The sequence below is a fragment of the Bacillus cereus group sp. BfR-BA-01350 genome (genome assembly GCF_022663775.1).
GTDB lineage: Bacteria > Bacillota > Bacilli > Bacillales > Bacillaceae_G > Bacillus_A > Bacillus_A paranthracis.
The window spans coordinates 173015-230085 of the sequence record NZ_JAKUGD010000008.1; the positions used below are offsets into that span (position 1 = coordinate 173015).

Consider the following 57071-nt stretch of genomic DNA (forward strand, 5'->3'; position numbering starts at 1 on the left):
AGCAAAGAACGTTAAGTTAAAGCCTTCACGCTTTTTGAAATCACCTTTAATTGAATTACGGTATGACACAAGGTTTGTCACATCTACTTCAATCATCATCCAAGCGTGTGGCGCTTCGTGTTTACTACGTAACATGTTCGCTGCGATTGCTTTACGCACACCTGTTACTGGAATTTCGATATCGCCAGGCATTGTTGGTACAGAAACTGGTTTCGCAACTTCTACTTTTTGCGCTACTGGCGCTGCTTTTGGTGCTTCTGGACGCGCTTCTACTACAGCTGCTACCGTTTCCTCTTTCTTCGCCGCACCTGCTTGCGGAATATTTCCAGATTCCACTAGCTTTAAAATATCTTTACGAGTGATACGGCCGTTTGCTCCCGTACCTTCTACTAGATCTAAATCAACGTTATGTTCACCTGCAAGTTTTAACACAGCTGGTGAAAAACGAGGTTTTCCATCAGTTGGTTGTTTTGCTTTCGGTGCTTTTTCAGGCGTAGCTACTTCTGCCTTTGGTTCTTCTTTTGTTTTTTCCTCAACAGCTGTTGCTGCTACTTCATCTGCGCCTTCTACTTGAATTACACAAACTACTTCACCTACAGCTAACGTATCACCTTCACTAGCGATTAACTCTTTCACAATACCAGTGAAAGAAGATGGTACTTCAGCATTTACTTTATCAGTCATTACTTCTGCAAGCGGATCATATTTATTTACGTGATCGCCAACATTAACGAGCCATTTACTAATTGTACCCTCTGTAACGCTCTCCCCGAGCTGAGGCATTGTAATATTTTCTACAGCCATGTATAGTCCCCCCGATTAAAATTCCGCAAGTTCACGCATTGCTTTTTCAACTTTATCTGGATTTACCATAAAGAATTTTTCCATTGTTGGTGCATATGGCATTGCTGGAACGTCTGGACCCGCAAGACGTGCGATTGGTGCGTCTAAATCAAACAGACAGTTTTCAGCAATAATTGCTGCCACTTCACTCATAATACTTCCTTCTTTATTGTCTTCTGTTACAAGAAGAACTTTACCTGTTTTAGAAGCTGCTTCAATGATTGCTTCTTTATCTAATGGATATACAGTACGTAAATCAAGAATGTGTGCAGAGATGCCATCTTGTGCTAACTTTTCAGCTGCTTGAAGAGCAAAATGAACACATAATCCGTATGTGATAACAGTAATATCATCACCTTCACGTTTTACATCTGCTTTTCCGATTGGTAATACGTAATCATCTTCTGGCACTTCACCTTTAATTAAGCGATATGCACGTTTATGCTCAAAGAATAATACTGGATCTTCATCACGAATTGCAGCTTTTAGTAAGCCTTTTGCATCATATGGTGTAGAAGGGATAACGATTTTTAAACCAGGTTGGTTTGCAAACATCGCTTCTACAGATTGCGAATGATACAATGCACCGTGAACACCGCCGCCAAATGGCGCACGAACTGTAATTGGACAAGTCCAATCATTATTAGAACGGTAACGAATTTTTGCTGCCTCAGAAACAATTTGGTTTACTGCTGGCATGATGAAATCCGCAAACTGCATTTCAGCGATTGGACGCATTCCATACATTGCTGCACCAATTGCGACCCCAGCGATTGCAGATTCTGCAAGTGGTGTATCTAGCGCACGATCTTCACCAAATTGATCATATAATCCGTGTGTCGCTTTAAATACGCCACCTTTTTTACCAACATCTTCACCTAAAACGAATACTTTCTCATCGCGTTCCATTTCCTCGCGCATTGCTAATGTAATAGCATCAATATAAGACATTACAGCCATGAAACGTTCCCCCCTATTCTGCGTATACGTGCTTCAATGCATCTTCAGGTGCTGCATACGGAGCATTTTCTGCATATTCTGTTGCTTCGTTTACGATATGCATAATTTCGTCTAACATTTGTTTTTCAGATTCCTCAGTTAACACGCCAACCTCTTTTAAATAAGCAGCAAATGTTACAATTGAATCATTTTTCTTCGCTTCTTCTACTTCTTCTTTATCACGATAAACACGATCATCATCGTCACTTGAATGTGCTGTTAAACGATATGATACTGTTTCAATTAAAGTTGGACCTTCACCACGGCGGCCACGGTCTGCTGCTTCTTTTACAGCTTTATATACTGCAAGCGGATCGTTTCCGTCTACTGTATATCCAGGCATACCGTATCCAATTGCACGGTCGGATACATTTTTACATGCTAATTGTTTTTCAACTGGAATAGAGATCGCGTATTTATTATTTTCACACATAAAAATAACAGGTAACTTGTGTACGCCAGCAAAGTTTGCACCTTCATGGAAATCACCTTGGTTGGAAGAACCTTCACCGAATGTAACAAACGTTACTAAATCTTTCTTTTCCATTTTTCCAGCTAATGCAATACCAACTGCATGTGGTACTTGCGTTGTTACTGGAGATGAACCTGTCACAATACGATTTTTCTTTTGACCGAAGTGACCAGGCATTTGACGACCACCAGAGTTTGGATCTCCAGCTTTCGCGAAACCAGATAGCATCAGTTCTTTCGCTGTCATACCAAACGCTAGTACAACACCCATATCACGGTAGTATGGTAATGCATAATCTTTCTCTCTATCAAGAGCAAATGCTGCTCCAACTTGTGCTGCCTCTTGTCCTTGACAAGAAATTACGAATGGAATTTTACCAGCACGGTTTAATAACCACATACGTTCGTCAATTTTACGTGCAAGTAACATCGTACGGAACATTTCTAATACTTGCTCATCACTTAAGCCAAGCTCTTCATGGCGCTTTTCTTTTACTTCTGCCATTTTTCATAACCTCCTAAATCCACATTTTTATGCGTGTAACGCTTTTCCATCTACAGCTAATGCTGCTTCACCAATCGCCTCAGATAATGATGGATGCGGATGAATTGTATGTGCTACTTCCCAAGGTGTTGCATCAAGTACTCTTGCAAGACCCGCTTCAGAAATCATATCTGTTACATGCGGTCCAATCATATGAACACCGAGAATATCATTTGTTTCTTCATCAACTACAAGTTTTACGAAACCATCTGATTCGCCGTATACAAGCGCTTTTCCGATTGCACGGAATGAGAACTTACCTACTTTTAGCTTATAGCCTTTTTCTTTCGCTTCTTGTTCTGTTAAACCGACAGAAGCAACTTCCGGACTGCTATATACGCATTTTGATACCATAGAATAATCAATTGGTGTAACTTCTTTACCAGCAATATGTTCTACTGCAACAATTCCTTCATGAGAAGCAACGTGAGCAAGCTGTAAGCCACCGATTACATCACCGATTGCGTAAATATGAGATTCTTTCGTTTGATAAAACTCATTTGTTTGAATGTATCCTTTTTCCACAACGATATCCGTATTCTCTAAACCAATATTTTGCGTATTGGCTTGTCGTCCTACAGATACAAGCATTTTTTCTGCTTTAAATTCTTTATTCTCACCGTTATGTTCAGCTTGAATTGTTACTCCATTATCTTTTACCAATGTTTCTGGTAATACTTTTGCACCAGTTACCACTTTAATACCTTTTTTCTTGAATAGACGTTGCATTTCTTTTGAAACGTCTTGGTCTTCTAGTGGTAGTATCGTTTTCGCATACTCTAATACTGTAACTTCTACACCGAAGTCAGCAAGCATAGATGCCCACTCAATACCAATTACACCGCCACCAACGATAATAATCGAGCTAGGAAGCGTTTCCATTTTTAGGGCATGATCGGAAGACATTACATACTCTCCGTCTAATTCTAAACCTGGTAATGAATTCGGACGAGAACCTGTTGCAATAAGTACATTTTTTGGAATTAACATTTCATTCTCTTCTCCACTTGCAAGTTCAACTGAAATTGTCCCTGGCATCGGAGAGAAAATAGATGGGCCAAGAATACGGCCAATACCTTCAAACACATCAATTTTACCTTGTTTCATTAAGTGCTGAACACCTTTATGAAGTTGCGTTACAATCTTCTCTTTACGCTCTTGTACTTTCGCAAAGTTTAGTTCTACATTGCTTGCAATAACTCCGAACTCTTCGCTTTTTTTAGCAGTTGCGTATACTTCCGCACTACGTAAAAGGGCTTTACTAGGAATACATCCTTTGTGTAAACAAGTACCACCAAGATTTTCTTTTTCAACAAGTGCAGTTTTTAACCCTAGTTGTGATGCACGAATTGCAGCAACATATCCACCAGTACCGCCGCCAACGATGACTAAATCATATTCTTTTGCCATTATCTCAACCCCTAGCTACCGTTTCTTTTTCACGTACAATATATTCTTTTGGAGCTTCTTCTTCACGTAGTACACGAAGTGCCCCTTCTGCTAATGCTTGTAATTCATCTTCTCCTGGATGTACGATAACATCTGCAATCCAGTCTACTCGTTCTTTTATTTCATCAACAAGGATTTTACTGTAAGCAAGTCCACCAGTTAATACGATTGCATCGATTTTCCCGTGAAGTACAGCGCTAGCTCCGCCAATCTCTTTTGCAACTTGATATGCCATAGCTTTATAAATAAGAGTTGCTTCAGGATCACCTTTTTCAACCATTTGTTCTACTTTAATCGCATCATTTGTACCGATAAGACTTACAAGTCCACCTTGTCCGACAAGTTTTTTAATCATTTCATCTCGGTAATACTCACCAGAGAAACACATTTCTACTAGTTGCCCTACTGGTACTGTACCAGCGCGCTCTGGACTAAATGGGCCTTCTCCGTTTAAACCGTTATTTACATCGATTACTCTTCCTTTTTTATGAGCACCAACTGTAATACCGCCGCCCATATGTGTAACTAATAAATTTAAATCCTCATATTTGTGATTTAACTGTTCAGCTACTTTACGAGCAACTGCTTTTTGATTTAATGCATGGAAGATACTTTTGCGTTCCATACCAGCAATACCACTTATACGAGCAATAGGCTCCATTTCATCTACAACGACAGGGTCTACAATGAATGCCGGAATATTTAATCCAGAAGCTATTTCATATGCTAAAATGCCCCCAAGGTTTGAAGCGTGATGACCACTAAAACCATTTTTTAAATCTTCTAACATCGCATCGTTTACTGTGTATGTTCCGCCTTCGATTGGACGAAGTAATCCCCCACGGCCACAAACTGCGTTTAATTTTGAAATGTTAATACCGTGAGAATGTAGAACTTCTAAGATCGTTTCTTTACGAAACTCATATTGGTCGATAATTCGCTTATATTTTCCAATCTGTTCTTCGTCATGACGAATAGTTTCTTCTAAAACGGGTCTTTCATTATCAAAAACACCAATTTTTGTGGATGTACTACCCGGATTAATAACAAGAATTCGATTTACAGACACTGTTGCTACCTCCACTAATAAATTCAAAAGGAGGTGGAAACCTCATAAGAGGTAACCACACCTTTTGTAAAAGTAATATATGAATGATTAGCGACGGCTAATAATGTCGTGACCGTTGCGTAAGTATGTGCTACGAGAGTTTTTCAAGCTTGCAATGCGCTCTTCAGCTAGACGATCAGCTGCTACATAAGTTGCAATGCCATCGCGTTTTGAAATTTCGATTACTTTTGCAATTGTGTCATAAATTGATTCTACGCGTTTTAATGCACGTTCTCTATTGTATCCATATAACTCGTCTGCTACGTTAATTACGCCACCTGCATTAATTACATAGTCTGGTGCGTATACAATACCCATTTCATGAATGATGTCGCCGTGACGATCTTCTTTTAATTGGTTATTTGCAGAACCTGCAATTACTTTTGCTTTAAGTTGTGGAATAGTTTCGTCATTAACTGTTGCGCCTAATGCACATGGTGCGTAAATATCACATTCAACACCGTAAATTTCATTTGGCTCAACTGCTGTTGCACCGAATTCTTCTACTGCACGTTGTACAGCTTCTTTATTAATATCTGTAACGATTAGTTTTGCGCCTTCAGCGTGTAAATGTTTGCATAGGTGATATGCTACGTTACCAACACCTTGAACAGCAATTACTTTTCCTTCTAAATTATCAGTACCGAAAGCCTCTTTCGCAGCAGCTTTCATACCACGATAAACACCGTATGCAGTTACTGGAGATGGGTTACCAGAAGAACCGAATGATGGTGAAATACCTGTTACAAAGTCAGTTTCTTCGTGGATAATATCCATATCATCTACTGTTGTACCAACATCTTCAGCTGTAATGTAACGTCCGTTTAGTCCTTGAATATAACGACCTAATGCACGGAACATTGCTTCGCTCTTATCTTTACGTGGATCACCGATAATTACTGTTTTCGCACCACCTAAGTTTAAACCAGCTGCTGCGTTTTTGTATGTCATTCCTTTTGCAAGACGCAATGCATCTTCAATCGCCGCTTCTTCAGAATCATATGTCCACATTCTTGTTCCACCAAGAGCAGGTCCAAGTGTTGTATCATGAATTGCAATGATTGCTTTTAAACCTGATTCTTTATCTTGACAAAATACTACTTGCTCATAATCATATTTTTCTAAGTATTCGAAGATTTCTAATGCCATTGTCGTTTCCCCCTAATGTTTTACCCTATTTGGTTTATTTTGAAGCAGTGGCAACTGCCAATGCTAATGAATATACTTTTGTTTCTGCTGAATCAGCACGAGATGTTAAAACAATCGGTGCTTTTGCGCCAGCAATTATTGCTCCTACTTTTGCATCCGCAAAGTATACGAGTGATTTATATAGTACATTTCCAGCTTCAATTGTTGGGACGAGTAAAATGTCTGCCTTACCTGCTACGTCACTTACTATGCCTTTATGTTCTGCTGCAATTTGTGATACTGCATTATCTAAAGCAAGTGGTCCATCAACGACACAATTTTTAATTTGTCCGCGGCGATTCATTTGAGTTAACATCGCTGCATCAATTGTCGCTTGCATCGCAGGATTCACAACCTCTACCGCTGCAATTGGTGCTACCTTCGGCAAATCAATTCCTATTGCCCGGGCAACTTCTACAGTATTTTGTATAATAGCAGCTTTTTGTGTTACATCAGGTGCAATGTTCATCGCTGCATCTGTAACAAAAATGAGACGATTGTAGTTCGGAACTTCAAATGCTGCAACGTGTGAAAGTACGCTACCTTTACGAAGTCCCCACTCTTTATTTAATACAGCTTTCAAAATATTTGCTGTTGGGATGTTCCCCTTCATAAGCACATCTGCTTCGCCATTTCTTACAGCTTTAACAGAAAGTTCTGCAGCCTCAGCACTTGACTGTGTTGCAATCACTTCAATATGTTCTGAAGTTTGTAAACTATGTTCTTGTAGCATCCCCATTATTTTTTCTTGATTTCCATATAGACGAAATTGAGCTAGCTGTAATGTAATTGCTTTCGCTACAGCTTCAATTACTTCATGATCTTCAGCTACTGCTACAGCCACAGTTTTTTTAGGCTGGCCTGCCGCTTGATCAATTAAGTGTTCTAACTTCATATTTTGTAATCAACCCTTTCCGTCGTCCCTCGTCTTTTTATTAAGCAAATACCGTGCCAACTTTTAAAAGTGGTCTTACCAATAATGAAAACGCATTCAAAACACAGTAAAATCAATACTTTGGAAAATAACAAAAGATTCTGTCTTATTTTGTCGCTTTTTGTATACCATGCAATAAATTGCACGGTACGCAATTTATTGCATGCTATTTTTTGCACACTCATACTTTTCTAGCTTGTAATATAAATTTCGAACCGAAATTCCTAACGCTCTTGCTGTTTGTGTTTTATTTCCACCAAATCTCTCTAAATATTCATGAATGATATTCCCTTCAAACTCCGTCACTAAATGCTCAAGTGGCTTTTCTTCTAACTCAGGCAATAAATGAGCTTGCTTTGACTCCACTTGCTCTTCGTTATGTAATGGCGGTAAATGTTGTACATCAATATAGGTCTCGTTATAATTCATAAAGATAATAGCTCTCCCCAAAATATTTTCAAGTTCCCTCACATTCCCTGGCCATTCATATGATTGTAAATATGAAATAGCAGAATTAGTGAGCCCCTCTATATTTCGGCCATAATCTTGGTTGATTTTTTGAATTAATCTGTCTGCGATTGCCGGTATATCCCCTTTACGCTGACGAAGAGATGGAATTTGAATTGGAATTTTATTTAATCGATAATATAAATCCTCCCTAAACTTCCCTTCTAGAATGGCTTTTTCTAAATTCACGTGCGTCGCTGCAATTACTCTGACATTGATAGGAATTGCTTTCGTTCCACCAACTTTTACAATTTCTTTCTCTTGCAAAACGCGAAGGAGTTTCGCTTGCGTATTTGCAGATAGTTCCCCTATTTCATCTAAAAAGATGCTGCCGTTATTCGCTTCCTCAAAGAATCCACGTTTTCCCCCTCTTTTCGCGCCAGAAAATGCCCCTTCCTCATAACCAAACAATTCACTTTCTAACAATGTCTCCGAAATAGCCGCACAGTTTACACGAACAAACTTATTATATTTCCGATTACTTCCATTATGGATAGCATGCGCAAACAATTCTTTACCTGTCCCCGACTCCCCGCGTAACAACACTGTTGCTGGTGTATTCGCCCCCAGTTTCGCCTGTTCAATAGCAGCCGTTGTTTCATCTGAATTTCCGACAATGTCATCAAATGAATATTTCGCTTCTAACGTTCGAATGATTTGCCTTGCTCTATTCAGTTCATTTGTTAATTTTTGAATTTCTGATACGTCGCGAATTACACCGACGCTCCCTTTCAATATTCCATCCACAATAACTGGTGCTACGTTTACAATTACATCTCGCTTTTTTTGTCCGATTTTCATATGTATGCCTCGTACCGCCCTACGCGTTCGAAGTACTTTCATATGCATACTTTCACCTTCTACAATATCAGTTGTAGCTGGCTTTCCAATAATGTCCTCTTCTGTTAAACCTGTTAATTTCGTATATGCAGGGTTAATTACTAACCCTCGACCTTTTTCATCCACGACCGAAATGGCTTCCTCAGACGAGTTAATAATCGCCTCAAGTAACGTTTGAATCTCCTTTAAATCTGTAACTTCTTCCGCAAGATCTACAACCTCTGTTATATCTTTAAAAATTGCAAATGCCCCTTGCACTTCTCCTCCCTCTTTTAATATTGGAATACGGGTTGTAATAATTTTCTTTCCATTTTCAAGCGTCAGTTCATAATTTACTTCTATTTGTTTCGTACGTATAATACGAAGCAACTTACTAGTCGGAATAACTTCTAAAATATATTTCCCTACCGCATCTTCTTTTTTATATCCGATAATACGTTCTGCACTTTTATTGAATAGGCGAACTTGTCCTTCTTGATCAATCACTATCATACCGTCATGCGTAGAGTTTAAAATTAAATCACCTTGCTGCGTTTGCTCTTCTAACTTTCCAATTAAATTTTCCTTCTCATGTGCTAATCTCGTAACAATTTTTGCAATATCACCTGGTATAAGAAGAGTATCTTTATGCTTTTTCTTTAATAAATCTTTATGTAAATCATCGTCACCTGTCATATCAAACATTACATCAATGTGCATAGAAAGAAACGGAGTCACACTCTCTCCAATTGCAATCCCGTATTCCTTTGCCATCTGTAACCCTTTTGCTATCGGATTTATATCAATAATCCCTATAATTTGAAATATATTCGAACTCTGTAACAGACGCAGCAGTGTACTACCACCTTCACCTGCACCAACAATTAAAACTTTTTGTTTCATATATTACACTTCCTCTCGGAGTATCTCTGCAAAATTTTTCACACCCTTATCTTACTCGTTCAGCCCCCTCTTGACAAACCCCCTTTTCATATAACATCATTAAAATAAACAAAATAATCTGAAAAGGAGCGTTTATATGCAGCGTTACCTTGCTCTATTATTAGCACTCATCCCTATTTCATTAGCTGTGTTTGGCATTAAGTTAATGAGAGATACCGTATTCGGGATTTTATTTCCTCCACTCTCTATACTATGGTTACAATTTTTAATCGGGGCTCTCTGCTTCGCGCTCGGATTTTATATCTTTGGTGGTTTCGTCTTACACCGAGATCGTAAACGAAATAAAGTACAAGCTCGCTTTCGAAGATAGGAAAGCCCTACTATTTACAAATAAAAAAATGAGACCGTTACAAGCGGTCTCATTTTTTTATTGGCAATAATGTTCTTGCCGTTTCAGGATAATCCGTAATAATCGCCGAAATATTCATATCAAAATATTTACGCATAAGTGTTTCTTCATTAATTGTATAGGGCCGAACCTCTACATCACTTTCCATCGTTAGTTCGGCAACAGCATCTTGAAGATAACGATAATTAGGATGCACTGCTGTAGCCCCCATTTTTTTTGCATATGCCCACGGACTATGCAAACCTTCGCGATATAAAATCGCTGTTTGAATATCTGGAGCCATCATATGACACCTTTTCATACTGTAATGATTAAATGAAGAAAATATAACACGATCTTCTAGATTAAATTTCCGTACAAGCGTTATAACTTCTTCTTCTAAACCTCTGTATGGAATTTTATTATTTTTAAGTTCAATATTAAGTAACAACTCTGTTTTTTCAATCCATTTTAACACCTCTTCTAAAAGAGGTATTTTACAAAATCCTACTTTATCACCAAATTTATAACTCGCATCTAATTTACATAAATCCTCATATACATAATTTCGAACCGCACCTTTTCCATTCGTTGTCCGATTCACTGTTTCATCATGAATGACGACAACCTTTCCGTCTTTCGTTAATTGAACATCCAGCTCAATTCCATCTGCCTTAAAAGATTCAGCTGCTTCAAATGAAATCATCGTATTTTCTGGGTACGTTCCCGCTGCACCACGATGTGCAAATATAAGAGTCATCCTCACTCCCCCAATCTTATGCTATACTATACGAAAAAGGAGGTACTTCTATGAGACCATTACAAATTTCTCCAGACACTGCAGTCCGCCTATCAAAAGCATTAGGTGTTCCACTTGAACAACTTATGCATATGCCGCAGCACATTTTAATTCAAAAGTTAGTTGAATTAGAAAAACAAAATAAAGACGAAGAATAATACAGTCCTGTTTCGCAGGACTTTTTATTATTTTCTATTATATCATGGATGGCTTCCTTGCTAAAATCCCTCATTGGATATACCATGATTCAATTTAACCTTCACTTCGAACATGTACAATAAAAAGACCAACGAATTCTAACATTCATTGGTCATTAATTAAAAAGTTCATTGGTTTTAAATTTACTATCGAGTATACATTTCAAGAATTATTAAGCTTTATTAAAACTTAAATCCCTTACTTCTTCTATTCTCAGCTAGCCTTATGTTCAAGTCTCAGCTTATCCGCAACCATTGCTATGAACTCAGAGTTCGTAGGTTTTGCTTTTGACATAGATACTGTATAACCGAATAAGGACGAAATAGAATCGATATTCCCACGACTCCATGCTACTTCAATTGCGTGACGGATTGCACGCTCAACGCGGCTTGCTGTTGTATTATATTTCTTCGCGATATCTGGATACAATACTTTCGTAATAGATCCAAGTAATTCGATGTCATTGTACACCATAGAAATTGCTTCCCTTAAGTACATGTACCCTTTAATATGAGCAGGCACACCAATTTCATGAATGATACTCGTAATGCTTGCATCTAAGTTTTTCGGTTTTCCATCTACTGTTGTTGCTGATCGGAAAGATGGCAGTGGACGTTTAATAGTAGCGTTCGCTTTACCGCTCACTTGACGAATATGACTCGTTAAATTCTCCATATCAAATGGTTTTAATATGAAATATGACGCACCTAAGTCAACTGCTTTTTTCGTCACATCTTCTTGTCCAAACGCTGTCAACATAATTACGCTAGGCTGTCTTAACCTTTCAATATGGCGCATTTTCTCTAGTACAGCTAACCCATCTAAATGTGGCATAATAATATCTAATACAAGTACATCCGGCTGCTTATCTTTTAATAAATTTAAACACTCTTGACCATTATAAGCAGTACCGATTACTTCCATATCCTCTTGAGCAGCTACATAACTCTCTAGCATTGATACTAATTCTTTATTATCATCCACAAGACATACTTTAATTTTCTCCACAGCTTTTCCTCCCTTACCGAATCGATTCTCCGACATGTGTATCCTTCTAGGCTACATGAATTGTTCGACAATTGTGTGAAAATTCCCTTTTAAAGTTTGTTACTTTCCGATAAAATCACAAAAAAATATGTTTATCGTTTATTTATTCCTTTTCGCAACACATTCCATCATAGAAAAACAACGAAACGTTCAACCCTTTCCTTTTATTTTACAACAAAAAACACCTCTTGCGGAGCTTTTACAAAATTTCAACGAATTTTTCAATAGAAAAACGAGCTAATTATTAATTAGCTCGCTTTTCTTTCTTGATCATAAATGTTAATTCCAGCCTCATGTAACATCCATTCAATATGAACACCATACCCTGATGTTGGATCATTTACAAATACATGTGTAACAGCGCCAATTACCTTTCCATTTTGTACAATTGGACTTCCGCTCATCCCCTGTACGATACCACCTGTTTTCGCTAATAAACGTTTATCTGTTACTTTTATTACCATGCCTTTTGTTGCCGGAAACTTTTGCGGTACTGTACTCACAACTTCAATATCAAACGCTTCCACTTTATCTTGATCAATAACCGTTAATATTTTTGCTGGTCCTTCTTTTACTTGATGAGATAGTGCAATAGGCATTGCTTTATCCATTACGCCATTTGTCATATTTGTATTCAATTTGCCAAAAATACCAAATGGACTATTTATTGTAATATTGCCAATCACTTCACGATCAGGTGAGAACCTCGCTAATTTCTCCCCTGGATTCCCATGACTACCTCTTTCAATTGATGTAACTGTCGAACGCATAATTTGTCCATCTTCGACTTGAATCGGTTTTTTCGTATCGTTATCAGAAATGACATGACCAAGTGCCCCATATTTCATAGAATCCGGATGAACAAATGTCATTGTTCCGATTCCAGCTGCCGAATCACGAATATATAAACCAATACGATAAGACGATTCTCCACTGTCTTTTTGTGGTGTTAATTTAGTGCGGATATGCTTTCCATCCCTTAACAAAACGAGATTAAGCGGTTCGCCTGTTTCCCCACTATTATGAATAAATGGTGCTACATCACTCATTCTTTCAATTGTTTTACCATTAATTTCAGTAATCATATCTCCAATTTGCACACCAGCTGTTTCACCAGGAGATACTTTCCCTTTTTCAGTTTGAATTAAATGATGGCCTACAACAAGTACCCCTTTTGTGTTTAACTTTACACCAATTGATTGTCCACCTGGAATAACTTTGAAATCTTTTAATACTCTCACATTTACTTTTTTCACTGGAAAACCAGCAAGCTGAAACACCATATCTGCTTCACCATTTTGATGAGAATTTACCATAAGTCCTTGTTTTTGTTCATTTGAACTTACTGTAAACACATGACGATCTGTAGATGAAGCTTGAAACACTGGTAATGAAGCTATTTCTGATTGTTGTCCTTCAAAAACAACAAGTTGCTTCGGAGATGAAATAAACGTCCGAAGCGGTTTAAAACACCCAATAAAAACTAAAGAAACAAGGAGAAAAATACCTATTATTTTGCGAAATCTTTCTAATTTCAATTTGTTCACTCTCCTCGCTCCTACCCCACATTCAGCCTTTTGGCTTCACTTTTTAATCTCTCCTTGCAATGCTTTATTTATAACCGGAAGAATTAAGAAATCATCATTTGAGAAAAAAAGCTATCCATTACTGGATAGCCTCTGCTGTCTGTTTAAAATGATGCGCTTGCGTAAGTAATTCTTTCGCATGTTCTGTCGTTAAATCTGTAATTTCCACACCAGAAATCATTCGAGCTATTTCTGTTACTTTATCCTCCATAGTTAAAACGGTAACTGATGTAATTGTTCGATCATTTGCTACTTGTTTTCGAATAAATAAATGCGAATCCGCCATTGAAGCTACTTGAGGTAAGTGCGTAATACAAAGTACTTGTGAGTTTACTGATACTCGATAAATCTTTTCCGCAATAGCCTGTGCGACCCGGCCACTTACACCAGTATCCACTTCATCAAAAATAACAGATGCAACACCTTGATGCTTAGAAAAAATGCTTTTTAAAGCTAAAATAATACGGGATAACTCTCCGCCAGAAGCAACCTTTGAAAGTGGTTTTAGCGGCTCACCCGGATTTGTTGAAATATAAAATTCCACATGATCGTAACCATCCGCTGTAAGTCTTACCGGTGCTCCCTCCACGAGAGGCTCTTCTGCATTTCCTTCTCGCTTCATAATTCTCACTTCAAATTTTGTTTTTTCCATATATAATTCTTTTAATTCCTGATGAATGGCATTTGTAAGATGCTCTGCAAGTTCATGACGCATATTACTTAACAACGTTGCTTCTTTCAGAATAACACTTTCTAATTCCTTCAACTGTTTCTTCGTCGTTTCAATATGAACGTCTTTATTTTCAATCGTAAAAATTTCTTGTTCAATTTTATCAGCATACGCTAAAATCTCTTCTACAGTATTTCCATATTTTCTCTTTAGCATACGAATTTCATTTAAACGCGTTTCAATTTCATCTAAGCGATTCGGATCATATTCCATCATATCGAGCTTTTCTCTTAGTTGATAGGCAACTTCTTCTAATAAATAATAACTATTGGCAATGGAATCATGATTTTCTTGATACACTTCATCTAAATGTGTAATACTCTCCATTTGTCCCATTGCGCTTCGTACATTATCTAACCCTTGTCCGTCAGCACTTAACGAGCGATACGCGTCACCTAATGCTTTATAAATCTTTTCGAAATTAGAAATTTGCAATCGTTCTTCAGTTAAGTCATTTTCTTCATCTATCTTTAAATCCGCTTTACGGATTTCTTCATGCTGAAATTGAATTAAATCTAAACGATGTGCCATTTGTTGTTCATTTTCACTTAACGATTTCAACTGTTTTTTTAATTTCTCATAGTCAGCATATACGTTTTGGTATATCTCTAATTGTTTAACGATACGCTCTCCATCAAAATGATCGAGCATAAATAGATGACGTTCTTCATTCATTAAGTCTTGCGTTTCGTGTTGTCCATGAATATCAACAAGTGTTTTTCCAATTTCTTTTAACACACTAAGGGTAACTAGTTTTCCATTTACACGACATACACTTTTTCCGTTTGCAGCGATATCACGCTTCAAAATAATCATGCCGTCTTCTATTTCTATATCCAACTCTTCTGCTTTTTCAATACATGGATGCTTATCATCTTCCACATAAAATAGCCCCTCTATCTCAGCTTTTTCTGTTCCGTATCGAACAAATTCTGCTGAACCACGGCCACCTACAAGTAAACTAATCGCATCAATAATAATCGATTTTCCGGCCCCTGTTTCACCACTTAAAACCGTTAATCCTTTTTGAAAAGAAATATTTAATGCCTCAATAATAGCAAAGTTTCTAATCGATAATTCCGATAACAATGCCCCATTCACCTCGTTATAAACTAATCCCCTATGAAGGGCTTTTCTCAGTTCTTTATTCAAATAGTCATACTATATGTTTGTATGTATAAATTACTTTTCTAACCGCTCCATTGTACCAAACATTTGTTTTACGGGTCAATCCACCTATTTCCTAATTTTATTCAAAGAAAATATTATATTACAATTAAGAATTCACGTTTTTAACCAATAAAAATATCCTGTTCACTTTCCACTTTACAGAGGAAAGCAAACAAGATTTTTTGTTACAGCATATTTAAGAAACGATCAGAGACAACACCTGTATCTTCAGGTGTACGGCAAATAATTAAGCAAGTGTCATCACCACAAATGGTTCCGATGATCTCATCCCACTCTAAATGATCAATAAGTGCTCCAAGTGAATGAGCGTTACCAGGCAATGTTTTTAGCACAAGCATATGTCCTGCCGTGTCTAATTTTACAAATGAATCCACTAGATTACGTTTTAATTTTTGTAACGGGTTAAATCGTTGATCTGCTGGCAAACTATATTTATAGCGACCATCATGTAATGGCACTTTCACTAAGTGCAATTCTTTAATATCGCGCGATACTGTTGCTTGCGTTACATTAAATCCCTCATTACGTAAAATATCAACTAATTCATCTTGTGTTTCAATTTCTTTGTTCGCAATAATTTCCCTGATTTTAATATGGCGCTGACCTTTATTCATACATTTGCACCTCACACTATCTCTTACCATAGTTTAAACATTGGTATACTTCACTTATTTATGTTAACTTATAATTCGTTACTTGTACACAATTGTTTTTACAATCATTATACAATTACAACAAAAAGAGGAACAACATATGTTATTCCCCTTTCCCTTTTTGTTTTAGGACATCATGGGCCTCTGTAACTACTTGCTCAACAGAAACTGGAGAATGATTTTCGCCATTCTCACGTTCACCATGCCATTTCAGATGAATTAAAAATTCAATGTTACCATCCCCGCCCGTAATTGGTGAGAATGTTAAGCCTTCTACGTCGTATCCTTCTTTTATAGAAAAGTCGACAATCATTTCTACGACAGCCTCATGTACTTTTCGATCACGAACGATACCCTTTTTACCAACTTGCTCTCTTCCAGCTTCAAACTGCGGTTTAATTAACGCTGCTACATCCCCATTCGGCATAAGCATTGTTTTTAAAACTGGCAATATAAGTTTTAATGATATAAACGAAACATCGATACTAGCAAATTGCGGTAAACCACGTTCTAAGTCTGCTGGTGTTACGTAACGGAAGTTCGTTCGTTCCATTACGACAACACGCTCATCTTGACGCAATTTCCACGCAAGTTGATTGTACCCTACATCTAATGCATAAGATAATTTCGCTCCATTTTGAAGCGCGCAATCGGTAAAGCCACCAGTTGATGAACCAATATCTATCATAACTTTATCTTGTAAATCAAGATGAAATGTCTCTAATGCCTTTTCAAGTTTATAACCACCACGGCTTACATACGGCATAACTTGCCCCTTCACCGTAATCTCTGTATCTTGTGGGATTTTCTCCCCTGGCTTATCCAATCTCATCTCATTCGCATATACAAGGCCGGCCATAATGGCGCGTTTTGCTTTCTCACGTGTTTCTATAAGCCCTCGCTCTACTAATAGTACATCTACTCTTTCTTTTTTCGCACTCATTTGTTACGCCCTTTTTTGTTTTGATGGAATCATTGTATGAATACGGTCTACAACAGCATCTGTCGTTAAACCGATTTCTTCTAATAATTTTGTTACACTACCGTGCTCTATGAAACGATCTGGAATACCCATTCGTTCAACTAACGCACTATGGTACCCGTTCTCAGACGCAAATTCAACTACTCCTGTTCCAAAACCACCAATTAAGCAAGCTTCTTCAATCGTTAAAATTGGTATATTTTTTCCTAAGAGATCATGTAAATATGCTTCATCCATTGGTTTAATGAAGCGAGCGTTCACTACTTTCACTGAAATACCAGCCTTTTCAAGACGCTCAGCCGCTTCCATTGCCATTGGTATTGTCGTACCAAATGTTAAAATAGCTGCTTGTGTACCTTCTTTTAACGTTTCCCATGAACCGATTGGAATCGCCTTTAATTCTTCATCCATATGAACGCCAAGTCCATTACCTCGCGCATAACGTAATGCGATTGGTCCATCTTCATATTGCATCGCCGTGTATACTAAATGTTGCCCTTCATTTTCATCTTTTGGCATCATAAGTACCATATTCGGCAAGTGGCGTAAGAATGAGATATCAAATACACCTTGATGCGTTTCACCATCTGCTCCTACTAAACCAGAGCGATCAATTCCGATGAAAACATTTAAATTTTGGCGGCATATATCATGAACAACTTGGTCATAAGCTCTTTGTAAAAATGTTGAATAAATCGCTAAGAATGGTTTCATACCTTGCGTTGCCATACCCGCTGCCATTGTTGTAGCATGCTGTTCTGCAATACCTACATCAATCATACGATCTGGGAATTCTTTTTGGAATTTCTCAAGTTTCGATCCAACAGGCATTGCAGGTGTAATTGCAACGATACGCTCATCCGTTCTCGCTAACTTAAGTACTGTTTCACTAACAACAGCACTCCATGCTGGTGCAACTTCTTTCGGTTTAACGAAGTCACCTGATTCAATTTTATAAGGTCCTGTTCCATGCCAAGTGCCAATAACATCACTCTCAGCTGGTTTGTAACCTTTTCCTTTTTTCGTAATAACATGAACAAGCACTGGGCCTTTTGTTTTCTTTGCATATTGCAACGTTTCGAATAACTTTTCATAATCATGTCCATCGACTGGACCTAAATATGTAAAGCCTAACTCTTCGAAAAAGACACCAGATACTAGTAAATATTTAAGACTATCTTTTATTTTCTCTGCTGTCGCAGCAACTTTCCCACCGACAGCTGGGATTTTCTTCAAAATATACTCTAGCTCATCTTTTACCCAATGGTATTTTCCTGCGGTACGTAGACGTCCAAGCACATTATGAAGCGCACCAACGTTTGGCGCAATTGACATTTCATTATCATTCAAAATAACAATCATGTCTGTTTTTTCATGTCCAATATGGTTCAATGCCTCTAAAGCCATTCCGCCCGTTAAAGCGCCATCACCAATGATTGGTATAACATATTCTTTCGTTTTCTTTAAATCACGTGCTAGAGCCATTCCCATTGCAGCAGATAATGATGTCGAGCTATGGCCAGTTTCCCATACATCGTGCTCACTCTCACAACGTTTTGGGAAACCACATAGACCTTGATATTGCCTTAATGTGCCGAATTCTTTTGCACGTCCAGTTAAAATTTTATGTACATAGGATTGATGTCCTACATCCCATAAAAATTTATCTTTCGGACTATCAAATAATTTATGCAGAGCAATTGTGAGTTCTACTACACCTAAATTAGGCGCAATATGTCCACCTGTTTGAGAGAGCTCTTCAATTAAAAACTTACGAATATCCTCACTCAATCCCTCTAGTTCACTGATAGACATCTCTTTCAAAAAACTAGGGTTTTGAATTTGCGTTAGATCCACATGGATCACTCACTTTCATTTCATAATCTGTCAACATGTCAAATATTATAAAAAACATTTACACAAAACAAGAAATTCTCTTTTTTTATTTTTCACCTTGTCCTGCTATTAACCAGTCTATTGCGCCCTAATCTTATTATAAACCATATTTCTTTAGGCGATGAAAAAAATAGCCGCTAACACGAAGTGATAACGGCAATGTAATCTACATATATTTTTGCCAATAACAAGAAAAGAAAAACCTTTTCCTACATTTATATCATAAAATGATGAATGACTCAACAAATGAAAACGCTGTTATATTAGTTATTACGTTTTGCAATCAAATCGCAAATAGATAGTAAATATTCATCTTGTAATTGCAAGGAACTAATAGCATCTTTTGCTTTTGCAATCGTTTCTTCTAAAATATCCTTTGCTCTATCTACAGTAAATAACGTCGTATATGTGCTCTTTTCGTTGGAAACATCACTACCAATCGGTTTTCCAATCTCTTCTTCAGTTCCTTCCACATCTAAAATATCATCTCGAATTTGGAAAGCTAGGCCGATATATTTTGCAAACTCAAGTAATTTTTCTTCCTGTTCTTCTGTGGCATTAGAAAGTATCGACCCTGCAAGTACAGCGAATTCAAGTAGTTTCCCAGTCTTATGCTTATGAATATACTCTAGCTCATCGATCGTAAGCTGTTTCCCTTCCGCTTCCATATCTGCTACTTGTCCGCCAACCATTCCCTCTGGCCCTGCCGCCTTTGCAAGCTCAAGTACAAGTCTTACTTTTTTCTCAGCAGAGATTTCCTTTTGCTCATATGCCATAATAACTTGAAAAGCATATGTCAACAAACCATCTCCTGCTAAAACTGCCATCGCTTCACCAAATACTTTATGATTTGTGGGCTTCCCTCTTCTTAAATCATCATCATCCATACAAGGTAAATCATCATGAACTAACGAGTATGTATGTATCATTTCAAGAGCACAAGCTGCACCTACACCAAGATTTTTTTCTTTACCAAACGCTTGTAATGTTGCAAATAAAAGTAACGGGCGGAGACGCTTTCCACCCGCTTCCAAAGAATATGCCATCGCTTCACGAAGTACATTTGGACATTGTAATTCATTTGCATAGCTTACAAGCTTCTCTTCTACGAAAGTTTTACTTTCTTTCAAAAAAGTATCAAAAGCAATTGTCACTATGCTTCATCTCCTAAAGCAGTAAACGGTTCAAGCTCTCCATCTTCCCCAAGAATAACTGCCATTTGTTCTTGTACGTTCTTCAACTTCTCATCACAAAGCTTAGATAATTCCATACCCTCTTTAAAATAAGAAATTGCTTCTTCTAAAGGTACGTCACCTTGCTCTAATTTAGAAACGAGGTGCTCAAGTTGCGAAATTGCCTCTTCAAAGCTTAATTTATTTTCCATTATTCAATTCACGCTCCTCTATTCCTGATACGCTACAATCTAATATTCCATCTTGTAATTGAACTGAAACAGCATCTCCAAGGCTAACATCTTTCACACTTTTTAACACTTGCTTCTCTTCATCATATACAAGCCCGTACCCTCTCATCATTACTTTAAGCGGACTTAGCGCTTCAAGTTTTTGAGCAGCTCTTACAAAGGCAAATTCTTTCGTTTGGAGTAACGTTTGCATTTCACGTTGCAATTGCTTTTGCAATGTTTCAACTGCTACCTTTGTTTGCATAATTTTTTGAGATGGGTGGTGCTTCTCTAAATAAAATGAAAGCTGTTTTAACTGATTTACCTTTTTATCAATATAGCGCTCTTTCGCTAACACAAGCTGTTCTAACGCTCTATCCAATTGCTCTTCTTTTTGCTCATATACTTGTCTTGGATAACGGAACGCATAAGATTTTTGCAATACTTGTAGTTTTTCTTCTTTTTTATGTACTAACTCTCTCATTGCTCTTTGCAACCTTAGAGTTCTTTGTAATACCTTTTCTTGTAACTCGATAATATTAGGCGCTGCCAGCTCAGCCGCTGCAGTTGGTGTTGGTGCTCTTAAATCGGCAACAAAATCCGCAATTGTAAAGTCTGTTTCATGGCCTACTGCTGAAATAATAGGGATCTCACTCTTGAAAATAGCTCTTGCAACCATTTCTTCGTTAAACGCCCACAATTCCTCAATAGAACCTCCACCGCGCCCAACGATTAGGACATCTATCCCTTCCATTTCATTCGCTGTACGGATCGCTTGTACAATTGAGGGAGCTGCTGACTCCCCCTGTACAAGTACTGGAAACACAATAACATTTCCAATTGGATAACGACGTTTAATCGTTGTTATAATATCACGAATCGCTGCTCCTGTTGGTGACGTAATCACACCTATTGTTTTCGCATAAGGAGGGATTATTTTTTTATAAACTTGAGAAAACAATCCTTCTTCCTCTAAACGAACCTTTAATTGTTCGTAAGCTAAATGCAGGTTTCCGACTCCGTCAGGCTGCATGTCTTGAATATAAATTTGATAAGAACCACTCGCCTCGTAAACAGAAATTTTCCCTTTCACGAGTACCTTCATCCCATTTTCAGGTCTGAATTTAATATTACGATTATGACCCGCAAACATAACCGCTGCGATTCTTGCATTTTCATCTTTCAATGTAAAATACATGTGGCCACGGCTATGATTTTTAAAGTTGGAAATTTCACCTTTTAACCAAACAGACTGTAAATGCGGATCATATTCTATTTTTGTTTTTATATAGCGTGTTAACGCTGTAACGGTTAAATATTGTTTCTCCATTTCTCTCTCCTCATAGCCGACTCAAATTATTTACAAACGACACCTGCACGCTTAGCCGATTCAACAGTATTATGAAGAAGCATTGTGATCGTCATTGGACCAACACCTTTTGGCACAGGTGTAATGTAACCTGCAACATCTAACACGTTGTCAAAGTCAACATCACCACAAAGTTTTCCTGTTTCTAAACGGTTTACACCAACGTCGATTACAACTGCTCCTTCTTTCATATAATCAGCTGTTACCATTTTAGGTCGTCCTACTGCTACGATTAAAATATCAGCTAATTTCGTTAACTCTTTCATATTTTGCGTCTTAGAATGACAGTATGTGACAGTTGCATTTTCATTTAAGAACAATTGTCCCACTGGCTTGCCGACAATATTACTTCTTCCAATTACTACAACATGTTTTCCTGAGATATCAAGATTTGTTTCTTTTACTAACTCTACAATACCATGCGGTGTACATGGAAGGAATGTATCTTGTCCCGTCATCATACGTCCTACGCTGATTGGGTGAAATCCATCTACATCTTTTTCTGGTGAAATTCTTTCAATGATAGCTTTTTCTTCAATATGTTTTGGTAAAGGTAATTGCACTAATATGCCATTAATGCGGTCATCGCCATTTAAGCGATCGATTTCAGCAAGCAAACGCTCCTCCGTAATTGTTTCAGGAAATTCAATTAGCTCTGAATAGATTCCTACTTGTTCACAGCCCTTTTCTTTTCCTTTTACATAAGAACGAGATGCTGGATCTTCTCCAACTAAAATAACTGCTAATCCTGGTACAATCCCTTGCTCTTTCAACTTCACAACTTCTTCTGTTAATTGTGCTCGTTTTTTCTCCGCAACTTCATTTCCTTTGATGATTACTGCTACCATTTTAAGATTCCCCCTTAAAGAAATTACAGTGTATCTTTTATATTAGATAAAACGCCGTTAATAAAACGACGAGATTCCTCATCCCCAAATGTTTTAGCAATTTCAATTGCCTCGTTAATTGTTACGTTGTGTGGAATTTCTTCCATGTATTTCATTTCATACACAGCTACACGTAAAATACTGCGATCAACAATACTAATACGCTCAAGCTTCCACTTTTTTAAATTTTGACGAATCGCTTCATCAATTACTTCTTTATTTTCTACAAAACCTACAACAAGTGATTCTAGAAACTCATTTGTTTCTTCACCTTCATCTAGCGTGTTTTCCACTGCTACTTTCGGTTCTAATTCACCTGTAATATCCATTTGATATAATGCTTGCATAGCTCTTTCTCTAGCCGTCCTACGTTTCATTGTAACTCTCCTTTATGCTTCAAGTCTTTCCTTATGCTTTGTTATATTATTATAATTTATAAGCCGTCAATTCACTTACTCTTACAGTTTTCATTGATTTTCCAACCTTATAATACAATGATAATAACACAATTTATCGTTTCACACACGGGTTACAAGGCTGAAAAATAATAAAAAGATTAACTTCAAGTTCCATATCTTATCACAATGTACGTTTTTTGGTAAAACGAAACATTTTCTTTTTTATTTCTCATTTTTTGAAATAGTATAATAATTAGAGGGTTGTAATTTGTGAAGAAATGAAACGATAAAAAAGATGCCTATGTTACTAGGCACCTTTTTCATTCTTACACTGGTTCGATTTCTGTTTTTTGTGTTTCGAATGTTACGCCAACGATGTGAACATTCACTTCTTTTGGCTCAAGCCCTGTCATTGTAAAGAGTGCTTGGCGAATGTTGTCTTGAATCTTTTGTGCAACAACTGGAATTGCTACGCCAAAATACATTACAACATAAAGGTCAACGATAATATCTTCGTTTGCTAATTCAACCTTTACACCTTTACCATGATTTTTCTTACCTAACTTCTCAACAACATCTGTAGCAAAATTACCACGCATTGCCGCTACGCCTTCTACCTCAGCAGCTGCAATACCTGCGATTACTTCAATTACTTCTGGTGCAATTTCTACTTTACCAAGAGTTGTATCTTGACCCATATCTAACATATGTTCAGCCATGAAAAAAACCTCCTTTAATGTATCACTGCGTCACAAGTTCATGCTCTTCCAAAAATTTCGTATTAAACTCACCTTTTACAAAATCAGGATGATCTAACAATTGCAAATGGAACGGGATTGTTGTATGTACGCCTTCAACGACAAACTCACTGAGTGCACGCTTCATTTTTGCAATTGCCTCTTCACGTGTTTTTCCGTGAACAATTAATTTAGCAACCATCGAATCATAGAAAGGTGGGATTGAATATCCCGGATATACAGCTGAATCGACGCGAATACCAAATCCGCCTGGTGGCAAGTACATTTCTACTTTACCTGGAGATGGCATAAATTTTTTGGCAGGGTTTTCCGCATTAATTCGGCATTCAATTGCCCAACCATTAAATTGTACTTCTTCTTGCTGTAACGATAACTTTTCTCCAGAAGCAACAAGAATTTGTTCTTTAATTAAGTCTACCCCTGTTACCATTTCAGTAACTGGATGCTCAACTTGGATTCTCGTATTCATCTCCATGAAATAAAAGCTTTTCGTTTTATATTCATAAATAAACTCAACCGTACCAGCACCTGTATAATCAACCGCTACCGCCGCTTTAACTGCCGCCTCACCCATCTGCTTACGCACATTTTCATCAAGTGCTGGTGATGGACTTTCTTCTAGTAGTTTTTGCAAGCGGCGCTGAATCGTACAATCACGCTCTCCTAAATGAATGGCATTTCCGTGTGTATCTGCCATTATTTGAATCTCAACATGGCGGAAATCTTCAACGTACTTTTCTAAGTATACACCAGGGTTCCCAAAAGCGGTACTAGCTTCTTGCTGTGTAATTTGAATTCCTTTTACAAGCTCTTCTTCATGGCGCGCAACACGAATACCTTTTCCGCCGCCACCTGCAGTCGCTTTAATAATAACAGGATATCCAATTTGATTCGCAAGTTCGATCGCTTCTTCGGTATTTTTAATAATTCCTTGTGAACCTGGTACAATCGGAACCCCTGCTTCTTTCATTGTATCACGAGCAACGTCTTTTGTGCCCATCTTTGAAATAGCTTCTGGACTTGGACCGATAAAAATTAAGTTACACTCACGGCATAACTCTGCAAAATCTGCATTCTCTGCTAAAAATCCGTATCCTGGATGAATTGCATCGCAGCCTGTTAACTTCGCAACACTAATAATGTTCGTCAAATTTAAATAACTTTCTTTCGAAATCGTTGGTCCTACACAATACGCCTCATCAGCAATTTGTACGTGAAGTGACTCTTTATCTGCTTCTGAATAAATTGCGACTGTTTCAATATCCATTTCTTTACAAGCACGAATAATTCGTACAGCAATTTCCCCACGATTGGCTATTAATACTTTTTTTATCATCACAAAGACTCCCTTATTACGCTTTTACAAGAAATAGCGGTTGTCCATACTCAACAAGCTGTCCGTTATTAACAAGAATCTCAACAATTTCTCCATCTACATCTGCATCGATTTCGTTAAATAACTTCATAGCCTCGACAATACATACGATAGAATCTTTCGATACTCTATCCCCAACACTTACATATGGAGGCGTATCAGGAGAAGAAGAAGAATAGAATGTACCTACCATTGGTGATGTAATTTTATGTAGGTTTTCATTCTGAACAGCTTTTTTCTCTTCTTGTTTTGGCACTTCCACTTGTGCTGCCGCTACTGTAGTTTCAACTTCAACAGGTGCTACTGGTTGCACGGCTTGTTTTGCTACAGGTGCTTGCACCGCAACAACTTCATTACCACGCTTTTTCATTTTGATTGTCGTACCATCTTTTTTGTATTCAAATTCATCAATATTAGAGCTATCAATTAATTTAATTAATTCACGAACTTCTTGAATTTTAAACATGTAAAATCCACTCCCATACTCTTGTTTGTCCCGTTTTTACAGATTTCTCGTCACTAAAAACTAGATTGACTGTAAAAATACGATGTACTCTATTAGAAAATGCATTTCATTTACTAATAGAAATAGTTACTATTTCCATCTTACGATAAATTTTTTAAACATTCCAATTTATATTTCTTTATAATAAATCGAAATTCCTGTAAAAATGTTATCCCATTAAAAATTTAATACCTAGTAATAATACCAAGTTTCACATGAAATTGGCAAGACCACTTCCTAAAAAACATCCACTACTTATTCAAAACTGTACACAGTAAACACCCCACTCCCGCTCTACCCTTCGCCACATCTATAGTCAATAACGTATTTTTACCAAATATTATTTTTTTGTTTACACGTCGTTCATCATTCCTTCATATAAGAATAGTATGTTCAAAGTGTAGAAAATATATCGTATCGAGGTGTGGACATATGATATGGCTCATTCTCTTCTTACCTGCCGTAATAGTCTGGGCATTCGTTCTCTTCATCCACGTCAAATCCGGAAAAAGTAATCATCACTACCATGAACCGCTAATCTTTTACTCACAACGTATTTCTCCGTTCCGAGTTGAACATAGTAAAAACAAAGACGAAACAGAAAAAAGCTATCGAAAATGATAGCTTTTTTCTATTATTATTTTTATCTAACTATTTTCAAACAATCCGATTACTAAAAACGAATAATCCGCGGAGGAATTCCCCGCGGATTATTCGTTTTATTTTGTTGGTGGATCAAATTTTACACCTACATCTTTTGATCCGCCTTCACTTCTTACAAGTTGTATAATTTTATTCGCTTCTTTTTGTGAATGTTTTGCTGCTTTTACAGTTACTTTAATGTCAGTTCCATCGGCTCTTACAAGGGCATCTTTATATCCACCTTGAGATTTAATTACTGTCTCAAGTAATTCTTGCTTCGTTTCCATTGTAGTGATTGCATCAAAATTTTCTTTCGCTTTATTCTTTTCTGTTGCTGAAGCTTTTGTTGAACTCATCACTTCTTGTAATTTTGCTTTTTGTTCACTTCGCTGATCTTCCATTTGCATACGTAATGCTGTGAAATTTTCATCACTTGATTGAACTGTTACGTTAGCTTCTTTTTTGCTTGTTTCTTTTGTAGCACTCTCTTTTTTATCTGTTTCTTTGTTTGTTTCTTTATTTGATGTTTCCTTGTTTGTATTTTCTTTTTTAGGCGTTTCTTTAGGTGCTTCGTTTGTTACTGCTTTATCAGTACCTTGTTTTTCTTGTCCAATCTTTTCACCTGTTGCCGGCGATGCTGTATTCATTTTGTCTGGAGTTGTTACGTAATACACAGATAATACAACAACTAAACTTAACATCGTTAATAGCCAAACCGTTTGTTTTTTTAACACTTTATTTCCTCCCTATCAATTTTTCGGTGAAACTGAAACGCGATGGGCTGGTACATCTAGTAGCCGTATGACAGCTTCTTTTACCATCGCTTTAACTTGTATATTATCCACTCCCTTTGCTATGACAAGAACACCTCGCACTTTCGGTTTCTCTGTTCGTAAAACAACGGGAGTTTCTTTATCCCCTTCACGTATAATGACTGTCTTTTCATCAAGAGACTCATCTTCTACTTCCCTCTTGCCACCTGTTTTATCTGTTTCACCTGTTGTTTGTGAACGTTTCACTGTATTTTTTTCTAATATTTTTTCCTCTGATGAGTCTAAATTTACATTAATCGTTACATCTTTTACTCCTGCTATTTCTTCTAAGGCTGCTTTTAATTCTTGTTCATACGCTTTTTCATATTTTTCTACATTTGACATATTATCATTATTTTTTTGTCCAAAAGTTGGTACGTCTTTTTCTTGGTTTTGAGTTTTTTGTTCTTTAAATACAGGTACTTCTTCTTTTTTACTTGAAAAGAAACTACTAGAAAACATAAGCAACATTCCAAGTATGAGTAGGACAAGTAAGAACTTAGGTGTTACCTTTTTTCCCTTCTCATTACTTTCTTTTTCATCTCCATTCAATAAGTTTCGAAAAAATGAGAACTTCGAATTTTTATCTTTATTGTCCATTTACTCTACCTGTCCTCCCTTCCATTTGAACTTGGATTTGTTTATTCTCTAGTTGCCACCTGCTTGAAAAGAAGTCTTTCATTTCTCCATTCGTTTCCTCTACTTTTTTCGGTGGTTCTTTCGTATTAATTTCAACTGGTTTTACTGTTTCGATTGCATCATTTTTACTACGTTCTTTTTCTTTCAACGTCACAACAACAGATTGAATATCTTTCGCTGACTTTACTTCCGCTGTGCTTTCCGCTGCGACTATTTGTATTTCAGAGACTGACATACCATACTGTTTCTCAAACTCTTTTCCTACTTCTTTTTTCATTTTGGTAGCCATCTCTTCTAAACTATATGCACGTGTTAGAGCTTGTATTTCTTTTTTCTTCGAATCTATTGAATTTTTTACAGATCCTTCTGCTACGTACTTCTCTTCATTAAAATTTGCGATTACTTCATTTACATCTGTTTGCAATAGTTTAAAAAGGGGCGTTAAAATTAAAACAACTAATAATAGACTTACAACGAATTTAACGTACTTTTGCAAATTGGAATTTGGAAGAATAAGATGAAGCATTGTCGCTAAGAGTAAAAAAACGATAATATTTCTAATCCACTCTGTAACAAATTGCATACCCTTCACCTCCTACCGCATCATAAGTGTAATGTTCCCCGCAGCAATAATAATTGTGATACTTAAAAAGAACATAAACGATACGATAGCTAAGCAAGCAAATACATAAATGATGCTCCGTCCAATGATATCTAAACATTGAATGATTGCTCCGCCGCCAACTGGTTGCAATACTGCTGCTGCGAACTTATAAATAAATGCTATGCAAAAAATTTGAATCGCTGGAAAAGCGACAATTAAACATAGAATGACGAGTCCGATAATTCCGACTGTGTTTTTTAATAATCCCGACGCACTAATAACTGTATCCGCCGCCTCTGTAAACATTCTTCCTACTACGGGAATAAAGTTTCCTGTTACAAATTTAGCTGTTTTCACAGCGATTCCATCCGCAACAGCTGTCGCTGTTCCTTGTACAGATAATACGCCTAAAAAAATCGTTAAAAAAATACCGATAATCCCGACGCTAACGTTTTGCAGAAGCTTGGACAATTTCGTAACTTTATATTGATCACTCATCGTACTTACAATACTTAATATCGTTGCAAGTAATAAAAGTGGTAGAACGATATAATTCATCAAAAGCCCACTCGTATTCATTAAGAAGATGATAATCGGATGAAAAAACGATACGGATACAACGCCACCACCTGTCGCTATGAGTGCAAGCAAGATAGGTAATAACGCTAATATGAAATCTACCATTGTTTGTATCGTTTCTCTTGCATATGTCATAACGACATAAAAGCTATTTAAAGCGAAAATAATTAGTACCATATATACAACTGCATCGGCTATTTTGCTTACGCTACTCTTTGAAAATGCAGATTGCAGTGATTGCAACAATGCACTAAAAATCGTGAGCATAATGAGCGTTCCGAGTAGTTTCCCATTTGCAACAAGTTCGTGAAATAAGTACTTTAATAAACCTAGCATCCACTCTTTTATAGAGATTTCTTTTTCTCCCTTTACAAACTCCATAAAGCTACCTTTTTGACTCTCTGGTAAGTAACCTCCATATTTTGTAACAAGCCCGTCCCAAAATTGCTTCACATCTTCAATTCCGAGCTTATCCAATTGTTGATCAACGACGTTTGTTTCTACAGGAGAAGCTTGTACAACAACCGGTAAAGAAAAGAAAAGGAAGCAAGCAAATAGCAGCTTAGCTCCAAACCCCCTCAACATTCACTCCCCCTTATCCCGTCGGTAAAAATCCGAGAATAGTTTCAATTACAACCGTCAAAATAGGGATCGCCATAACGAGAATTAAAATCTTTCCAGCTAATTCAATTTTCGAAGCGATTGCCCCCTGCCCTGCATCCTTTGTAATTTGCGCTCCAAACTCAGCGATATAAGCAATCCCAATAATTTTCAGTAACGTTTCTACATATACGTTGCTAACTTTCGCTTCACTCGCTACTCTCTCAATCATTTGTAAAATAGCGTGAATTTGATCGATTAAAAGAAGAAACATTACGCTACCTACGAACACAATAAATAATGACGTAATGCTAGATTTATGCTGATTCAATACAGCCGCTAAAAACGTAGCAACGAGGCCTAATCCGACAATTTGTATAATCTCGATTCGAACCGCCCCCTTTACTGGAAGAGAAAGACACTTTTAATCTTGTCGAATAGTGTATTAATTAAAAATGCGACATGAAATAAAATAACGACAAAACCGACGAGGATAACCCAATTTGCAATATCCTCACGCTTTAATTCTTTTAGTACAGTATGAATGAAAGCTAAAACAATGCCGATTCCGGCGATTTGAAATATTAATCCAACATCAATGGACATCGCCTTTCTCCCCCCTATAGCAGTAAAATTACGATAAGTAGCCCCGCTAGTACTCCTAAGCTCTTAATCATCTTTTCATATTGCAGCTGTAATGCTTTCGCTTCTTCTTCCTCTCTCTCTAAATGTGTAATACATAACCGAATATGTTTTTGTTGTGATTCACGATCATGTTGTCCGAGCGTTTCACCAAATTGCTGCAAAATCTCATACTCGGTTTGTTGAAATGCTGTTAGCTTCCAATTTTCTTTCAAGCTATCTATCCAAGCTTCTCTTACTGTTTGTTCTCCGCTTTCTAGCCTGCTAGCGAAACTTTGAAATATCCAATTTAACGGCTTCGGCATTTGTTTTACTAATCGCTCAGCGGCTTCAGACAAAGGTGTATGCCCGTACATAATTTCTGCCTCTAGTGATTGAAGTGCCGCTTTTAATAATCTAAGTTGCCTTGGCCTCTCACTATATCTTTTAGCGTATGAAAACCCGAAGAAGGTGCTGACCGCAACGATTAACACTGCACCAAATATTTTCACCATACGCCCTCAGCCTTTCCATGAGATAATACCGATTTCCCATTCTTATCTTTCACTTGCATAACTGTTCCTGGCCCTCTTGCTTTTGACAATTCCACAAACCTATCAAAAATGCCGAGCTCTAGCACTGCCTTTAGTGATGGGCGTTTCACAACATCATCATAAGAAAAGCCATGTGCGCTTATAAAAAGCTGAACCCCTGCATGTACTGCCTCCATAATTGCTTCACTATCTTCTTTACGACCAATTTCATCCACAATTAATATATCTGGGCTCATAGAACGAATCATCATCATCATTCCTTCAGCTTTTGGACATGCGTCTAACACATCTACTCGTGTGCCAAAATCATACTGCGGAATTCCTTTCACGCAGCCAGCAATTTCTGACCGTTCATCAACGATCCCTACTTTACACGAAGGTATTTTCGAAGCACTTACACCTTGACTCATGCAACGTGCTACATCTCTTAAAAGTGTTGTTTTCCCCGTTTGCGGCGGGCCAATTACCATCGTGTTTAACCATCGTGATTCATACAAATAGGGCAAAAGCGGTTCAGCAATTCCTATTTTTTGGCGAGCAATACGAATATTAAAGGAAGAGACATCTCGGATCATTTTCACTGCGCTTTTTTCTGTAATGACTTTCCCTGCTAAGCCGATTCTGTGACCTCCTCGGAGTGTCACATACCCACGCTTTAATTCCTCTTCCATCGTATAAATTGAGAATTGACTTAATTTATTCAATAAGTAAATAGCATCCTCTGCTGTAACGATATAGTCATAAAAAAACACTTCACCATGAGCAATACACTCTAGCGGTCTTCCAATTCGAACACGGATTTCCTCTAGAGCATCGTACTGCTTACAACTTTCCACTAACTGCTTCATCGTTTTCGGTAAAACTTCTAATACTTCTTTCATCAGCTTCTCCCCACTATACCTGGCTTACTTATTTCAACAACGCGATAAAAATGCAGCCAATTCCAAGCGCTAGAAAAAAGAGTTTCAAAAAAGAAATCTCACTTGCCACACTCGCTATACCTATTGTCATTGTTAAAATTAATACGGTCGGTCCAACAAACGCCAACATACCATTTATAAACAATGCTTTCTTCGCATCATTCACATAAAGCATGAGCAAAGCGGCGAATATTTCCGCGCTACCTGAAAACAACCGAAGTAACCCCATTACAAGCACGGACGTTTCCATTGCCGCTAGCCACTGTTTCATTCTCCCACCTTCTCCCATAACGGTTACTAGTGCTGCACTCCAAAAAGAATATATTTGTACAACCATATGCAGAGGTTGTCTATTTCAGAAGTAAAAACATAATTTTTCTCTATCGTCTTTATCTAGTCTGAATATTCTTATTTTTTATGGTATATTATGGTATATTTAATTTAAAAGGGGTATAGACGATGCAACACGTTACCTTAGTACCACTCGACTTACGCTATGCAAATGTGATTTTTAAGCTATCCAGTGATTCACATGTAAAAAACGCTTTAGGAATAAAGGTAGAAAAAATCGAAGATACGAAAGCATTCCTTCTTTTCGCAATAGAAGAAGAGCGCCAAAAGAGGTCTTTATCGAGAATGATTGTAAATGAAGAAAACGAAATAATCGGTCTCACCACACTTAAACATATTAATTACGAGAAGAAACAATCTCACATTGGCAGCTGGCTCGGCTATCCATACTGGGGAAAAGGATATAATGAGGCTGCAAAAAAAGAAATTTTTAAGATTGCTTTTTTAGACTTACAACTTTCCTATGTATTTGCTGGTGCTAAAACGAATAATATTCGCTCTTTAAAAGCACAAGAAAAACTACCTTATATTTCATTGCATGTGGAAAACAAATTTCCAGACGAACACGCTGCACTAGAGAAAGAAGTAAGGTCACCTTGCTCTCTGCACGTCGTGTCACGTGAAAAATTTTTAAAATGGTTGGAATTACAGAATGAGGAGGAGAAAATATGAAGGTATTAAAAATTAGTTTAACAGTTGTAGTAGAATTAGCTCTTATTTATCTTTTTTCATTACTGGTCGGCTGGTCATTTATGGAGGCCTTTTTCCTTGGTAGTTTAGCGATATTCGGGGCAATTTGGCTCGTTGCTTTAAATATAAGCCAAAATAACAACATTGATCACACTATATATAAAACAGGTACAGTAAAACCTTTTCAAATGACATGGGGTCCTTACACAACAGGTGCTGCTAGTCTTACAGCTTTCAGTTTTATAATAACTACTATTTATTATTTGCCCTATTTTCTATAAAAAAGCACTCGTGATAATCACGAGTGCTTTTCTACTATGCACGAGAAACGTATTTACCTTCACCAGTGTTGATGATAAGTGTTTCACCTTCGTTAATGAAGATTGGTACTTGTACAACAAGGCCAGTTTCTAATGTAGCTGGTTTTGTTACGTTAGAAGCAGTATCACCTTTAATACCTGGCTCTGTTTCTGTAACTTGTAATTCAACTGTGTTTGGAAGTTCAACACCAAGTACTTCGCCTTGGTAAGTCATAATAGATACTTCCATGTTTTCTTTTAGGAATTTAAGCTCGCGCTCGATTTGTTTTTCACCAAGTTCGATTTGCTCATAAGTTCCGTTATCCATAAATACGTGAGACTCACCGCTTGCGTATAAGTATTGCATACGACGGTTTTCGATGTGTGCTTTTTCTACTTTCTCACCAGCACGGAATGTTTTCTCTTGAACAGAACCTGTGCGAAGGTTACGTAGTTTAGAACGAACGAATGCAGCACCTTTACCTGGCTTTACGTGTTGGAAATCAAGTACTTGCCAAAGGCCATTATCCACTGCAATTGTTAAACCTGTACGAAAATCGTTTACTGAAATCATGTAAAAAAATCCTCCTGTGTATTACAAAATAATAAGTTCTTTTGGTGATTTCGTAATTACTTCATTACCTTCACTTGTCACAATGATATCATCTTCAATACGTACGCCGCCAATACCTGGAATATAAATACCTGGCTCTACTGTTACAGCCATACCTGGTTCAAGTACTGTATCAGAACGGAATGCTAAACCTGGTGCTTCATGGATTTCAAGACCGATTCCATGACCAGTAGAATGTCCGAAGTATTCACCGTATCCTTTTTCCGTTATGTAATCACGCGTTAACGCATCCGCTTCACGGCCAGTTAAACCAGCTTTAATACCGTTCACACCACGTAATTGTGCTTCTAAAACGATATTATAAATTTCTTTCAATTTATCAGATGGTTCACCAACTGCAATCGTACGAGTAATATCAGAGCAATATCCTTTGTAATAAGCGCCGAAGTCTAATGTAACGAAATCTCCTGTTTCTATCACTTTTTCAGATGCCACGCCGTGCGGTAATGCCGAACGAAGACCTGAAGCAACGATAATATCAAACGAAGAAGATGTTGCTCCTTGTTTTCTCATGAAAAATTCAAGTTCATTTGACACTTCAATTTCAGATACTCCCGGGCGAATGAATGATAGAATATGTTCAAAGGCAGCATCTGCAATCTGTGCAGCTTCCTTTAATATCTTAATCTCTGAATCAGTCTTTATCAAGCGTAACTTTTCTACAAGCCCAGAAGTTGGGATAAATTCAGCATCGATCGCTTCTTTATGAGCTGAATAAGAACTATATGTAAGAGTATCTTGCTCAAAGCCAAGCTTTTGAATTCCTAATTCTTTCACTTGCTTTGCAACTTCATCGATAATTAATCCCGCATGCTGTACAATCTCGTATCCAACCGCTTGTTTACTAGCCTGCTCTACGTAACGGAAATCTGTAATAAATCGAGCATGTTTTTTCGAAATCAGTACAACACCAGCTGTTCCTGTGAAGTTAGCCATATATCTACGACTATGTTCATTTGTTAACAAAATACCGTCAATACCAGCCTCATCAAATGCACTTCTTAATCTTTCGATTTTCTCCATTATTTTATGCCTCCCTCAATTTCTCCATTAATGCAAATAACGCTAACTTATAGCCATAAAAACCAAATCCAACAATTTGTCCCGCACAAACAGCTGCCGTCACAGATTCGTGACGGAACGACTCACGCTGGTGAATGTTAGAAATATGTACTTCAATAACAGGAATCGAAATGCTCGCAATTGCATCTCGAATCGCATAGCTATAATGCGTAAATGCTCCAGGATTTAAAATGATCCCTTCATATATATCTTCCGCCTCATGAATACGATCGATAATCGCACCTTCATGATTCGATTGGAAACATTCTAACTCCACTCCCATTGTTTCTGCTTCTTGCTTCATATCTGCTTCAAGTGTCGCTAGCGTGCCCTTTCCATATACATTTACCTCTCTGACACCGAGGCGATTTAGGTTAGGACCGTTTACGAGGAGTACCTTTTTCATATGCTTAAAACTCCTTAATATTAAATGTCTATACAACATTTTAACATAGGAGTTACTTGTTTGAATAGTTTGTCTTCTCTCCCCCTTCTCGCTCGGCCTTATTGGTATTTACTGCGTAAGAAACAGAGTATGCTATAAATACACCATACAATATAAAAATGCATATTGTCGTCACAATTGTTTCTTTCGGTAAATGGAGTGCACTTTTAATAGCAGGCGCTATTAACCCCATTCCGAAAAATAGTAACGCCCACCAAAATAGACCATAAATCATCCCCGGAAGAATTCCTTCAAACTTTGCCAAAAACGCTTTATATAAAAAGGCAATTAAAATCGAGAGTAGTGCCATACAAACAATTCCTGACACATTGCCCCATACCCCTTCTTTCCAGCTTCCAAAGGCAAATGGTAATAATAAATAGTTCGGTCCCGCTTCCGTAAATGAAAATATATGAAGGAAATACCATATCCCTCCCCAAAAGAGTCCACCAAATAAACCAATTTGTACAAAATTCCTTGTTCCTAATTGTTCTTGACTCACATCGACACCTCCGCTCAATAGTATGCCCGAAACTATTTTGAACCATGTTTAAATACTGCGAAATTTGTCTATAAAAAGAATAAGAAATGTCCGACTCTCGTAACATTTTTCCTTGTCATATACTTGTATTTGTCGATAAAATAAAGGAAACTCGGTGATTGTCTTATTTCAAAATGACAGAACCCAGTATGACAATTGCCTCTTTTTCTACATAAGAGAGAAACAAATACAGGTTGGTGTTAACATGGCAGAAGAGTCAAAACAAATATATGGCGGGCAAGCAGTCATAGAAGGAGTTATGTTTGGCGGTAGAGAATATACTGTTACAGCGGTTCGTCGTAAAGATAAATCGATTGAATTTTATCGATTACCACGCGTTCGTAATAAAGCATTATCTATCCTAAAAAAAATTCCATTTTTACGAGGGATTGCCGCTATTGTGGATGCAAGCGCGAACGGGGCAAAACATTTAAACTTTGCTTCAGAACGATTTGATGTTCACCCAGAAGAAGACGAACAAATTGCAAATAAAAAAGAAGAACAATCGAAGTTAACGATGGTATTAGGAGTTGCAGCAGTTGGCGTTTTATCTTTCATATTCGGTAAAGTCATTTTCACAGCAGTTCCTGCATTACTAGCTGAATTAACGAGACCGATTTTCCCATCTCATACAGGGCAAATCATTGTCGAAAGTGTCATTAAGCTCATGTTATTATTGAGCTATATATACTTTATTTCTTTAACGCCACTCATTAAGCGGGTATTTCAGTACCATGGTGCGGAGCATAAAGTAATTAATGCCTATGAGAATAATCTTTCATTGACTGTAGAAAATGTTCAAAAACAAACTCGCCTTCATTATCGTTGTGGCAGTAGCTTCATTATATTTACAGTCATTATTGGAATGTTTGTTTATTTCCTTGTCCCTACAGATCCACTTTGGGCCAGAGTGTTAAACCGAATTTTATTAATTCCAGTCGTTCTCGGTATTTCTTTTGAAGTGTTACAATTTACGAATCGATTACGCGATATTCCAGTATTACGCATACTTGGATATCCCGGATTATGGCTACAACTATTAACAACGAAAGAACCAACAGATGATCAAGTGGAAGTAGCCATTGCATCGTTTGAAGAATTATTACGTTTAGAAAACAAACAATGATTATTTAAAAATGGTGTTCAACTCCTTTCCTCATCGTTAATATACTAATTTTAATATATGTTTTTAGGAGGTGTTCCTTATGAACGGTCGTTCGTTTACTTTCGCTATATTTGTGCTTATTATCGGATTAGCAATATTCGGCCTTGTTTCATCTGTCATTACAGATCCAATGGGAGTGTTAAGAAATATTGGTATCATGTTGGCTGTCGTTGGTATCTTTTATTTACTCTACAAAATGTTTACAAACTCTAGCGGTTCAGCAAATTCGCAAAGCTCATATAAGCGCGCTGCAAAACAATCGAGCCGCAAGCATGGGAAACAAAATGTAGCACCCCTAAGCAATTCTTTCTTTAAATCAAACGCTTCTAATGACAAAGGGAAAAAAGGGAATCTTTCTTCTTTAAAGCGAAAAAGAAAACAATCTCATTTAACTGTCATTGAAGGTAAAAAAAACAAAAAGAAAGACCGTGCTTCCTTTTAGGAAATACGGTCTTTCTTTATATTTTGCAGTACTTCTTTCAAGCTTTTATCTTTCATACTTTCAATTCGAAGATGATGATTTACAAATGGTAAATTACGTGTCACATCATTCGGTACAACAACGCACGTTAATCCCGCTGCAATCGCTGCTTTTAATCCGTTTAACGAGTCTTCAAATACAACCGCTTCAGACGAATCTATCCCTAAATCTTCTATTGCTACTCGGTAAAGTGCTGGATCTGGTTTTACCTTCTCAACATCTTCTCTCGTTTTAATGACTTCAAAATAATCTCGAATTTGTAGTTCTTCCAAAAAAGGAATAACCCATTCTCTAGAGGAACTGGAAGCTAATGCGATTTTTAATCCCATTTCTTTCGCTTCTTCTAAGTATTCTTTTACCCCGTCACGAGCTTCTGGTATTTTCATTTTCTCTTTATGTAAATTTTTCACTTTTTCTTTTAATGCATACTTATCAAACTTCTCTTTTAACTGCTCATTTAAATATTCATACAGTACATCGTCTGTCGTTCCAATACATTTTGCAAATTCCTCTAAAGGTAAATCTCCACCGTACTCACGAACGGCGTCTCTGAAAGAGTGAAACCATATTGTTTCTGTATCCACAATTAATCCATCAAAATCAAAAATAATTGCTTTCATCATTCTCCCATCCTTTTCGATTGAAATAAAAAAGGAAACGACGTACGTTCCCCTTAATTACTTTTCTCTTCATTTGCTTTTTGAACGCCACGAAGTGTTTCCACTCGAACCTCATCTTGTTCAAAGTATTGCACTAAATCACCAATGCGATCAATTGCTTCCCAGCTTAAATGATGTTCAATTCCTTCTACATCATTGTAAATCTTACTTTCATCCACACCGATAATACGCATAAATTGCTCTAACAATTCATGACGATATACGAGACGTTCTCCGATTTTTTTACCTTTTGATGTTAATACAAGCCCTCTATATTTTTCATAAATTAGATATTCATCTTTGTCTAATTTTTGCACCATTTTTGTTACAGAGGATGGATGTACACTAAGCGCTTCAGCAATATCAGATACGCGGGCATAACCCTTTTCATCAATCAACAAATAAATTTGTTCAATATAATCTTCCATACTAGGGGTAGGCATCGGTTTCCTCCATCCAATTTCATTTTGCTCATTCCGTACGAAGCAATCAATAAAATGATACACCAGAAAGAATAACGTGACAAGTTGAAAACAAGCCTAAATATATAAAACAAAAAAGAATCTGTATTTGTATACAGACTCCTCTTAAGTAAAGTATTGTATTTCTGCATCAGGAAAAAACTCATATATATAGCCTCTTATCGTTTCTTCCAATACTTCCGCATCATCTTTTTTATATACGTATTTCCCGATGCCGTACCGTCCCCATTTATATTTACGCTTCTCTTCATCCATTTCAAGCTTCGTACTCGGATAACGCTCCTGAATGACCTTTTTGGCTGGTTTTGTAAAGCGATGTTGAATTAATTCAAATGTTAAATTCGGTATGGACAAATCTTTTAGTGCATTGTACAGTCGTTCAAATAATTCACGGTATCCTTCTTCCCATCCTTCATGCATATAAAGTGGCGCAACTATAAAACCAAGTGGATAATCAGCGCCTGCTACTTTACGTGCTGCTTCAATACGATCTTCAAAGGGTGACGTCCCCGGCTCAAAATTTTTAATTACATACCGTGAATTAATACTAAACCTAAAACGAGTTTTCCCATTATGTTTTGCATCTAACAAATGATCAACGTGCGAATATTTCGTAACGAAACGTAAACGCCCATGCTCACTTTCTCCAATGAATTCAATCGCGCGCTTTAATGCATGTGTTAAATGATCGATCCCAACGATATCTGATGTACAAGCAGCTTCAAACCTTGTGATTTCAGGTGCTCTTTCATCCATATATTGCTGTGCCTTCTCAAATATTTCATCAAGATTCACATACACGCGAACGTAAGGCTTACTCCCAAGTGTCGTTTGCAAGTAACAATAATGACAATGTCCCATACATCCTGTTGCAAGCGGAATTGCATATTCAGCTGACGGTTTTGACGTATCAAACTTTAATGTCTTCCTCACCCCAACGACAAGCGTTGCTTTTGCATTACGATACTTTTGCAAATCATTTTCACCCGGCAAATTTCGAATTTGATTATGGGATGTCGTTTCACGAATCTCTAGTCCCATCTTCGTAAACTTCTCATATAGCTCTTTTCCAAGTGGATATTCAAGTGCCTTCGGTTCAAAGTAAACGAGTTTTGGCATAAATGGTTTCATACGCTTCCCTCCTCTCGTTAGTATGGGAAACGTTTAAAAATTAACACGCATTAAAGTTTTCCACTTCAGTAACTTGCGTTGCAAGTTACTGAATGTTATAATTTGGATAACAGCTACCTTGCACAGCAAGTTACCTGAGTAAAAGGTGGTGAAATCATGCACAGCCAAATGTTAAAAGGTGTACTCGAAGGTTGTATCCTGTACATCATTTCACAAGAAGAAGTGTACGGATATGAACTGAGTACAAAATTAAATAAACACGGATTTACATTCGTAAGCGAAGGAAGCATATATCCGTTATTGTTACGTATGCAAAAAGAAAAATTGATTGAAGGAACATTAAAAGCCTCCTCACTTGGTCCAAAGAGAAAATATTATCACGTAACTGATAAAGGATTAGAACAGCTTGAAGAATTTAAACAAAGCTGGGGAATGGTTTCAACTACGGTGAACAATTTATTACAGGGGGAGTGATGAGGATGAAAGCGAAAGATTTAATCGAACTAAATAATGAAAAGCGTAAATTATTAACTACAGAAAATGAAAACGCCTATAGCGACATGTTAATATACATCCGCTTAGCTAAAGTGCCAGAATACCATGCGGAAGAATTGCTAATTGAAATTCTAGATCACCTTATTGAAGGGCAGCAAGAAGAAAAAAATGCTTATGATATTTTCGGCGATGACTTACAGGCATACTGCGACGAACTAATTGCTGCCCTACCTAAGCCAAGTTTATGGGAACAATTATCGATTCCTTTATTTATAACTAGTTATTTATTAGCAATATATTTTGCTGTTTCTTCCGTAATTGCATTGGTATTTCCCTTATTTTCAAATGAAGCACGTTTTAAATTTGTACACATCGATTTCATTTATCTGCTTGCATTTATATTGTCCGTACATCTTATGATACGTTTTGTTTTCGATTTTATAAATACTGATTTATTTAAAAATAAAACAACTATTTGGAGGCATATTGGAGGATTTTTCATACGCCATAGCCTATGGATATTATTAATCGGTATTTCCTTTTTATTTATTAAACAGCCCTATACTACATTACAAATCTCACCTTGGATTGGCGCTTTACTGGCTATCTCTTGCTATGCACTATACAAAATCTTCTTCAAAAGAGAATATTTAGACTTTAAAAAGGAGTAACGCTACGATGACCGAAAAAGAAATGGTTCAGTTAAACAATGAAAAAAGAAAGTTATTAACAGCTCAAAACGAAGCTGCTTATGGTGATATGCTTATTTATTTACGCCTTACTAGCGTTCCACAAAAACAAATGGAAGAATTACTTTTAGAAATATTGGATCATCTTTTAGAAGCGCAAGAAGACGGTAAAACTGCACATGACATTTTCGGAGAAGATTTAAAAGCGTACTGCGATGAATTAATTAAGTCTTCGGAACATCAAAATTCTTTCCAACAAGCTGCCGTTATTGGGTTTGCAGTTAGTTTATTATTAGCTGTTCAAATTGGATACGATACATTCACTACTCTTATGCAAAAATTATTTTCAAATACAAACACTTCAGGAATTCCATTTAGTATTCCTGGAACAATATTATCTGCTATTGTTTTAGCAATTGGCGCTTTCATAACTTTTTCTTTATTCAGACGTTTTTCTTTTACAATAATGGTTTCCTGGAAACAAAAAGTACTCCTCTTATTATCAGTATTTATACCTTTTATCTTATCAGTTTTTTCAAACGTATTTTTCAAAACACGACCATACTTATTTTATAATTTGTCTATTTTGCAAGGTGCCCTTGTTACACTTTCTTTTTATATTTTATACAAATTTTTATATAAAACATCTAAATTTTAACAGCCCTTCAAAAGGCTGTTTTTCTTCTGTCTAATTTTACAAATTGAAAAATTTCATAAAGAAAATAAGAAAAATGCAAAATAATTAAAGTTAATTGTTGACGTGATGCTTTTATTATCGGTATCATAAATCTTCGTGAGCAATTATTTTTCGTTATACGATTTTTTTATTATTACTGAATTTTTGAGAGGAGAAATTAGATGTCAGTTAAGAAGAAAACGCAAGTACGCACCGGCAAAATGGTACGTGAACTAATGTTAGCAGACGAAGATGTAAATGCTTCGCTAATTATGGTATATAGTGAAAACGGTGTAAACGCAGAAATTAAAATCGAGGGCTTAACGCCGAAATGTAACGAAGAATTATTTTTGAGCGGAAACGTGGATTGGAACAAGAGTGTTATTTATAAAATTGTTGATTTCACTGGAAACGCTGAAGTTGGTAAAGTTACATTAACAGCGATGAACAAAAATAATGTTTCTCTAGAAATAGAACGCGTTATGTGGAGTAAAGAAAATAAAGAGGCTGCTGAACAAGAAGAAACAGTTGTAGAAGCTACTCCGAAAAAAGAAGTAATTGTAGAAGCTCCAAAAGCAGTTACACCTGCTCCAAAGTCTGTTACACGTGTGGAAACACCTGCTATAGCACCAACACCTAAGCCTACTCCGGCACCGAAGCCAGTAAGTGTAGAAGCAGCTGTGGAATTATCTACTCCAGCACCTGTGAAACGAGAAGCACCAACTCCGGTTACAAAGCAAGAGACAGCACCGGTCGCGCCTGCAAAACCGAAGCAACCTGCTTTGACTGAAACAAATTCAAAACTACAAGAAAATTATGTGAAACTCGTGAAAAAGACAATTGAAGTTTGTCAAGATTACGAGCTTGGCATCGACATAGATGATTCTATTGAAGGCTTAAAAGAAGAACTACAAAGCCAAGGTATTAGCGTTACATTTGACAAAGAAATTATGGACGTTGTAAATCGCCTTCGTTCTTTACAAGATAAAGGAATCAAAGTAGAAAAAGTACTTAATTTACTATAAAAAAATAAGAGGCGGCAATTGCCACCTCTTATTTTTTATAATTCCATTCTTTACTTTCATACTTTTCTTTTGCTAATGTTTGCACTTCACGTAATTGTTCTTCTGTTAATTCATACGGAACAAGCTCTACATCTAATCCTTTTTCAAACCCAACCTCAAACGCTTTAATTAACTGCTCGATTGTAAACGTACGGTCTGTTAATTCATTAATTGCTACCGCTTTAGAAGAGAACATACTCTTCATACGTTCTTTCACACGTTCATTCGGGAATAAAAACAGATCATATAACTCATCTAAATCTATTTCTAATGGAATCGACCCGTGCTGTAAAATAACACCTTTTTGACGTGTTTGCGCACTACCTGCGATTTTTCTTCCTTCTACTACAATTTCATACCAAGACGGTGCATCAAAACATACGCCTGAGCGTGGATTTTTCAAATTTTCACGATCTGCTTCTGTTTTTGGAACTGCATAATACGCTTCTAACCCTAATGCTTTAAAACCATCTAATAAACCTTGCGAAATAACACGATACGCTTCTGTAACTGTTTTTGGCATATTTGGATGATCTTCAGACACAATAACACTGTACGTTAATTCTTTATCATGTAGTACACCCCTGCCGCCTGTTTGACGACGAACGAATCCATATTTCTTTTCGTTAACTACATCCATATTAATATCTTTTTCAACACGTTGGAAATACCCGACTGTTAATGTTGGTACTTCCCATTCGTAAAAACGAATGGTTGGTGGCATTTTCTTTTCACTTTGCCAATTTAATAAACATTCATCTAACGCCATATTAAATGCCGGTGAACATTGACCAGAGTTAATATAACACCATTTTTCTTTTCCCATCCTGCACCTCATATAACCAATTATTTTTCACATTCTCTAGTCTACCAAATTCGACAAAATTTGTGAAAGAATACGAAATTTCTTCTTATATACAAATGAATCTGTTGCATAAATACATACGGGCATTATAATATTGAAAGTAGGATAAGAAAAAAGGGAGCGATAGAATCGTGTCAACAACTTGGATTATTTTATTAGCCGTAATCGTAGCGTTCATCGGTTACACTGTATGGATGTATTTCTATCAGAAGAAATTAATTACAACACTTTCAGAAGAAGAGTTTCGCGCTGGCTACCGTAAAGCACAGCTTATCGATATTCGCGAAGCAGACGAATATACTGCAGGGCATATTTTAGGCGCACGTAACATTCCGTTATCACAAATTCGCCTTCGTCATAAAGAACTTCGTAAAGATCAACCAGTTTACTTATACTGCCAAAGCGGATTCCGTACTGGTCGTGCGGCTCAATACTTAAAGAAACAAGGCTACAAAGATTTCTACCAATTACAAGGTGGATTTAAAACGTGGACTGGAAAAATTAAAAAGAAATAATAACATACAAAAACTAGCTGAATAATTCAGCTAGTTTTTTCATTCCATATTATTTGCAATGTATACTAAATTTTTCTTAATCACATCTTTATCATTTTCTTGTGCATTACGATACAGCAGCTGATATTCAAGTCCTTTCTCTTTCCATATAAGCGCAGCAAATTCGTCTCCTCGCTCGGAGTCATCCTTATTTTTAAAATAAGCGAATGCTCCATTATTCAATTTCATTTGTTCTTGAAATCGTTTCTCTTCCACAAGATCTGGAAAACTATAAGGAAAGTTCGCAACATTTAACTCAATATACTCATTTCTACCTGGATCCTGCTGTTTATATTTAATCATTAAGACAGCGTTCTTTTTTCCAATCGTTCTGACTTCTCCCTTCACATCACTCGTAATGTCATACGGTAAAAACGTCGGAACTTTAAATTTCACTGGAAAATATTCCGAAAGCTCCTTCAGCGGAATTGGATCCGTAACACGATCCATAGCTCCCCCTGTTGTTCCAACAAATTGCTTTTCTTCTTGCATCGTGTGCTGAAACGAACATGAACTTAGCACTAGACTAGAAAACAAGAAACAAATGATTCCTTTTTTCAATTTGTTTCCGCCCTTTCATACCGCTATCTTTATGAACCATGTGTTTATATGCTATTCATATTCGCCTCATTAACAAACTCCCCTTTGAAAACTTTCCAGGTTATTCTCACACATTTTGACAAAACTTTTTTGCAAACAAAAAAGACCCCTGTCATTCTTACGCCCAAGTGAAAAGGTTACGCGAATAAAAAGAAGTCTTATTCATACCATAGTTTGTGAAAAGCTTTTCAGGTCAAGATTTTTTCTTTCTTATTATTTTCCCTTTATAATAAGAGGAAGAGGTGATACATATGGCCAATATAAAACAAATTGCAAAAACCGCTGGTGTATCCATATCAACTGTTTCTCGTGTCCTGAATAATCACCCTTACGTAAAAGAAGAAAAACGTAAGCGTGTTCTAGATGCTGTTGAAGAATTGAACTATGCCAAAAATATAAATGCTATTCATTTAATAAAGGGAAAAACATATACGATCGGTGTTATGCTCCCTTTCATTAACCTTCCATACTTCAGTACCATTATTGAAGGAATCGGTAACGAAGCGTTAGCAGCTGGCTATCACATTAATTTATGTCAAACGAATTACGATAGTATTGAAGAAATTCGTGTTCTGGAAATGATGAAAATGAAACAATTCGACGGGATGATTATTTGCTCTCGAACGAGTTCATGGGAACAAATTGAACCTTTTGCAAAATTTGCTCCTATTATTTCATGCGAAAAAATGAACCACCCTCTCATTTCATCTGTCTACGTAGATCATTATGAAGGCTTCCGTCTCGGCACCGCCTATTTACTCAAGAAAGGCCATGAAAAAATCGGAATTTGTTTAGCAAGAAAAACGAGCGCAAATTCTATGGAGCGCGAAAAGGCGTTTGCTGATACACTTCGTAAGGAAGGCAAAACGTTACATCCCGAATGGATTTTTCATCAATGCTATACAATGCAAGACGGTGCACAATTACTCCATCGTATTGTAAACATGAAAAATCGTCCAACCGCTATTTTTACAGCGAACGATCAAGTTGCAGCAGGTTTATTAACAGAGGCTCGAAAGCAAGGTCTTCGAGTACCCGAAGATCTTGCTATCCTCGGATTTGATAATCATGAAATTTCAAAGGCGTTAGAAATTTCAACAATTGAACATCCCGGTCTCGAAATGGGCTCACATGCGTTTTCTTTATTCCATAAACAAATCCAAAGCGAGCAAATTATCGGGAACGCAAAAGAGCTTTCATTCCATTTAATTGAACGAGATACTGTCTAATAAGAGCGTTACCTATAGCGCTCTTTTTCAGCTCTTCACCTATTGACTTTATATTTTCACTCGCATATAATGAACCTAACGAACGGTAGGTAGGGGATGAAAATGACAGCAAACCGCATTAAAGCTGTAGCACTTTCTCATTTCGCACGCTACGGCTACGAAGGAACTTCATTAGCAAATATTGCTCAAGAAGTCGGGATTAAAAAACCATCAATTTACGCACACTTTAAAGGAAAAGAAGAGCTATATTTTATATGCTTAGAATCCGCTCTTCAAAAAGATTTACAGAGCTTCACAGGCGATATCGAAAAGTTTTCAAATTCGTCTACTGAAGAATTGCTCTTACAATTACTAAAGGGCTATGCAAAACGATTTGGTGAAAGTGAAGAATCAATGTTTTGGTTACGAACTTCTTATTTTCCGCCTGATGCATTTCGCGAACAAATTATTAATAAAGCAAATGTACACATTGAAAACGTCGGAAAACTTTTATTCCCTGTATTTAAAAGAGCAAACGAACGAGATGAGTTGCATAACATTGAAGTAAAAGACGCCTTAGAGGCTTTTCTATGCTTACTTGACGGTCTTATGGTTGAACTACTATACGCAGGTTTAAATCGTTTTGAGACACGTTTAGACGCTTCTTGGAAAGTATTCTGGCGTGGACTTTCAAACTGACGGATTGCTCCTTTGCAATGCGTCGTTTTTAAGCCCTTCACCTAACGACTGGTAGGAAGGAGAAATGACATATGGCATGGATTTATGTAATCTTAGCTGGTATTATTGAAATCTTTTGGGTAATTGGATTAAAACACGCGGAGGCTCCACTTGAATGGGCTGGTGTTGCGTTATTAATTACAATTAGTTTCGTCTTATTATTTAGAGCTTATAAAGATTTACCTGTTGGTACTGTATACGCAGTCTTCACTGGAATTGGAGCTGGTGGAATCGTTCTTACAGAAATTTTCGTTTTCGGAGAGCCATTCTCTATCGTAAAAGTATTATTAATTGGTTTAATCTTCTTTGGCGTAATTGGTTTAAAACGAGTAACAGAAGAAAAAGAAGCGAAGGAGGCCGCATAAAATGGCTTGGGTATTTTTAATTCTAGCTGGTATTTGTGAAATTATTGGTGTACTCTTTATGAAAGTAGCCACTGAAAAGAAAGGCTGGGCACCAAAAGTTATTTTAATCGCTAACTTCGGCGTAAGCTTCTTCTTCTTATCCCTTGCGATGAACACATTACCGATGGGAACTTCTTACGCGATTTGGACTGGAATCGGAACTGCCGGAAGTGCACTTCTAGGCATCCTTATTTTCCGCGAATCAGCGGATTGGCGTCGTCTTGCTTTCTTAAGCTGCATTCTATGCGGCGCTGTTGGCTTAAAACTATTGAGCTAACGTGAGGTGAATGTCATGTGGAAAGAAAAAGGGAAGCAACTGTTAGCATGGATCACACTTGGTATCGGCATTCTATTACAAATAAGTTTTCATATAATAGAATGGTTGTTTCATAAAGTAGTATCCATTCTCACATTCCTTCCTAACATGACACTTGAAATGATATCAATCGTTTGGTCCATTATTTCCTCCATTGCAATCGTCATTATATGGAGTATCGCCAAGCTATGGAATAAATTATTTAAAAAGGACAGTACTTCTGAAAAAGAGTAACTGTCCTTTTTTACGTCTATTTAGATTTTCTATAAAAATTTGATGCGATAAGACAAAACAGGCCAATTATAGCAACGCTCATACCAACCCCTTTATGCAAACTAGGAAATAGCGGTGGTATATCTGAATAAACATTTGCTAATATGAGACCAATTGAAACGAAAAGTACCCCTATTCTATATAACCATTTTCTTTTGCTCATCATTCTCCCCTCCTAAAATTTTTCATACACTCCTTTCTTTTGGACATACTACCTAAAAAAGGAGTGAATAATATGCAAAATTCCGTACATAAGCAAATCCTATTTTTATTTTTCCTCTTTCTTATTCTCGTTATCGTTTTCAGCTTTATATTACATACCCCAAAAGATGTTATACCGAGTAACCTCTCTGTTTATAAACTCTTACTTTCATATTGTCGTTATTGAAGAAGGTGCCTTGTATAGGGCATCTTTTAAAATTCTCTCTTCTCATACAATTTCACTGAAACGAAAACAGATGCTATGAACATGCATATCGAACTAATGAATAACACGCTGTTATATAGTTGAATTTGTTCCATACTGATTTCAAAGAACATAGTACCAATTGCTGTTGGTGCTATTAGTATGAAAAGTGTAATAAAAGAAGCCTTTTTATACCCAAACCAAAACAATATCGGTAATACAATGCTTAAATATATAAAAACAAAGCCAGAAATCGTAATTACTGTTGTCGTTATAAATTCAAAAGTTCCATCTTCAAATCGATTGATTACTATAGGACTAGACACTATCATACTTATAATAAAAAGAATAAGTGCCATTATGTATTTAGCTAACACAATTTGCTTTCTCGCTAGCGGTAAACTATTTACTATTACTTCACTATTATATTTTTTATCGTCATTAAATGTTTTTAAAATTGCTATTACTGGAATTATAGCTGACATAATTATATAAAAACTTTTCATGTCTAATAATGTCATATACATGAAAAGAGGGTAGATTAAGTGCCATATTAAATACTTCCATTGTACGATAAAGTCTTTTATTATAAGTTGCTTCACAATCGCTCCCTCCTTATAAATCACGCTCATTATATAAATTAATTGAGAGTAACATGGAGATCATATACAAAATAAGAAGTCCAGCAATAAAACAAACATTTACGACTAAACTCGTGCTCCAAGCATTCTCTACATCTAGCCATTCACTACTTACAATAACTCCACTTAATCCACCAACTATAATTCCCATAAAATAAGCAGCCTGTTTCGAACTGCTATGTTCTACCGAAAATTCAATTGGTAGTACGATCATGCTATAAACCAATCCTCCCGTTATTCCGCCAAGAATCTCTCCCCACAGCATAAATCCAGTTATATGTTCATTTTGCAACTGAATTAGACCAACTAAAAGTGAGAAAATCACACCTAAAAGAACTAAAATGCTTACAAATACGTATTTTGCTACGATAATGTCTTTACGATCAAACGGTAAACTATTTAATATTTTTTCACTCTTACTTCTAGCCTCATAACTCGTCGACCATATCGTTCCAAGGATAGGTATAGATATGCTAAGCTTCAAAAGAAAATTGTCGCTACCAAAATCAACAATTATAAGGAAAAGCAAACATATAAAACTAATAAATCCCAACTTTCTTTGTAACATCATGTCTTTTAAAACTAGTTGCTTGATCATGTATTACACCTCACTAAACTCATTCCTTAACATCAATTATTCGTTTTTGTATAAGACAAGGCATAAGTATTAAAGCTCTCTCTTTTTGAAACTCACAATAGCTACAAACATTGAAGCTACATAACTTATACACGCGCCTATACTTAAAACACTTACAACTAATAGCACATTTGAAGTTCGAAAAACCATTAACATAAGCCTTTCATCCGTAAATATATTGCACATAAATCCTAGTAAACCTATTATAGGAAAAAGCATAACTAATCCCAGCATAGTAACCGTTCGCTTATCCTCACTATATTTTATGGGAAGGATCATAACAGCATACAGAACAGAAAAGAAAATGGCTATAAATGCTGCATACCAAGGAATATTTATATTTTCTTTTAATACAAATACAGGTAGTACAAAGAAAATGAATGTAATGATTAAGCTGAATGCCATAAAAAATAGTGTCGATATGTATTTCGCAATGACAATATCTTTTCTAGTAAAAGGTAGACTTACTAATATTTTTTCCGTACTATTTTTCTCTTCATTTGATAAAGAGATTGAAATCATCAAAAGACATATAGCAAAACAAACATACGCCATTTGAAATGGCTCTATAGAGTTTTGGAATGCTCCGTATATTGGTAAGATCAAATAGATAAGAAACATTTTTCTTTGTAAGAAAAACTCCTTCAAAATTAATTGCTGCATACAGTTCCCCCCTACAAATCACGTGCTCCATAAATTTTAATTGTAAGAAACATAGAAGCGATATAAATACTAACTAATGTAATGAATCCAACTACAAATACACCAATATGTAATGGATTCACAATCCACTCAATGAATGATGCCGTAGCGCTTTCTCCGTCACCAATAAACACTCCAACAATAATACCTATTCCAGCGGCTCCACCTGTAAATATTCCACGTACTATTTTTGATTTTGTCCCGTAATAACTCGGGAATAATGCTGTAATATAAACTAAAGAATATACACCACCTCTGACTACTACATACCAAGGAATTTCAATATATAAATTGGGATGATAAACTCCAATATCACCAATGACAGCGATACCTCTTATAAGAAAAACAACTAGCGTAGTAGAAATCATGCCACCTACAATAAATATTACACCCGAAATATATCTAGCAATAATGATATCCTTTCGTCCAACAGGTAAACTATTTATAATAACATCACTTTTATTTTTTTCATCCATCGCTATTAGTATCATAGAAGATGATATCGTTATGAGTAAGCAACTCATTGGAAACAACAATTCACCATCTGGATCTAATCAAAAGAGAACAAGGGGCATAATAAAATACACTAACCACATAACCCGAAAAAAGAATAAATCTTTATAGATTAGCTGACGCATAGGCACTTCTCCCTTTCGCGGTGTAAACGATAATATCATCTAATGTAGGCTTTTCTAGTACAACCTCATTTCCAAACCAGTCAATAATTGCTTGTTTATCCTTCGCTAAACCTTCAAAACCAAATTTATTTTTTCGTAATCCAACAAATAGTTCTTTTCCTTCTCGATCTAATAAATCATTACTTCCTTTTACGATTACGTAGTTCTCCATCAAGTCTTCTTTTTCACCAGTAAATATAATTTCTCCATCGTTGATAAACGTAATATAATCTGCAATGCGCTCTAAATCTGTTGTAATGTGCGTTGAGAATAATACCGATACTTCATCTTCCATTACAATTTCTTGCAACATATCAAGTAATTCACTTCGAACAACTGGATCTAATCCTGCTGTTGGTTCATCCATGATGATAAATTCTGCGTGGTGCGAGAGCGCGATGGCAATCGCAAATTTCATTTTCATTCCTTTTGATAATTCTTTAATTTTTTTATACTTCGGAACTTGCAATCTATGCATATACGATTGATACTGCTCTTCATCCCACTTTTTATATAACGGTGCAATAATACGCTTCATTTGCTCACACGTTAAATCTTCGTAATAATGATTTTCATCATATACAAAGCCGATATTTTGCTTTATTTCCTTTTCGGCTTTCTTGTTGTCCTTGCCAAAAATTTTTATATCGCCGCTATCTTTTCTAATTAAATTCATAATCATTTTGATCGTCGTACTTTTCCCGGCCCCGTTCGGTCCGACAAATCCCATAATATATCCGCGTGGTAATGTAAAACTTATATTTTTTACTGCAAAATCTTCATAACTTTTACATACGTTTTTTAACTCTAACATCTCTTATTCCCCCTCATATAAACACGCAATCATCTGCTGTAATTCTTCAAGTGAAAGCTGTAACGCTTTACTTTCATTTACAATCTCTTCCGCTTTACTTTCCAATAGACGAAGCCTTTGTTCTTTTAATAGTTCATTATTTTTACGTGAAACATAAGTCCCCTTCCCAGCAACAGTTTCTATATATCCTTCTTTCTCAAGCTCCTCGTACGCACGCTTCGTTGTAATGACACTAATTTGCAATTCCTTCGCTAAGCTACGAATAGACGGTAATTGGTCTCCACCCTTTAAACCACCATTTAAAATAAGCTGGCTTAATTGTTTTCTTATTTGCACATAAATAGGGTCTTGGGAAGAATTCGAAATAATAATATTCATGTTTTCCTCCAGTGTGTGTATATACTGTATATACCTTATATATACAGTATATACACAGTATCCTATTTTTGGCAAGAAAAAAAGACCAACATTTTCCTGTTGGTCTTTCGTATATGTATCACTTTTCAAAGCGATCTAACATCTCGTCTCTCATTCCGAAACTTACTACTGCAATTCCTATATACATAAACAGAAGGAATGCCGGATGAACTGTGTTGTACCAGCTGCTATCAACAATTAAATAAATCGTTAATGCCACAACAAGAACAAACGCTAAGATAAACATATAAAAGTGTCTTGTACTACCCATGATAAACTCCTTTCTTCTCACTTCACCATTCAACAGTTTATTTTATCGAATAATTCGATATGACTCAAGGTTAACTTTCTGTTATGTAATCAAGTTCCACCTTTACAATGTCCTCACATGCTATTGAAATGATTGTTCCTTGTTTATCAATCGCCGTCACTTCTCTATTATCCATTACACGATTCGCTACTCTTTCTAATACTTTCCCTTGGTCTCGATAGCAAAATTCTTTTACATCTTTAATTGTTTCTCCATTTTCTAGATGGTATACCATTCTATAACATCGATATCCCACACTTTCACCCCCGTCTTGCTCGTTTTTTCACATATACATAAAAATGAGTAATTTTTGCCTCATCACATCTTCTTAATTTCAATAAAATTCTAACAAAAATAAATACTTTTATCAAACTGACTTTTTCAACAAAACTACCTATAAAACTACACCTTTACACCATTAGGAAACAAAAAATATAATTTTTTAACATTTTCTTCACTATTTCTGCACAAATTCTCCATACAAAAAAAGAACCCGCCGCAGCGAGTTCTTCCTTTGTTATTCTAATCAAACTTGTACAGGAGCTGGCTTTTCATAACGTAAAACTGGTTTACGTGCAGCCATCGTTTCGTCTAAACGTTTAATGACTGTTGTATGAGGTGCTTCTTGTACAACTTCTGGATTTTCTTCTACTTCTTTAGCGATTTGAATCATCTTATCAATGAAACCGTCTAATGTTTCTTTTGATTCTGTTTCCGTCGGCTCAATCATAATACATTCTTCCACATTTAATGGGAAGTAAATTGTTGGTGGGTGGTAACCGAAATCAAGCAGACGTTTTGCGATATCTAATGTACGTACACCAAGTTTCTTTTGACGACGACCTGATAATACAAACTCATGCTTACAATGTCTATCGAATGGAAGATCATAGAATGGTGCTAATCTTCTCATCATATAGTTCGCATTTAATACCGCATACTCCGTTACTGCACGTAGTCCATCTGGCCCCATAGAACGAATGTATGTGTATGCACGAACGTTAATTCCGAAGTTACCGTAGAATGGTTTTACGCGCCCAATTGCTTCTGGACGATCATAGTTAAAGTGATAGCCATTTTCCGTTTTCTCTAAAATTGGTTTTGGTAAGTACGGAATTAAATCAGCTTTCACACCGACTGGACCAGAACCTGGGCCACCGCCGCCGTGAGGACCTGTAAATGTTTTATGAAGGTTTAAATGCACAACGTCAAATCCCATATCTCCTGGGCGCGCTTGGCTTAATACCGCATTTAAGTTTGCACCATCATAGTATAATTTACCGCCTGCGTTATGGACGATTTCTGCCATTTCTAAAATATTTTCTTCGAATAAACCTAATGTATTAGGGTTTGTTAACATAAGTGCTGCTGTTTCTTCATTTACAACACGTTTTAAGTCTTCTAAGTCAACAAGACCATGTTCATTTGATTTTACCGTAATTGTTTCAAAACCAGCTACAGTTGCAGATGCTGGATTCGTTCCGTGAGCAGAGTCAGGAACAATTACTTTCGTACGGTTAAAGTCACCATTTGCTTCATGGTATGCACGAATTAACATTAAGCCTGTCCATTCTCCGTGTGCACCAGCTGCTGGTTGTAATGTAACAGTATCCATACCTGTAATTTCAATTAAATGCTCTTGTAAATCGTACATTAATTCCATTGCACCTTGTACTGTCTTTTCATCTTGCAGTGGATGAATATTTGCAAATCCTGCAAAACGAGCTACACTCTCATTAATTTTCGGATTATATTTCATCGTACAAGATCCAAGTGGATAGAATCCAGAATCAACGCCGTGGTTACGGTTTGAAAGTGCTGTATAGTGGCGCATAATATCAAGTTCAGATACTTCTGGTAGCTCTGCATCTTCTACTCGAATATAATCGCTCTCAAACACATCTTCTAGTTTCACTTCTTCTACATCTAATTTTGGTAAGCTATATCCTATGCGTCCTTCTTTACTCACTTCAAAGATAAGTGCTTGGTCTTGATTCTTCATTGGATAGCCCCCATTTCGTTTACAAGTGTGTCAATTTCCTCTTTTGTACGAAGCTCAGTTACTGCTACAAGCATATGGTTCTCATGCTCTTTATAATCACGGCCTAGGTCGTAACCGCCGATAATATTCTTTTGTAATAATGCATCGTTTACTTCTTTCACTGGGCGCTTGCAATCTACAACGAACTCATTGAAGAATGGTCCAGCAAATGTAACTGTGAAGCCTTTCGCTTCAAATTGACGTTTTGCATATTGTGCTTTAGAAATGTTTTGACGTGCCATTTCTTTCACACCTTGTTTACCAAGTGCTGTCATTGCAACAGAAGCTGCTAATGCATTTAACGCTTGGTTTGAACAAATGTTAGACGTCGCTTTATCACGGCGAATATGCTGTTCACGAGCTTGTAACGTTAATACAAATCCACGTTTACCATCTGAATCTACAGTTTGCCCGACAAGACGTCCTGGAATTTTACGCATAAATGCTTTCGTCGTTGCAAAGTAACCACAGTGTGGTCCACCAAACTGCGTTGGGATACCAAATGGTTGTGCATCACCGATGACAATATCAGCACCAAATTTTCCTGGTGGTGTTAATGCGCCTAATGATAATGGATTTGAAGAAACGATAAATAATGATTTTTGTTGATGAACGATTTTTTCAATATCAGCTAATTTTTCAACTTGTCCGAAGAAGTTTGGATATTGAACGATTACACAAGCAACAGTATCATCTACTTCACTTTGTAATACGTCTAAATCTGTTACACCATCTTTATGATTAATTTCAACAACTTCAAGATGTTGACCTTTTGCATATGTTTCAAGTACTGCTCTTGATTCCGGGTGCACTGCACTAGATACAAGAATTTTCTTTTTACGAGTATGGCCAGCTGCTAGCATTGCCGCTTCAGCTAAAGCTGTACCTCCGTCGTACATAGAAGAGTTTGCTACATCCATTCCTGTTAACTCACAAATCATTGTTTGGAATTCAAAAATTGCTTGTAATTCCCCTTGTGAAATTTCCGGTTGGTATGGCGTGTAAGCTGTATAAAATTCTGAGCGAGAGATAACATGATCTACGATTACTGGAGCGTAATGGTCGTATACGCCTGCTCCTAAGAAAGAAGCATACTCTTTTAAGTTCGCATTTTTACTAGCCATTTGAGATAACTCTTTTAAAAGCTCTGGCTCTGATTTTGCTTCTTTAATTTTTAAATCCCCTTTAAAACGAACACTCTCTGGAATATCAGAGAATAACTCATCGATCGTTTGAACGCCGATCGTTTGTAACATTTCTTTTTTGTCTTCTTCTGTCATTGGAAGATAACGATGCAACATGAAATCTACCCCTCTCCCCGTTACTTTGAACGTTTATAAAATGGTGTTGGAACAACTACTGCTTTGACGCGTTTATTACGAATTTCAATTTCTACTTCTGTATCAACTGCTGCGTATTTTACATCAATTAGTGCTAAACCAATGCTTTTCTTTAACGTTGGAGATTGTGTACCACTCGTTACTTCCCCGATTTTTTCTTCTCCAATAAATACAGGGTAATGCGTACGAGGAATTCCACGTTCAATTACTTCGATGCCGACTAACTTACGAGGCGCACCGTTTTCTTTTTGCTCTTTTAAAGTCGCTTTCCCAAAGAAGTCTGCTTCTTTATTTGGTTTTACCGCAAAGCCAATTCCAGCTTCAACCGGTGTAATATCTTTTGATAATTCTTGACCGTAAAGTGGTAATGTTGCTTCGAAACGAAGTGTATCACGAGCACCTAAACCACATGGTTTTAAGCCCTCTTCTGCTCCAACTTCAAGAAGTTTCTCCCAAAGTTTTGCAGCATCTTCACTCTTACAGTAAATTTCAAATCCATCTTCACCTGTATAACCTGTACGAGATACAAGTGCTGGAATTCCATCTACAAGAATATCGTTTTTAAATTTAAAGAACTTAATTTCTTTCAAATCTTCTGACACAACTTTTTGTAAAATGCCTTCTGCTTTTGGTCCTTGAATTGCAAGCTGTGCAACTTCACTAGAAACATTGACTACTGTCGCATCGCCAATTACATGGCTAGCTAACCATTCGTAATCTTTCTCGATATTTGATGCGTTGATAACTAATAAATAGTCTTCTTCACCACGTTTGTAGATTAATAAATCATCTACTGTACCACCATTTTCGTAGCACATTGCTGTATATTGTGCGCCCCCTACCTTTAAGGTAGATACGTCATTTGTAACAACACGTTGTAAAAATGCTAAACTATCTACACCTTTTACTTCAACTTCTCCCATATGAGACACATCGAACAAACCTGCCGCTGTACGTACAGCTTCATGTTCTTCTTTAATGCTTGAAAATTGAACTGGTAACTCCCAACCACCGAAGTCGATTGTTTTCCCACCATACTTCGCGTATACATCAAATAACGGTGTACGTTGTAATGTAATCATGATCTCTCCCCCTTATGCTCTGACAAATCAATAAAAGTTGTTACTCATTTCTAAACATTTTCATTCTAAAAAGATAGGATATACGGAATCTCATTATATTTTTTTATGAAAGCGTAAATAAAAAATCGCTTTCTTGGATAAAATACGAAAGATTCCACACATTTCACACCATTATCCTAACATTATTCGCTATATTTCATCAATATTCTAGCATAAAAAATAATTTAGAATTTTTTACGCTTAATCTTATTACATACAGTTTTTAAGATTTAGTCCTTTATC

Annotated in this window: 69 protein-coding genes and 1 pseudogene (1 of these 70 cut by a window edge); 17 read left to right on the forward strand and 53 right to left on the reverse strand. The window is 36.6% G+C overall.

The features are described 5' to 3' along the window. The 8 genes from MR147_RS18360 to MR147_RS18395 form a co-directional block, all read right to left on the reverse strand. On the reverse strand, positions 1 to 804 hold the 5' portion of the coding sequence (locus tag MR147_RS18360) for a dihydrolipoamide acetyltransferase family protein (protein WP_074607159.1). Its footprint begins 516 nt before the window's first position; only the first 804 of its 1320 coding nucleotides appear in the window; it begins with the start codon at positions 802 to 804; its stop codon lies beyond the left edge, outside the window. Between the two features lie 15 nt (positions 805 to 819). Continuing rightward, positions 820 to 1803: a 3-methyl-2-oxobutanoate dehydrogenase subunit beta gene (bfmBAB, locus tag MR147_RS18365; RefSeq protein WP_000290076.1), complete on the reverse strand. Its 984-nt coding sequence runs from the start codon at positions 1801 to 1803 to the stop codon at positions 820 to 822. Positions 1804 to 1816: 13 nt separating this feature from the next. Further along, positions 1817 to 2818 carry a 3-methyl-2-oxobutanoate dehydrogenase subunit alpha gene (gene bfmBAA / locus MR147_RS18370; RefSeq protein WP_000852555.1) on the reverse strand — a complete coding sequence of 334 codons (1002 nt, stop codon included), beginning with the start codon at positions 2816 to 2818 and terminating at the stop codon, positions 1817 to 1819. 27 nt (positions 2819 to 2845) lie between these two features. Beyond that, positions 2846 to 4267, reverse strand: a complete 1422-nt coding sequence (lpdA, locus tag MR147_RS18375; protein WP_001051291.1) for a dihydrolipoyl dehydrogenase — start codon at positions 4265 to 4267, stop codon at positions 2846 to 2848. Positions 4268 to 4271: 4 nt separating this feature from the next. Next, positions 4272 to 5375, reverse strand: coding sequence for a butyrate kinase (gene buk, locus MR147_RS18380; RefSeq protein ID WP_000115774.1), 1104 nt, complete (start codon positions 5373 to 5375; stop codon positions 4272 to 4274). 87 nt (positions 5376 to 5462) lie between these two features. Then, positions 5463 to 6563, reverse strand: coding sequence for a leucine dehydrogenase (locus tag MR147_RS18385; RefSeq protein WP_001162675.1), 1101 nt, complete (start codon positions 6561 to 6563; stop codon positions 5463 to 5465). Between the two features lie 34 nt (positions 6564 to 6597). Then, positions 6598 to 7497: a phosphate butyryltransferase gene (gene yqiS, locus MR147_RS18390; protein ID WP_074607157.1), complete on the reverse strand. Its 900-nt coding sequence runs from the start codon at positions 7495 to 7497 to the stop codon at positions 6598 to 6600. A gap of 195 nt (positions 7498 to 7692) precedes the next feature. Further along, a complete protein-coding gene (locus tag MR147_RS18395) occupies positions 7693 to 9765 on the reverse strand; it encodes a sigma-54 interaction domain-containing protein (protein ID WP_000811008.1) in 2073 nt (690 codons plus the stop codon). A 136-nt stretch (positions 9766 to 9901) separates the two neighbouring features. Here MR147_RS18395 and MR147_RS18400 point away from each other — a divergent pair, with 136 nt between their 5' ends. Continuing rightward, entirely contained in the window at positions 9902 to 10135 is a 234-nt protein-coding gene (locus MR147_RS18400; RefSeq protein ID WP_001190187.1) for a DUF2627 domain-containing protein, read from the forward strand. A gap of 49 nt (positions 10136 to 10184) precedes the next feature. Here the strand turns inward: MR147_RS18400 and MR147_RS18405 are convergent, their stop codons facing one another. Then, entirely contained in the window at positions 10185 to 10913 is a 729-nt protein-coding gene (locus MR147_RS18405) for a glycerophosphodiester phosphodiesterase (protein WP_000172563.1), read from the reverse strand. Positions 10914 to 10963: 50 nt separating this feature from the next. Between MR147_RS18405 and MR147_RS18410 the strand changes: the two genes are divergently transcribed. Further along, positions 10964 to 11110: a YycC family protein gene (locus tag MR147_RS18410; protein ID WP_001247671.1), complete on the forward strand. Its 147-nt coding sequence runs from the start codon at positions 10964 to 10966 to the stop codon at positions 11108 to 11110. A gap of 253 nt (positions 11111 to 11363) precedes the next feature. Here the strand turns inward: MR147_RS18410 and spo0A are convergent, their stop codons facing one another. The 14 genes from spo0A to accB form a co-directional block, all read right to left on the reverse strand. Next, positions 11364 to 12158 (reverse strand): sporulation transcription factor Spo0A, encoded by a 795-nt coding sequence (gene spo0A, locus MR147_RS18415; RefSeq protein WP_014297988.1) that lies wholly within the window; start codon positions 12156 to 12158, stop codon positions 11364 to 11366. 287 nt (positions 12159 to 12445) lie between these two features. Beyond that, a complete protein-coding gene (gene spoIVB / locus MR147_RS18420; protein WP_074607155.1) occupies positions 12446 to 13744 on the reverse strand; it encodes a SpoIVB peptidase in 1299 nt (432 codons plus the stop codon). Positions 13745 to 13862: 118 nt separating this feature from the next. After that, positions 13863 to 15602 carry a DNA repair protein RecN gene (gene recN, locus MR147_RS18425; protein WP_074607153.1) on the reverse strand — a complete coding sequence of 580 codons (1740 nt, stop codon included), beginning with the start codon at positions 15600 to 15602 and terminating at the stop codon, positions 13863 to 13865. A gap of 266 nt (positions 15603 to 15868) precedes the next feature. After that, a complete protein-coding gene (gene argR, locus MR147_RS18430; RefSeq protein ID WP_001032581.1) occupies positions 15869 to 16318 on the reverse strand; it encodes an arginine repressor ArgR in 450 nt (149 codons plus the stop codon). Between the two features lie 142 nt (positions 16319 to 16460). Then, positions 16461 to 17300 (reverse strand): TlyA family RNA methyltransferase, encoded by an 840-nt coding sequence (locus MR147_RS18435; protein WP_001274745.1) that lies wholly within the window; start codon positions 17298 to 17300, stop codon positions 16461 to 16463. Between the two features lie 3 nt (positions 17301 to 17303). Continuing rightward, positions 17304 to 19196 carry a 1-deoxy-D-xylulose-5-phosphate synthase gene (dxs, locus tag MR147_RS18440; protein ID WP_000366458.1) on the reverse strand — a complete coding sequence of 631 codons (1893 nt, stop codon included), beginning with the start codon at positions 19194 to 19196 and terminating at the stop codon, positions 17304 to 17306. A gap of 302 nt (positions 19197 to 19498) precedes the next feature. Further along, positions 19499 to 20389 carry a (2E,6E)-farnesyl diphosphate synthase gene (gene ispA, locus MR147_RS18445; RefSeq protein ID WP_000150362.1) on the reverse strand — a complete coding sequence of 297 codons (891 nt, stop codon included), beginning with the start codon at positions 20387 to 20389 and terminating at the stop codon, positions 19499 to 19501. Then, positions 20389 to 20619 (reverse strand): exodeoxyribonuclease VII small subunit, encoded by a 231-nt coding sequence (gene xseB, locus MR147_RS18450; RefSeq protein ID WP_000428423.1) that lies wholly within the window; start codon positions 20617 to 20619, stop codon positions 20389 to 20391. The genes ispA and xseB overlap by 1 nt, the downstream gene beginning before the upstream one ends. Then, positions 20609 to 21967: an exodeoxyribonuclease VII large subunit gene (gene xseA, locus MR147_RS18455; RefSeq protein ID WP_074607147.1), complete on the reverse strand. Its 1359-nt coding sequence runs from the start codon at positions 21965 to 21967 to the stop codon at positions 20609 to 20611. The genes xseB and xseA overlap by 11 nt, the downstream gene beginning before the upstream one ends. A 26-nt stretch (positions 21968 to 21993) precedes the next feature. After that, positions 21994 to 22854 (reverse strand): bifunctional methylenetetrahydrofolate dehydrogenase/methenyltetrahydrofolate cyclohydrolase FolD, encoded by an 861-nt coding sequence (gene folD, locus MR147_RS18460; protein WP_000226728.1) that lies wholly within the window; start codon positions 22852 to 22854, stop codon positions 21994 to 21996. Positions 22855 to 22877: 23 nt separating this feature from the next. Beyond that, positions 22878 to 23270: a N utilization substance protein NusB gene (nusB, locus tag MR147_RS18465; RefSeq protein ID WP_000830249.1), complete on the reverse strand. Its 393-nt coding sequence runs from the start codon at positions 23268 to 23270 to the stop codon at positions 22878 to 22880. A 347-nt stretch (positions 23271 to 23617) separates the two neighbouring features. After that, on the reverse strand, positions 23618 to 24010 hold the full coding sequence (locus tag MR147_RS18470) for an Asp23/Gls24 family envelope stress response protein (RefSeq protein WP_000807630.1): 393 nt from the start codon (positions 24008 to 24010) through the stop codon (positions 23618 to 23620). Positions 24011 to 24032: 22 nt separating this feature from the next. Continuing rightward, the gene (gene accC / locus MR147_RS18475; RefSeq protein WP_000592876.1) at positions 24033 to 25385 is read right to left on the reverse strand and encodes an acetyl-CoA carboxylase biotin carboxylase subunit; all 1353 of its coding nucleotides are present in this window, start codon (positions 25383 to 25385) and stop codon (positions 24033 to 24035) included. A gap of 16 nt (positions 25386 to 25401) precedes the next feature. Then, the gene (gene accB, locus MR147_RS18480; protein WP_000472870.1) at positions 25402 to 25890 is read right to left on the reverse strand and encodes an acetyl-CoA carboxylase biotin carboxyl carrier protein; all 489 of its coding nucleotides are present in this window, start codon (positions 25888 to 25890) and stop codon (positions 25402 to 25404) included. Between the two features lie 471 nt (positions 25891 to 26361). Here accB and MR147_RS18485 point away from each other — a divergent pair, with 471 nt between their 5' ends. Continuing rightward, positions 26362 to 26550, forward strand: coding sequence for a DNA recombination protein RecO (locus MR147_RS18485; RefSeq protein WP_074607145.1), 189 nt, complete (start codon positions 26362 to 26364; stop codon positions 26548 to 26550). Between the two features lie 98 nt (positions 26551 to 26648). Here the strand turns inward: MR147_RS18485 and MR147_RS18490 are convergent, their stop codons facing one another. The 9 genes from MR147_RS18490 to MR147_RS18530 are packed head-to-tail and all read right to left on the reverse strand — an operon-like array spanning position 26649 to position 32171. After that, positions 26649 to 27305, reverse strand: a complete 657-nt coding sequence (locus MR147_RS18490; RefSeq protein ID WP_000914701.1) for a SpoIIIAH-like family protein — start codon at positions 27303 to 27305, stop codon at positions 26649 to 26651. A 15-nt stretch (positions 27306 to 27320) separates the two neighbouring features. Next, positions 27321 to 27983: a stage III sporulation protein AG gene (spoIIIAG, locus tag MR147_RS18495; RefSeq protein WP_074607144.1), complete on the reverse strand. Its 663-nt coding sequence runs from the start codon at positions 27981 to 27983 to the stop codon at positions 27321 to 27323. Then, entirely contained in the window at positions 27973 to 28605 is a 633-nt protein-coding gene (spoIIIAF, locus tag MR147_RS18500; protein WP_001161050.1) for a stage III sporulation protein AF, read from the reverse strand. Before spoIIIAF ends, spoIIIAG begins: the two co-directional genes overlap by 11 nt. A gap of 12 nt (positions 28606 to 28617) precedes the next feature. Continuing rightward, entirely contained in the window at positions 28618 to 29790 is a 1173-nt protein-coding gene (spoIIIAE, locus tag MR147_RS18505; RefSeq protein ID WP_000943695.1) for a stage III sporulation protein AE, read from the reverse strand. Positions 29791 to 29800: 10 nt separating this feature from the next. Beyond that, complete coding sequence (gene spoIIIAD / locus MR147_RS18510; protein ID WP_077317075.1) at positions 29801 to 30184, reverse strand: stage III sporulation protein AD; 384 nt, start codon at positions 30182 to 30184, stop codon at positions 29801 to 29803. A 23-nt stretch (positions 30185 to 30207) separates the two neighbouring features. Then, entirely contained in the window at positions 30208 to 30411 is a 204-nt protein-coding gene (spoIIIAC, locus tag MR147_RS18515; protein ID WP_000020914.1) for a stage III sporulation protein AC, read from the reverse strand. A gap of 14 nt (positions 30412 to 30425) precedes the next feature. Beyond that, positions 30426 to 30941 carry a stage III sporulation protein SpoIIIAB gene (spoIIIAB, locus tag MR147_RS18520; RefSeq protein ID WP_000238697.1) on the reverse strand — a complete coding sequence of 172 codons (516 nt, stop codon included), beginning with the start codon at positions 30939 to 30941 and terminating at the stop codon, positions 30426 to 30428. Beyond that, complete coding sequence (spoIIIAA, locus tag MR147_RS18525; protein ID WP_074607142.1) at positions 30935 to 31861, reverse strand: stage III sporulation protein AA; 927 nt, start codon at positions 31859 to 31861, stop codon at positions 30935 to 30937. Before spoIIIAA ends, spoIIIAB begins: the two co-directional genes overlap by 7 nt. 28 nt (positions 31862 to 31889) lie before the next feature. After that, entirely contained in the window at positions 31890 to 32171 is a 282-nt protein-coding gene (locus MR147_RS18530) for a YqhV family protein (protein ID WP_000816054.1), read from the reverse strand. 188 nt (positions 32172 to 32359) lie between these two features. On the opposite strand from MR147_RS18530, the pseudogene MR147_RS18535 reads away from it, so the two are divergent. Both MR147_RS18535 and MR147_RS18540 read left to right on the forward strand, forming a co-directional pair. After that, positions 32360 to 32939, forward strand: a pseudogene (locus MR147_RS18535) (GNAT family N-acetyltransferase). Further along, complete coding sequence (locus MR147_RS18540; RefSeq protein WP_074607140.1) at positions 32920 to 33222, forward strand: hypothetical protein; 303 nt, start codon at positions 32920 to 32922, stop codon at positions 33220 to 33222. Before MR147_RS18535 ends, MR147_RS18540 begins: the two are co-directional and overlap by 20 nt. A 34-nt stretch (positions 33223 to 33256) precedes the next feature. Here MR147_RS18540 and efp read toward each other — a convergent pair whose 3' ends face one another. Genes efp through MR147_RS18560 form a run of 4 tightly spaced genes read right to left on the reverse strand, consistent with a single transcriptional unit; the run spans position 33257 to position 35883 of the window. Beyond that, positions 33257 to 33814, reverse strand: coding sequence for an elongation factor P (gene efp / locus MR147_RS18545; RefSeq protein WP_000626512.1), 558 nt, complete (start codon positions 33812 to 33814; stop codon positions 33257 to 33259). Between the two features lie 21 nt (positions 33815 to 33835). Continuing rightward, positions 33836 to 34897: a Xaa-Pro dipeptidase gene (gene pepQ / locus MR147_RS18550; RefSeq protein ID WP_000411043.1), complete on the reverse strand. Its 1062-nt coding sequence runs from the start codon at positions 34895 to 34897 to the stop codon at positions 33836 to 33838. Between the two features lie 4 nt (positions 34898 to 34901). After that, positions 34902 to 35342, reverse strand: coding sequence for a type II 3-dehydroquinate dehydratase (gene aroQ, locus MR147_RS18555; protein ID WP_000757087.1), 441 nt, complete (start codon positions 35340 to 35342; stop codon positions 34902 to 34904). Between the two features lie 52 nt (positions 35343 to 35394). After that, on the reverse strand, positions 35395 to 35883 hold the full coding sequence (locus MR147_RS18560) for a YqhR family membrane protein (protein WP_139302739.1): 489 nt from the start codon (positions 35881 to 35883) through the stop codon (positions 35395 to 35397). A 244-nt stretch (positions 35884 to 36127) separates the two neighbouring features. Here MR147_RS18560 and MR147_RS18565 point away from each other — a divergent pair, with 244 nt between their 5' ends. Continuing rightward, on the forward strand, positions 36128 to 37048 hold the full coding sequence (locus tag MR147_RS18565; RefSeq protein WP_000797109.1) for a DUF1385 domain-containing protein: 921 nt from the start codon (positions 36128 to 36130) through the stop codon (positions 37046 to 37048). A 79-nt stretch (positions 37049 to 37127) separates the two neighbouring features. Continuing rightward, positions 37128 to 37529 (forward strand): SA1362 family protein, encoded by a 402-nt coding sequence (locus MR147_RS18570; RefSeq protein ID WP_001014446.1) that lies wholly within the window; start codon positions 37128 to 37130, stop codon positions 37527 to 37529. On the opposite strand, the gene MR147_RS18575 is transcribed toward MR147_RS18570, so the two are convergent. The 3 genes from MR147_RS18575 to splB form a co-directional block, all read right to left on the reverse strand. Further along, a complete protein-coding gene (locus MR147_RS18575; protein WP_139302738.1) occupies positions 37526 to 38188 on the reverse strand; it encodes an HAD family hydrolase in 663 nt (220 codons plus the stop codon). The genes MR147_RS18570 and MR147_RS18575 overlap by 4 nt on opposite strands. A gap of 53 nt (positions 38189 to 38241) precedes the next feature. Continuing rightward, the gene (gene mntR, locus MR147_RS18580; protein ID WP_001143076.1) at positions 38242 to 38670 is read right to left on the reverse strand and encodes a transcriptional regulator MntR; all 429 of its coding nucleotides are present in this window, start codon (positions 38668 to 38670) and stop codon (positions 38242 to 38244) included. 144 nt (positions 38671 to 38814) lie between these two features. After that, entirely contained in the window at positions 38815 to 39840 is a 1026-nt protein-coding gene (gene splB, locus MR147_RS18585; protein ID WP_074607136.1) for a spore photoproduct lyase, read from the reverse strand. A gap of 156 nt (positions 39841 to 39996) precedes the next feature. Between splB and MR147_RS18590 the strand changes: the two genes are divergently transcribed. The 4 genes from MR147_RS18590 (at position 39997) to MR147_RS18605 (ending at position 42725) form a co-directional block, all read left to right on the forward strand. Continuing rightward, positions 39997 to 40314, forward strand: a complete 318-nt coding sequence (locus tag MR147_RS18590) for a PadR family transcriptional regulator (protein WP_000556083.1) — start codon at positions 39997 to 39999, stop codon at positions 40312 to 40314. Positions 40315 to 40319: 5 nt separating this feature from the next. Further along, entirely contained in the window at positions 40320 to 41006 is a 687-nt protein-coding gene (locus MR147_RS18595) for a DUF1129 family protein (protein ID WP_062923522.1), read from the forward strand. Between the two features lie 7 nt (positions 41007 to 41013). Then, on the forward strand, positions 41014 to 41682 hold the full coding sequence (locus MR147_RS18600; protein ID WP_074607134.1) for a DUF1129 family protein: 669 nt from the start codon (positions 41014 to 41016) through the stop codon (positions 41680 to 41682). A 200-nt stretch (positions 41683 to 41882) separates the two neighbouring features. Further along, positions 41883 to 42725 carry a hypothetical protein gene (locus MR147_RS18605; RefSeq protein WP_074607133.1) on the forward strand — a complete coding sequence of 281 codons (843 nt, stop codon included), beginning with the start codon at positions 41883 to 41885 and terminating at the stop codon, positions 42723 to 42725. Between the two features lie 28 nt (positions 42726 to 42753). Here the strand turns inward: MR147_RS18605 and MR147_RS18610 are convergent, their stop codons facing one another. Next, positions 42754 to 43590, reverse strand: coding sequence for a lipoate--protein ligase family protein (locus tag MR147_RS18610; protein ID WP_000514083.1), 837 nt, complete (start codon positions 43588 to 43590; stop codon positions 42754 to 42756). A 170-nt stretch (positions 43591 to 43760) separates the two neighbouring features. Between MR147_RS18610 and MR147_RS18615 the strand changes: the two genes are divergently transcribed. Beyond that, positions 43761 to 44144 (forward strand): rhodanese-like domain-containing protein, encoded by a 384-nt coding sequence (locus tag MR147_RS18615; RefSeq protein WP_000108655.1) that lies wholly within the window; start codon positions 43761 to 43763, stop codon positions 44142 to 44144. A gap of 39 nt (positions 44145 to 44183) precedes the next feature. On the opposite strand, the gene MR147_RS18620 is transcribed toward MR147_RS18615, so the two are convergent. Beyond that, positions 44184 to 44720, reverse strand: a complete 537-nt coding sequence (locus MR147_RS18620) for a DNA polymerase III subunit delta (RefSeq protein WP_139302743.1) — start codon at positions 44718 to 44720, stop codon at positions 44184 to 44186. A gap of 314 nt (positions 44721 to 45034) precedes the next feature. Between MR147_RS18620 and MR147_RS18625 the strand changes: the two genes are divergently transcribed. From MR147_RS18625 to MR147_RS18645, 5 genes are all read left to right on the forward strand, one after another. After that, positions 45035 to 46012: a LacI family DNA-binding transcriptional regulator gene (locus tag MR147_RS18625; protein WP_001273964.1), complete on the forward strand. Its 978-nt coding sequence runs from the start codon at positions 45035 to 45037 to the stop codon at positions 46010 to 46012. 96 nt (positions 46013 to 46108) lie between these two features. Further along, complete coding sequence (locus tag MR147_RS18630) at positions 46109 to 46690, forward strand: TetR/AcrR family transcriptional regulator (RefSeq protein WP_074607129.1); 582 nt, start codon at positions 46109 to 46111, stop codon at positions 46688 to 46690. A gap of 71 nt (positions 46691 to 46761) precedes the next feature. Then, on the forward strand, positions 46762 to 47094 hold the full coding sequence (locus MR147_RS18635; RefSeq protein WP_000312349.1) for a DMT family transporter: 333 nt from the start codon (positions 46762 to 46764) through the stop codon (positions 47092 to 47094). A gap of 1 nt (position 47095) precedes the next feature. Then, complete coding sequence (locus MR147_RS18640; protein WP_074607127.1) at positions 47096 to 47410, forward strand: DMT family transporter; 315 nt, start codon at positions 47096 to 47098, stop codon at positions 47408 to 47410. 15 nt (positions 47411 to 47425) lie between these two features. Beyond that, on the forward strand, positions 47426 to 47683 hold the full coding sequence (locus tag MR147_RS18645; protein WP_074607125.1) for a DUF3975 family protein: 258 nt from the start codon (positions 47426 to 47428) through the stop codon (positions 47681 to 47683). A gap of 16 nt (positions 47684 to 47699) precedes the next feature. Here MR147_RS18645 and MR147_RS18650 read toward each other — a convergent pair whose 3' ends face one another. From MR147_RS18650 to gcvT, 12 genes are all read right to left on the reverse strand, one after another. Then, a complete protein-coding gene (locus MR147_RS18650; RefSeq protein WP_139302737.1) occupies positions 47700 to 47885 on the reverse strand; it encodes a hypothetical protein in 186 nt (61 codons plus the stop codon). A 251-nt stretch (positions 47886 to 48136) separates the two neighbouring features. Next, complete coding sequence (locus tag MR147_RS18655; RefSeq protein ID WP_074607120.1) at positions 48137 to 48730, reverse strand: ABC-2 transporter permease; 594 nt, start codon at positions 48728 to 48730, stop codon at positions 48137 to 48139. A 13-nt stretch (positions 48731 to 48743) separates the two neighbouring features. Next, complete coding sequence (locus tag MR147_RS18660; RefSeq protein ID WP_074607118.1) at positions 48744 to 49367, reverse strand: ABC-2 transporter permease; 624 nt, start codon at positions 49365 to 49367, stop codon at positions 48744 to 48746. Between the two features lie 69 nt (positions 49368 to 49436). Continuing rightward, a complete protein-coding gene (locus tag MR147_RS18665) occupies positions 49437 to 50069 on the reverse strand; it encodes an ABC-2 transporter permease (protein ID WP_046946787.1) in 633 nt (210 codons plus the stop codon). An 11-nt stretch (positions 50070 to 50080) separates the two neighbouring features. After that, positions 50081 to 50644 (reverse strand): ABC-2 transporter permease, encoded by a 564-nt coding sequence (locus MR147_RS18670; RefSeq protein WP_270794441.1) that lies wholly within the window; start codon positions 50642 to 50644, stop codon positions 50081 to 50083. A gap of 82 nt (positions 50645 to 50726) precedes the next feature. Continuing rightward, positions 50727 to 51599 (reverse strand): ABC transporter ATP-binding protein, encoded by an 873-nt coding sequence (locus MR147_RS18675; protein ID WP_074607116.1) that lies wholly within the window; start codon positions 51597 to 51599, stop codon positions 50727 to 50729. Positions 51600 to 51602: 3 nt separating this feature from the next. Beyond that, entirely contained in the window at positions 51603 to 51977 is a 375-nt protein-coding gene (locus tag MR147_RS18680; RefSeq protein ID WP_001021352.1) for a GntR family transcriptional regulator, read from the reverse strand. 118 nt (positions 51978 to 52095) lie between these two features. After that, complete coding sequence (locus tag MR147_RS18685; protein ID WP_000535933.1) at positions 52096 to 52287, reverse strand: hypothetical protein; 192 nt, start codon at positions 52285 to 52287, stop codon at positions 52096 to 52098. Between the two features lie 70 nt (positions 52288 to 52357). After that, entirely contained in the window at positions 52358 to 52561 is a 204-nt protein-coding gene (locus tag MR147_RS18690) for a DUF3929 family protein (RefSeq protein WP_000262496.1), read from the reverse strand. A 291-nt stretch (positions 52562 to 52852) separates the two neighbouring features. Further along, positions 52853 to 54328 carry an aminomethyl-transferring glycine dehydrogenase subunit 2 gene (gcvPB, locus tag MR147_RS18695; protein ID WP_000795699.1) on the reverse strand — a complete coding sequence of 492 codons (1476 nt, stop codon included), beginning with the start codon at positions 54326 to 54328 and terminating at the stop codon, positions 52853 to 52855. Continuing rightward, a complete protein-coding gene (gene gcvPA / locus MR147_RS18700; RefSeq protein ID WP_000903231.1) occupies positions 54325 to 55668 on the reverse strand; it encodes an aminomethyl-transferring glycine dehydrogenase subunit 1 in 1344 nt (447 codons plus the stop codon). The genes gcvPB and gcvPA overlap by 4 nt, the downstream gene beginning before the upstream one ends. Before the next feature lie 20 nt (positions 55669 to 55688). Beyond that, entirely contained in the window at positions 55689 to 56789 is a 1101-nt protein-coding gene (gcvT, locus tag MR147_RS18705) for a glycine cleavage system aminomethyltransferase GcvT (RefSeq protein WP_000631772.1), read from the reverse strand. Positions 56790 to 57071: the final 282 nt, after the last annotated feature.

What these genes read in the sequence shown, in the direction of transcription:
- bfmBAB (WP_000290076.1), bottom strand. Translation starts at nt 1,803, where the DNA reads ATGGCTGTAATGTCTTATATTGATGCTATTACATTAGCAATGCGCGAG.
- bfmBAA (WP_000852555.1), bottom strand. Translation starts at nt 2,818, where the DNA reads ATGGCAGAAGTAAAAGAAAAGCGCCATGAAGAGCTTGGCTTAAGTGAT.
- lpdA (WP_001051291.1), bottom strand. Translation starts at nt 4,267, where the DNA reads ATGGCAAAAGAATATGATTTAGTCATCGTTGGCGGCGGTACTGGTGGA.
- MR147_RS18385 (WP_001162675.1), bottom strand. Translation starts at nt 6,563, where the DNA reads ATGGCATTAGAAATCTTCGAATACTTAGAAAAATATGATTATGAGCAA.
- yqiS (WP_074607157.1), bottom strand. Translation starts at nt 7,497, where the DNA reads ATGAAGTTAGAACACTTAATTGATCAAGCGGCAGGCCAGCCTAAAAAA.
- MR147_RS18395 (WP_000811008.1), bottom strand. Translation starts at nt 9,765, where the DNA reads ATGAAACAAAAAGTTTTAATTGTTGGTGCAGGTGAAGGTGGTAGTACA.
- MR147_RS18400 (WP_001190187.1), top strand. Translation starts at nt 9,902, where the DNA reads ATGCAGCGTTACCTTGCTCTATTATTAGCACTCATCCCTATTTCATTA.
- MR147_RS18405 (WP_000172563.1), bottom strand. Translation starts at nt 10,913, where the DNA reads ATGACTCTTATATTTGCACATCGTGGTGCAGCGGGAACGTACCCAGAA.
- MR147_RS18410 (WP_001247671.1), top strand. Translation starts at nt 10,964, where the DNA reads ATGAGACCATTACAAATTTCTCCAGACACTGCAGTCCGCCTATCAAAA.
- argR (WP_001032581.1), bottom strand. Translation starts at nt 16,318, where the DNA reads ATGAATAAAGGTCAGCGCCATATTAAAATCAGGGAAATTATTGCGAAC.
- MR147_RS18435 (WP_001274745.1), bottom strand. Translation starts at nt 17,300, where the DNA reads ATGAGTGCGAAAAAAGAAAGAGTAGATGTACTATTAGTAGAGCGAGGG.
- xseB (WP_000428423.1), bottom strand. Translation starts at nt 20,619, where the DNA reads ATGGAAAATAAATTAAGCTTTGAAGAGGCAATTTCGCAACTTGAGCAC.
- xseA (WP_074607147.1), bottom strand. Translation starts at nt 21,967, where the DNA reads ATGGAGAAACAATATTTAACCGTTACAGCGTTAACACGCTATATAAAA.
- folD (WP_000226728.1), bottom strand. Translation starts at nt 22,854, where the DNA reads ATGGTAGCAGTAATCATCAAAGGAAATGAAGTTGCGGAGAAAAAACGA.
- nusB (WP_000830249.1), bottom strand. Translation starts at nt 23,270, where the DNA reads ATGAAACGTAGGACGGCTAGAGAAAGAGCTATGCAAGCATTATATCAA.
- MR147_RS18470 (WP_000807630.1), bottom strand. Translation starts at nt 24,010, where the DNA reads ATGGCTGAACATATGTTAGATATGGGTCAAGATACAACTCTTGGTAAA.
- accC (WP_000592876.1), bottom strand. Translation starts at nt 25,385, where the DNA reads ATGATAAAAAAAGTATTAATAGCCAATCGTGGGGAAATTGCTGTACGA.
- accB (WP_000472870.1), bottom strand. Translation starts at nt 25,890, where the DNA reads ATGTTTAAAATTCAAGAAGTTCGTGAATTAATTAAATTAATTGATAGC.
- MR147_RS18485 (WP_074607145.1), top strand. Translation starts at nt 26,362, where the DNA reads ATGATATGGCTCATTCTCTTCTTACCTGCCGTAATAGTCTGGGCATTC.
- spoIIIAG (WP_074607144.1), bottom strand. Translation starts at nt 27,983, where the DNA reads ATGGACAATAAAGATAAAAATTCGAAGTTCTCATTTTTTCGAAACTTA.
- spoIIIAF (WP_001161050.1), bottom strand. Translation starts at nt 28,605, where the DNA reads ATGCAATTTGTTACAGAGTGGATTAGAAATATTATCGTTTTTTTACTC.
- spoIIIAE (WP_000943695.1), bottom strand. Translation starts at nt 29,790, where the DNA reads ATGTTGAGGGGGTTTGGAGCTAAGCTGCTATTTGCTTGCTTCCTTTTC.
- spoIIIAC (WP_000020914.1), bottom strand. Translation starts at nt 30,411, where the DNA reads ATGTCCATTGATGTTGGATTAATATTTCAAATCGCCGGAATCGGCATT.
- spoIIIAB (WP_000238697.1), bottom strand. Translation starts at nt 30,941, where the DNA reads ATGGTGAAAATATTTGGTGCAGTGTTAATCGTTGCGGTCAGCACCTTC.
- spoIIIAA (WP_074607142.1), bottom strand. Translation starts at nt 31,861, where the DNA reads ATGAAAGAAGTATTAGAAGTTTTACCGAAAACGATGAAGCAGTTAGTG.
- MR147_RS18530 (WP_000816054.1), bottom strand. Translation starts at nt 32,171, where the DNA reads ATGAAACAGTGGCTAGCGGCAATGGAAACGTCCGTGCTTGTAATGGGG.
- MR147_RS18540 (WP_074607140.1), top strand. Translation starts at nt 32,920, where the DNA reads ATGAAGGTATTAAAAATTAGTTTAACAGTTGTAGTAGAATTAGCTCTT.
- efp (WP_000626512.1), bottom strand. Translation starts at nt 33,814, where the DNA reads ATGATTTCAGTAAACGATTTTCGTACAGGTTTAACAATTGCAGTGGAT.
- pepQ (WP_000411043.1), bottom strand. Translation starts at nt 34,897, where the DNA reads ATGGAGAAAATCGAAAGATTAAGAAGTGCATTTGATGAGGCTGGTATT.
- aroQ (WP_000757087.1), bottom strand. Translation starts at nt 35,342, where the DNA reads ATGAAAAAGGTACTCCTCGTAAACGGTCCTAACCTAAATCGCCTCGGT.
- MR147_RS18565 (WP_000797109.1), top strand. Translation starts at nt 36,128, where the DNA reads ATGGCAGAAGAGTCAAAACAAATATATGGCGGGCAAGCAGTCATAGAA.
- MR147_RS18570 (WP_001014446.1), top strand. Translation starts at nt 37,128, where the DNA reads ATGAACGGTCGTTCGTTTACTTTCGCTATATTTGTGCTTATTATCGGA.
- MR147_RS18575 (WP_139302738.1), bottom strand. Translation starts at nt 38,188, where the DNA reads ATGAAAGCAATTATTTTTGATTTTGATGGATTAATTGTGGATACAGAA.
- mntR (WP_001143076.1), bottom strand. Translation starts at nt 38,670, where the DNA reads ATGCCTACCCCTAGTATGGAAGATTATATTGAACAAATTTATTTGTTG.
- splB (WP_074607136.1), bottom strand. Translation starts at nt 39,840, where the DNA reads ATGAAACCATTTATGCCAAAACTCGTTTACTTTGAACCGAAGGCACTT.
- MR147_RS18590 (WP_000556083.1), top strand. Translation starts at nt 39,997, where the DNA reads ATGCACAGCCAAATGTTAAAAGGTGTACTCGAAGGTTGTATCCTGTAC.
- MR147_RS18595 (WP_062923522.1), top strand. Translation starts at nt 40,320, where the DNA reads ATGAAAGCGAAAGATTTAATCGAACTAAATAATGAAAAGCGTAAATTA.
- MR147_RS18600 (WP_074607134.1), top strand. Translation starts at nt 41,014, where the DNA reads ATGACCGAAAAAGAAATGGTTCAGTTAAACAATGAAAAAAGAAAGTTA.
- MR147_RS18605 (WP_074607133.1), top strand. Translation starts at nt 41,883, where the DNA reads ATGTCAGTTAAGAAGAAAACGCAAGTACGCACCGGCAAAATGGTACGT.
- MR147_RS18610 (WP_000514083.1), bottom strand. Translation starts at nt 43,590, where the DNA reads ATGGGAAAAGAAAAATGGTGTTATATTAACTCTGGTCAATGTTCACCG.
- MR147_RS18625 (WP_001273964.1), top strand. Translation starts at nt 45,035, where the DNA reads ATGGCCAATATAAAACAAATTGCAAAAACCGCTGGTGTATCCATATCA.
- MR147_RS18630 (WP_074607129.1), top strand. Translation starts at nt 46,109, where the DNA reads ATGAAAATGACAGCAAACCGCATTAAAGCTGTAGCACTTTCTCATTTC.
- MR147_RS18635 (WP_000312349.1), top strand. Translation starts at nt 46,762, where the DNA reads ATGGCATGGATTTATGTAATCTTAGCTGGTATTATTGAAATCTTTTGG.
- MR147_RS18640 (WP_074607127.1), top strand. Translation starts at nt 47,096, where the DNA reads ATGGCTTGGGTATTTTTAATTCTAGCTGGTATTTGTGAAATTATTGGT.
- MR147_RS18645 (WP_074607125.1), top strand. Translation starts at nt 47,426, where the DNA reads ATGTGGAAAGAAAAAGGGAAGCAACTGTTAGCATGGATCACACTTGGT.
- MR147_RS18650 (WP_139302737.1), bottom strand. Translation starts at nt 47,885, where the DNA reads ATGAGCAAAAGAAAATGGTTATATAGAATAGGGGTACTTTTCGTTTCA.
- MR147_RS18660 (WP_074607118.1), bottom strand. Translation starts at nt 49,367, where the DNA reads ATGATCAAGCAACTAGTTTTAAAAGACATGATGTTACAAAGAAAGTTG.
- MR147_RS18665 (WP_046946787.1), bottom strand. Translation starts at nt 50,069, where the DNA reads ATGCAGCAATTAATTTTGAAGGAGTTTTTCTTACAAAGAAAAATGTTT.
- MR147_RS18675 (WP_074607116.1), bottom strand. Translation starts at nt 51,599, where the DNA reads ATGTTAGAGTTAAAAAACGTATGTAAAAGTTATGAAGATTTTGCAGTA.
- MR147_RS18680 (WP_001021352.1), bottom strand. Translation starts at nt 51,977, where the DNA reads ATGAATATTATTATTTCGAATTCTTCCCAAGACCCTATTTATGTGCAA.
- MR147_RS18685 (WP_000535933.1), bottom strand. Translation starts at nt 52,287, where the DNA reads ATGGGTAGTACAAGACACTTTTATATGTTTATCTTAGCGTTTGTTCTT.
- MR147_RS18690 (WP_000262496.1), bottom strand. Translation starts at nt 52,561, where the DNA reads ATGGTATACCATCTAGAAAATGGAGAAACAATTAAAGATGTAAAAGAA.
- gcvPB (WP_000795699.1), bottom strand. Translation starts at nt 54,328, where the DNA reads ATGAAGAATCAAGACCAAGCACTTATCTTTGAAGTGAGTAAAGAAGGA.
- gcvPA (WP_000903231.1), bottom strand. Translation starts at nt 55,668, where the DNA reads ATGTTGCATCGTTATCTTCCAATGACAGAAGAAGACAAAAAAGAAATG.
- gcvT (WP_000631772.1), bottom strand. Translation starts at nt 56,789, where the DNA reads ATGATTACATTACAACGTACACCGTTATTTGATGTATACGCGAAGTAT.